Origin of the sequence: Brevibacillus panacihumi W25 (assembly GCF_000503775.1) — a bacterium.
GTDB classification, from domain to species: Bacteria; Bacillota; Bacilli; order Brevibacillales; family Brevibacillaceae; genus Brevibacillus; species Brevibacillus panacihumi_A.
The window spans coordinates 401,586-459,256 of sequence record NZ_KI629785.1; the positions used below are offsets into that span (position 1 = coordinate 401,586).

Here is a 57,671-nt window from a genome sequence, read left to right on the forward strand (position 1 = left end):
TGACGATGGCAATATCATTGACTTCCCGCCGATCCCAACATCCGCTCAGCAGAATGCTTACGATCGAGACAAGCAGACAATACCGTGTAAGTCCCTTCCGATTTCTTCTGTTATTCATCATAACGCTCTCTTTCTTTCGCTTCCTTGTTCTGCGATTCTTCCTCAGCACGATGGTATTTTTGCAGAAATTCTGGTCCGATCCGTCTTGCCTGCTCGACCCCGAGAAAGGAGGGGCGATTTTCCAACTCAGTCCACGGGGCTCGGATCAGAACATCCTTCAGATCGCCGACTGACATCGGAGCCACGGGAGAGAGATAGGGTATGCCAAAGGAACGGAGGCTGGCCATATGTCCTACGATGACCAAAAGTCCAATCAATATGCCATAAATACCGAGCAGTGATGCGATAATCATCAACGGGAATCGTAGCAAGCGTATGGTAATGGCTGCGTTAAAATGAGGAGCGGTAAAGGAAGCAATCCCAGTAATCGACACGACGATGACCATAGGAGCAGAGACAATCCCTGCTTCAACGGCTGCCTGGCCCACGACCAAAGCACCCAAAATACTGACTGCTTGTCCCACGGTCTTGGGGAGACGAACACCTGCTTCGCGCAATGCCTCGAAGGCGATCTCCATGATCAAGGCCTCCACAATGGCGGGAAATGGAATCGCTTCACGCGCTGCTGCAATGCTCAGCAGCAGCGTAGTCGGAAGCATGTGTTGATGAAACGTGGTAACCGCGACATACAACGCGGGTGTCATAAGGGAAATGAGCAAAAACATATAGCGCAGCCAGCGTACCACGGTCGCCATTTGAAATCGTTCGTAATAGTCCTCGCTTGCCTGCAACATCATCCAAAAGGTAGTCGGGACGAGCAGTACCATCGGGCTCCCGTCCACAAAAATGGCGACACGCCCCTCCAACAGCGCGGCGGCAACAGTATCGGGGCGCTCGGTATACATCACTTGCGGAAACGGAGAATATTCATTGTCCTGAATTAACGATTCAACATATCCACTCTCTAGTACGGCATCGATTTCAATCCGACTGATGCGATGGGTGACTTCATCTACCAACTCTGAATTTGCGACTCCATCTAGGAAAGCAACGACGATATTGGTGTTTGATTTTCGCCCGACGACCAATGACTTCATTTTCAACCGAGGAGTCTTTAACTTTCGCCGTACCATGGAGGTATTCGTCCGAATATTTTCGATGAAGCCTTCGCGCGGACCACGAACGACAGCCTCGCCCTCCGGTTCATTGACCGATCGTGTATCCGCACCGCGAATCCCCAGCGTAAGCGCTTCCCGATTTCCTTCTACGATGATGCCCGTATCCCCAGACAACACCGCTTGCAGCAGCCCTTTATAGTCTTGGACCCTGGATATTTGCGAGACCGGGAGCAACGCCTCTTCAATGACTCCGATCTGATCGCTTCCATCCTCAAGAACCATCAAGGTTTTTAAAGCCTCATTTACTTCATTCGTACTGATCAACCCATCGACAAAAATGGCGATGGCGTGGACACTGTTTTTTAACTGAAATTTTCGTAAAACAAAATCAGAGCTATCGGAAAACATACGCTCCAAAAAGCTAGTATTGTCTTCCAGCTCAAGCGAGATCGGCACCCCTTCCAGTTCAATCAGATCACATACTTCAAGGGATCTGTCTGCCAAGGGGGTCTTTTGCTGTTCCGTCCATTTACCCATCTTTTCACCAACCAGCCAAAATCTACCTGTATTATGCTTGTTAGACTGGAATAATATGCATCATTCTTGCCTGCATACCTGGATTGACTCTGAGGGCAACCTTTTGAAAAAAGAAGGTGTCATATGAGCCTTGTCGTACCGCAGTACGAGTTGCTATTAAATGGGCATACGGTTCCGATCAGTAATCCGGACAAGCCACTTTGGCCCGAAGCTGGGGTAACCAAGCTCGATTACATTCAATATCTGCTGCAGGTTGCCCAGCCGATGCTAGCCTATACCCGTGATCGGCTGCTTACCGTCATCCGCTATCCTCACGGGGTCGGTGACAAGCACTTTTATCAAAAGAATACGCCTGACTACGCACCCGACTGGATTGTCACACACGAGTGGGAGAACACCCGTTACACGCTGTGCAATGACGAAGCGACATTAATTTGGATGGCCAATCAGGCCACACTGGAGTTTCACGTTTCCTTTCATTTGGCAACTGATGAAATTCCGACTGAATTGGTGTTCGATCTCGATCCTTCCACCCCGGATTTTTCTGTCGTGATTGAATCTGCTCTGCTGCTCAAAAAACTGCTGGATGAACTCGGCTTGCCGTCCTGTGTCAAAACCTCAGGCGCAAGCGGACTGCAAATTTACGTACCGATTGAACGTCGGTATACTTTTGAACAAACGCGGAAAGTGGGCCATTTTATCGCTTCTTATCTGGTTGAAAAGCATCCATCCATGCTGACAATTGAACGCCTTGTCAAAAATCGCGGCAACAAGCTTTATATTGACTATCTGCAGCATTGGCGGGGGAAAACGCTGACCGCCCCGTATTCAACGCGGGCGAAGGAACAGGCAACCGTATCTACCCCCTTGCGCTGGGAGGAAGTTCCGACTGCACATCCAACCCACTATACCGTCCGTAACGTGCCCGAACGATTAACGCAGGTAGGAGATTTGTTTGCGGAAATTTCTGCTCCGACCCGTCAAGTTTCCCTTGATCCTATCCTCACTTTTTTGCGTGATTGAAAGTCTTGCCATTCGGGGTCAATCTGTTGGAAACCGTCCTCCTATCTGTGCTATACTGTCCACAGATGTTTTTCAGGTCAAGGAGGAAAAATGATGATTGATCCGGTAGCTATTGCAATCGGCCCCATCAAGATCCACTGGTATGGAATCATAATGGGGCTTGCCTTTTTGCTTGGAACGTATCTTGCCCGTCACAATGCCAAGAAGTCGGGCATCGATGCAGACCATGTCTTGAATATGGTCGTAATGATTATTCCTGCAGCCATTATTTGCGCTCGCGCGTACTACGTCATATTTGAATGGGATCAGTACAAGGACAATCTGCTCAGCATCTTTTACGTATGGGAAGGCGGTTTGGCAATACATGGCGGGTTGATTGGCGGAGTTCTGGCAGGTGCTTGGTACGTCCGCAAACACAATCTTCCATTCTTGCGCATTGGCGATGCGATGATTCCCAGCGTGATTTTGGGTCAAGCAATCGGACGTTGGGGGAATTTCATTAACCGAGAGGCGCATGGGGATCTAGCCAGCGAACAGTTTATGTCTCATTTCCCGGCCTTTATTCGCGACCAGATGTACATCCACGGACAGTACTACCATCCGACTTTTTTATATGAATCCCTGTGGAATCTGCTCGTGTTTGCCATTCTGCTTCTCATGCTCTACTTTTGGAAAAAATTCGACGGCCAGGTGCTGTTCAGCTATATGATCCTGTATTCGATCGGCCGTTTCTTTATCGAGGGCATGCGTACAGACAGTCTCTTGATCGCAGACACGTTGCGTGTAGCCCAGCTTATCAGCTTGCTTTTGATTGCAATCGGTGTTATCTTGCTGATTGTGTTTGGATGGAAGAGCAAACAAGGCAAACACACCCACAACTCCGTCGAATAAATACTTCTTTCAGATCCGCTTTTCCCAAAAGGGAAGGCGGATTTTTTTGACGTTGCAGCCTTCCTGCCACTGAGTCGAAGTCTATTCACAGCCTTGTCTGAATACTTGTAATGGAGGGAATACTGGTCTGTAAACGTAGGACGAGAAAGGAGTGATCGAGGATGACTGAGGATGCTTTGCTCGAAGGCTTTCTCAATCGCAAGGTGCGCGTTCAGTTTGCCCCAGGCATGCTGGGACCTGAAGCCACTCCCTATACGGAGGGAAAACTGTATGATTATGGACCTAGTGGCATTTTACTGGAAAAACCGGACGGCTCTCTGGATTTCGTCCCTACATCCGCAATTCGGCTGGTCGAAATCCGCCCGCGCGCGGGGTGGTGGGAACGCTTCACCGGTACAGAGTAATGGAGAAAGAAAAAAGACACCTGCAGCAAGCAAAATCCTGAAGGTGTCTTTCGTATGCTCATCGACCGATTTACAGGAAAACGTCAAGCACGACGTAGCAAGCCGCTGCCAGCAATCCTGTAATGGGAAGCGTAATGACCCAGGTGACGACGATTCTTCCGGCTACTCCCCATTTCACCGCAGAGACCTTTTGTGATGCCCCTACCCCGAGGATCGACGAGGTAATGACGTGTGTGGTACTTACTGGTAACTTCAAAGCCGTAAAGATGGTAATAATCAATGCTGACGACAAGTCAGCAGAGAAACCGCTGATCGGCTTGATCTTCATGATCTTGCCGCCAAGTGTTTTGATGATGCGCCAACCCCCAAATGCCGTTCCCAAAGCCATGGCGATAGCCGCCGCAAATTTTACCCAAAGCGGGATGGCGAATTCTCCTGGCTCCTGAACCAAGAATCCTCCGGAAAGCAGCGCGAGAGTAATGACACCCATCGTTTTTTGCGCATCGTTGGCTCCGTGGCTGAATGCTTGCCAGGAGGCTGACAACACCTGCATAAAGCGGAAATTGCGGTTGGTTTTATGATACGCCGTGTTAGCGACAATAAACGAGACAATCTTGATGACGATAAAACCGACAACGAACGCAACGACTGGCGAGATAATCAAGGCTCGTACAATGTCAAAGAAGCCTGCGGCATTAATCGAATCAAAGCCTGCTGCACCTATCGCCGCCCCGGCGACACCGCCGATAATCGCATGGGAAGAAGAGCTCGGAATCCCAAAATACCAGGTGATGATATTCCAGAGAATAGCGGCAATCAATGCTGCCAGGACCACGACCAATCCGTTCTCCAGCTTGAACGGGTCGGTGATGCTCCCCCCGATCGTCTTTGCCACTCCCGTATAGGTCAGAGCGCCAATCAAGTTAAATGATGAAGCCAAGATGATCGCTGTACGCGGGCTTAACGCACGAGTCGAGACAGAGGTTGCAATCGCATTCGCTGTATCGTGGAAGCCGTTGATAAAATCAAAACTAAGCGCCATGACGACAACGAGAATGAGCAAAATCATGTCTGGCGAAAGGTCAAGCATTCTTTAACACAATCCCTTCTACCAGGTTGGAGACATCCTCGGCAAAGTCTGCACAGTCCTCAAGCTTGTCGTAGATCTCTTTCAGCTTGATCGCCTCGATCGGATCTGCATTCGGGGCATTCAAAAGATCAGAAACCATTTTACGGTAGTTGGAATCCGATTCATGCTCCAAATCCTTGATCTCCCGAGCGATTTTGGATACCACCTGATGATCGAGCTTGCGCAAGGTCCGAATCAACTCAATCAATTTGGCCGAACATTTTACCAAAATATTCGCCTGTGCCAGAACGCGGGGATCTGGCTGTTGAACCTGATAGAGATACATCCGATCCGCTACGCCATCGATGTAGTCAATCATCGAATCCATGGTATGAGCAAGCTGATGAATATCTTCACGCTCAAGCGGAGTGATAAAAGTGGAGTTCAAAGCGTTCATGATTTGCCGAACGATTTCATCTCCTTCTTTTTCGACAGCTTTAATTGCCTTTACCTTTGTTTCGACGTCCTGATAGTTCCCTACCATTTCGTAAAACAGATGAGTTCCTTTGTGCACCGTGGCAATCTGCTGTTCAAACAGATCGAAGAAGATGTGCTTTTTTGATTTTAACATACGTCTCCTACTCACTCCTTTGAAAAAATCGCACCTAGACGATTATATCGAACATCCTTGTGAACGTAAATTTAAAAACAAGGCGAAATATGTATTTTTTTATTTAAGGTATTGTTAAGTTTTTGTAAATGCCCTTTACAAACTTCGACAAATACCATAGTAAATCGACGTTTCGACGTGACTACAAATTCATTTCCCCTCTTTCTTTTCTGCTTACCGTCGTATATACTTACCACAAAAAAACTTCTATCGAAAAGAGGGAATTTTCTAAATGGTATGGTTCCATTCCATTCTCTCACGCTATGACCCGACGATCTGGATTCGATTCATCGGGACCGTCCTTACCACGTTTGCTGGTTTCATGCTCCGTCCCTTTCTTGCCTTCTATCTCTATGACAAAATGGATGGAAACCTGTTAGTCGCTGCCCTCGTCACTAGCCTGCATCCCTTGACAGGCATGATCTCGAATCTGTTTGCGGGCAGCCTGTCGGACAAATACGGTCGAAAGCCTTTGATGGTCGCTGCGCTGCTGATTGAATCTGTCTCCATGGCGGGTTATATCTGGGCAGAATCCATCTATGCGTTTGCTGCTTTGACTATTTTGAACGGTATCGGAGCATCCTTGTTCTGGCCAGCAGCTAGCGCTCAAGTGACTGATGTCGTGCCGGAGGAAAAACGCAGCGAGGTCTTTGCCCTTTTGCATACAGCCCTCAATCTGGGGGCAGCCGCTGGTCCTTTGATCGGTGTGGCAATCTACAAGGTGAATCCCGGCATCGCTTTTGGTTTTTGTTCTTTTATGTTGCTCATTTACTGTATGCTGATTATTTGGAAAGTACCTGAAACTTTGCCCAAAGAGAAGCGTGATCCGGAGCAAAAAATGGAAAAACAGGCAGATGACGCTCCGCGCATGAAAATCAGCGAGCATCCTATGCTGATCTGGATGACGATCGCAGCGATCCCGGTTGCTTTGTTGTATTCCCAGGTGGAGATTATTTTGCCGCAGCATCTGAGAACTCAATTCGACGACTTCCTGACGGTGTTTGCCACCCTGATGACCATCAACGGTGCCCTCGTCGTATGCTGTCAACTTGCCATCGCCAAATATGCGGATCGTTTTCCCGCGCACAAAGTCATTCTCATCGCCTACGGCTTTCTCGCCTGTGTCGGGTTCGGATACGGTTGGGCACCCACCTTGGTCCTGCTGATCATCGCTGAAGTTCTGTTTACCATTGGTGAGATGCTGTATGGACCACAGATCCAGAAATCTATCTCCCTGCTCGCCCCCGAAGCATATCGCGGCCGCTATTTTTCCATATTCGGTCTCAACTACGGTGTGACAGGGACATTGGGTCCTTCTGTCGGCGCTGTCGCGTTTCGCAATATCGGCGGTGCGTACTGGTTTTCCCTGATCGGTGTCCTGCTTTTCATCGCTGGAGTGTTCCAGTATAGAAACGTAAAGAAAGCCTTGACTGGCCCCGCAACAGTAACCGGGGTTGAGACAAAGCAAGAAGCCTCTCTTCAGACCTGATTCTCAAAAGCCTGATGCTTGCTCGTTTGCCAAGCGCCAGGCTTTTTCATGTCCAACCCACACATCCCTTCATAACGCATCCAGGATGATCACCATCCGGATCGCAATCCTTCGATAGTTTGTTACTTCTTCTCTCATCATGCATGGGATTTACTGGGTAGGGGAAAATGAGAATACCTACCAAATAGGGAAGTGAGTTTTATGCCCCGCATCGAAGCCGTTGCGACTGTCGTGCCGCCACATGTAGTTCACCAGGAAGAGTCGAGGGCATTGGCACGTCATTTTTTTCAAGATGCCTTTCCGGATATTGATCGTTTGCTCGGGGTCTTTGCTCAAAGCCAAATCCGCAAACGCCATTTTTGCATGCCGCTTGACTGGTTTGCCCAAGACCAGGCATTCGCTGCAAAAAACCGCTTGTACATCGAGCATGCGGAGGCGCTGGCAGGGGAAGCTTCTTCGCTTTGTCTGGAAAAAGCGGGATTGACAGCCGACTCCATCGATTGCTTGATGTTCGTCTCCAGCACTGGAATCGCTACCCCGAGCCTAGATTCCCGACTGGTGAACAGATTGGGACTGCGTCCGGACATCACCCGTGTCCCTTTATGGGGCTTGGGCTGTGCAGGCGGCGCTATGGGACTGTCGCGGGCGTGCGAATATGCCCGCGCCTACCCACAGCGCAGAATCCTCCTGGTTAGCGTGGAATTATGCGGGCTGACTTTTATTCGCCAGGACATGTCCAAAAGCAATCTTGTCGCTACCTGCCTGTTTGGAGACGGAGCGGCAGCAGTATTGGTTGAAGGTGACGCCGTCGAGCGACGATCGTCATCGCCTCAGCTGCACTTCTGTGCTTCCCGCACCACGACCTGGCCCGATACACTCGATGTGATGGGCTGGGAAGTGACCGAACCAGGGTTGAAGGTGGTGTTTTCTCGTGACATTCCGACTCTGATTCGGCAATCCATGAAAGAAAATGTGGAAGACTTCCTCGACCCGTTCGAAACAAGCCTGCATGATTTGAACCATTATATCTTTCATCCCGGCGGAGCCAAGGTATTGACGGCTTATCAGCAATCCTTGGGTCTCTCCCCAGAGGCGACGAGATTATCAGAAGAAGTTTTGCACGACTTCGGCAACATGTCCTCTCCCACCGTATTATTCGTGCTGGAAAAGAGCCTGGAACGACAATGGAATGCAGGAGAGAAAGGGCTGGTTGCCGCCCTGGGGCCTGGTTTCAGCTCTGAACTTCTCTTGCTGGAAGCGAGGTGAAAGACATGGCCTTTTTTTGGCTGGTCATGGGAGTCGTGCTGCTTCAACGCTTAGGAGAGCTGATTCTGGCCAATCGAAATGCCCGGCTGATACGCTCCCTTGGAGGCTACGAAATCGGCTCAGACCATTACAAATACATCGTACTCCTCCATCTGCTTTTCTTTCTCAGCTTGATCTGGGAGGTAGTGGCAGGTCAAAAAGTCCCCCTCCTTCCGAACGGATGGCTATTCCCCTTTACCTCGTTCGTGCTTGCTCAGTTCTTGCGTTACTGGTGTATCATCAGTCTGGGACGACACTGGAATACGCGCATCCTCGTCTTGCCGGGATCGAAACCCGTCAGACGGGGTCCATACCGCTTTCTTCGCCATCCCAATTATCTGGTCGTCGGCATCGAACTGCTTGCATTGCCTCTTACCTTCCAGGCTTATGCGACGGCGATCCTATTCACACTGTTAAATGCTTGGCTGCTGCTGAAGGTCCGCATCCCGATGGAGCAGCAGGCCGTATACGCTCGCCGGGAACCATAAAAAAACTCGACCCCACTTTCATGGAGTCGAGTTTTTTTTTGATTCTTATGTTTATTTTTCTCTCAGAGCGGGTACAGGAGGAAAGACCCATATTCTATTCCTTGAGGTGGATAAAACGTGAATCACTCAACCATGCATGAACCTCTGGAAGCGCGTCGGATGATTGTCCGAGAATTTATCGAACTGATCAATACCACTCCAGATGAAGAAGGGCAAGCAGCCGTACAAAAGTTCTTGCGGTACTTGCAAAGCCTGCTGCGAATCAAACAAGTAGTGCCCCCTGTCGTGGAGATCATGACAGTCATCAAGCATACCAAGCCTGTACTCTACCATTCAGCGCGGCGAACGGTGCTGAAGACCAGCAATCTGTATATGCTCTTCCAGGTCGACATGAGTCTTTCTCTTGCTCAGGAACGGCTGGACCAGTACAGGGACTAATCTGCCTATTCTTTTAACTGCTCGGGATTGAGTGCATCAAGCTCAGGCAAGACAAAACGTCCATCCTTGCGAATCAGCACATCGTCAAACCAAATTTCTCCACCGCCCCAGTCAGGACGTTGAATGGAGACCATGTCCCAGTGTACAGATGAGTGATTGCCGTTGTACGCCGTATCGTAGCATTGGCCTGGCGTAAAATGGAAGCTTCCATCAATCTTTTCGTCAAACAAGATGTCTTTCATCGGGGTCGTGATGTAGGGATTGACCCCGATCGCAAACTCTCCGATATATCGTGCCCCTTCATCCATATCCAGGATCTGGTTGAGGCGTTCTGAATCATTCGCTGTCGCGTCGACAATTTTGCCGTCTTTAAAAGTGAGACAGACGTTTTCAAACGTGAAGCCATTATAAGGTGTAGGGGCGTTATGGGTGATCGTACCGTTGACTGAATCCCTTACCGGTGCTGTATACACCTCTCCATCGGGAATATTGCGCAATCCCGAGCATTTGACTGCCGGAATATCCTTGATCGAAAAGGAAAGGTCCGTACCGGGACCCGTGATGCGAACACGATCTGTCCGGTTCATGAGTGTGACCAGGCTTTCCATCGCTGCATCCATCTTGGCATAATCCATCGTACATACTTGGAAATAAAAGTCCTCAAATGCTGCTGTAGACATGTTCGCAAGTTGGGCCATCGAGGCATTGGGATACCGGAGCACCACCCATTTGGTTTTGGGTACGCGAATATCCATCACCGGACGTTCGTACAGTCGGGAGTACATGCTGAGCTTCTCCCCCGGAACATCTGCCATTTCATTAATATTGCTCGCTGCCCTGATTCCAATATAGCCATCCATTTTCTCCATGAGTTGCTTCTCGTTCTCTGCCATGACTGCCAACTGTGTCTCATTGCAGTTCATCGCAATTGCTCTGCTGATCACAGGATCGACGAGTTGCACGTAGGGATTTCCTTGAGCTTTGTAAATTTCGCTGACCAGTGCCTGTACCAAATCAGGCACTTCTCCTTTTGCATTGATCAAGATGTTCTCTCCTGGCTGGACCCGAACCGAGTAGTTGACCAGCAAATGAGCTAACTTCTCCAATCGAGGATCTTTCATATTCGCTCACTCCTTTTTCAATTTTCTGATTCCTCTTGTATTTTTAACGATAAACACCTGTATGTCAATAAAATATTTTTTAATGATTTTTTAGACCAGCCCTGTTCGGACTGGCCTCTTGCCTATTCTTCCTCTGTGAGCTCCGCTTGATCGATCGTTCCCATGTTGTAGACGTCGCCGATCTGTTCCTGGACAACAGCTACTCCTTCTTCTTCTTGCAAAGCATTCTCCGCACTCGCAACTTTTCCCTCTTGCGGATTTTGACGTTTTGCCATCCGTTTTTCCTCCCTTCCTTTCTCTGGTCTAGTTTGTGCGGAGGCTTGCCATTTCACGCATGAAAAAACGCCTTGCTCACGAGGAGCAACGCGCTTTTTCGTTTTGATGCTTATTTATCGGAATCGTTGTTAGGGGCTGTCCAAGTCCAGCCGGTGCGGCTTCCGGAATTTTGGTAAGCATCGTTCTTGATCACTACACCTTCCGAATCTTCGAGTGGAGCTGCTACCCAACCATGTGCTACTGCTGGTTGGTCTTGTTTTTTCACCAGTACGAACTCATCTTCCTTCGGCATGGTAATCCAGCCGTGTTGAGCGATGTTTTCTGCAGCAGCAGGGCTTACTACGTAGTATTCATCTTCCTTCGGCATCAGAACCCAGCCATTTTGAGTGATGTTCTCAGCTTGAGCTGGAGTAAGAATCAGGAATTCGTCTTCTTTTGGTGCTGTTACCCAGCCATTCGGAGCCACTGCTGGATCGTTGGCTTTGGGAGAGTAGATGAAGTAGTTATCTTCTTGTGGCATCGTAATCCAGCCGCCCTGTACGGTTGCAGGAGCTTCAGGTGCTTTTGGTGCTGTTTGTTGCGCTTCAGTAGCTTCTTCTTCAACTGTCGCTTGTGAGTCTGTTGCTTCTTCTTGGACTACAGCTTGCGTTTCTGTTTGCGTCGCGGTTGTCGCGGCTTCTTCGGCACAGGCGGATTGAGCGAACAATGCCGCCCCCAAGACAAATGTTCCCATCATCAGTGTGTTACTCTTTTTCATCATGTACACTCCTGTCTCGTAATACCACCTTGCCAACCACGTTTCCCCCGCGATGCCTCAAGCAGCATTCCCTACAAACATTGCCTCATTTTTTCCAGACAATTGGTGAATTGTTCGAGTTCTTCGTCCGTCAGCTTTTCAGTCAGATTGGCAACCAATAGCCTTCTTCTGGCCAAGAGCCCTTCTATGACCGGAATCGCCTTCGGTGCGAGAGTTACCCATACAACTCGGCGATCCACGTCATCACGGACGCGATCCACGAGATTTGCCTTCACCAATCGATTGAGCGCAATGGTAGTTGCACTATTCGACTGCCTCAATATGCTCGCCAGATCAGACACGGTACTTCTTTTCACTTGATGAAGCACGCGCATCAAAATGAACTGTTTGGGACTGATCTCTACTTCTTCTACCAGCCACTGGCTTATAAAAAAGCGGGCCATTTCAGAAAATACACGATCCAGTTCCTCAAGTTTACTGGCGCGGGACATATCGTTCACATCATCACCTATTTTCAGAGTTACTACACTATTTATAAAAATATTATAGTTTATGTTGATAAAGAGCAAGTGTAATCTCCTCATCATTCTGAAAATGGGGGTATGTACATGATTTAACAAAGTGTTTATTACTTAATATTTTTATGGTAAAACTATTTCCAAATTCATATTACAATAATGTGGAAAGAATGACAAGGCGAGAAATTGTCTAATTTGTGACAGTCAAAATCCTCCCTTTCACCACCCATTTTCATTTCCCATGAATTACTTTCTTCTCACTTCCCAAAGCATGTATAATAGAAGGGCAGCGAAGAACCTGCATGCTGTTGTCCGGCGTTAGCCGCACGCGAAACTACATACATAGGAGATCAATTGGATGGAACAGACCCCACAAGAGACAAAATGGAGATCGGAACTTTTGGATTGGCTCAAATCATTTGTCCTGATTGGTGCCATCACAGCCTTGATCTACATCTTTATCATGGCTCCCTACGTTGTACAAGGACGCTCCATGGAGAGTACGCTGCATGACCGTGAGCGAGTGATTGTCAACAAAGCGATTTATTATCTGCAAGACCCTCACCCCGGCGACATCGTGATTATTCATCCAGATGCCAGTGGCGATAACTGGATCAAGCGAGTCATCGCTGTTGCAGGTGATAAAGTAGAAGCAAAAAATGATCAGCTGTACATCAACGACCAGCCATTGGATGAGCCGTACCTCGCCGAGAACAAGCAGAAAGCTGCAGCGGCAGGGGTTACTTTGACCGATGATTTCGGCCCCATAACAGTCGAACCAGGAAGCGTGTTCGTCATGGGTGACAACCGCAATAACAGCATGGACAGCCGTATGATCGGGCCAGTCAGGCTGGATCATGTAGTCGGCCGTGCAGAAGTGGTCTATTGGCCACTGTCCAGCATTCGCATTCCGAGATAGCACTACTTTTTTCCCTCTTCACACCTGGGAGGTCTGCCTGGAAGGTAAAATCACTAAGGCTTTTACCTTCCCAACCTCCTGCGGGATTCCAAATGCGCTAGCTGCTCCTCGATTTTCTCCAGCAAAAATTCGCAATCATCGATTTCATATTGGTTGTGATCCTCCCTGTGCCACTTCAAACAAAACAAGACATGTTTCTTCCATTCTTCCAATTCTTCGTGCGTACAGCTCCTAACTTTCTCTACGGCTTGTTCGTGGTGCATCCTGTCACCTTCCCACTTTTGTTTATGTTTGTCGTGTCGAATCGGGTAGGAGGCTACCCATTATTTGGGCAGCCGACCTCCCACACCACCGTACGTACCGTTCGGTATACGGCGGTTCCTAAGTTTACGCAGTGACTTGTCGATAATAATCTGAAAAGAATATGAAACCGAGTCCTTTGATCGTGTTGTTTCCGAGGGATTGGGCGAGGATGGGACTATTGGAGGTTCTCCAGTAGCTCTTTCTTGTGTTTGCGTATTCCCATGCCTTCTGGTCTTGGACTCCGAATAATTTCAGCATTTTAAACCTTGTCCTTATCCGTTTCCATTGCTTCCAGTAGATCATGCGAATTCGCCTTCGCATCCATTCATCCGTGGTTTGGAGCAGTTTCTTCATGTCGGCAATTTTGAAATAGTTCACCCAGCCCATGATATATCGTCTGAGCTTCACGGCTCTGTCTTCGTTTCCTATTCCGTTGCTTCTTGCGGTCAACTCCTTAACCTTGGTTTTCATCTTCACGATGGATTTCGGATGGATTCTGACTCTCGTCTGCCCCTTGAGGGAGTAAAATGAGAAACCAAGAAATTTGACCTTCCTCGCCTCATCCACGACCGTCTTCTCCCGATTTACTTTGAGGAAGAGTTTCTTCTCGATAAAGGGGAGGATGTTCCTCAGCGCTCGCTCAGCACTTTTTCTGCTCTTGCAGAAGATGAGCAGATCGTCCGCATAGCGGACGAACCTATGACCTCTGTTTTCCAGTTCTGTGTCCAATTCGTTCAGCATGATATTGCTAAGTATTGGACTCAGATTGCCCCCTTGCGGTACACCGACTTCCGTTTCTTCAAACTTATGCTTCACGATGACGCCAGCTTTTAGGTACTTGTGTATGAGTGAGATGACCCGCCCGTCCTTGATGGTTCTCGATAATACCTCGACGAGTTTACTTTGATTCACGGTGTCGAAGTATTTCTCCAAGTCCATATCCACCACGTATTTGTACCCTTCTTGTATGTTCGCCTGACTTCTTCTGATTGCATCATGTGCGCTTCGTTTGGGGCGGAAGCCGAAACTATTCTCGGAGAACTCTTTCTCATAGATCGGCGTAAGCACTTGCGCTATGGCTTGTTGGATGACTCGATCAACAACCGTCGGGATTCCCAGGTTTCTTTTCTTTCCATTCTCTTTGGGGATTTCTACCCTCCGAACGGGGTTCGGACGGTATTTCCCGTCCAGGATTGATTGCCTGAGTGTCTCCCCATTCTCTTTGAGATGTTGTAGAAGTTCATCCACTCCCATCCCATCAATTCCGTGGGAGCCTTTGTTCGCTTTGACTCTCTTGAACGCTTCGTTCAGATTGTTCCTGCTCACAATTTTCTCGAGCAATCCATCCTTCGGCAAGTCTGTGTTGGTGTTATCCGTTTCAGTTATCCTCGCAGGAATGTGCGCTCCCGCATATCCTTCGTGTTCCGCACTATCTTTCTGCGTGAAGCCTTCCGTTGGAAGTTGGCTGCCCTTTGCTCCTGTTTTGGTAACTTTCATTGACTCACACCTCCTTAGGTTCGGCCCTTCCCGCATGTTGTCGACTGCATGCGGTACTATGGCGTCTGCTGACTTCTCATGATAAATCTTGTTTCAACCGTGATTCGAAGTGCATCTCCTCACGTCCATGAGACCTCCCACGGTAAGACGATTCACTTTCCTTCCATATACCCACATCATTTACATTGGTACGTCCGTGTAGTTAATTGGACTTCGTCTTGTTTGGCAGACTCATCCCGTATCCTATGCCTGATGATGTTCGTGTTCCTTGGGCCGGAAGTTTGCCTCCAGCTTCCTTTGGATTCCACCTCGCGGTGGACACCCTTGCTCTTGGCTAGTGGTTGGTAACTACAAACCCCCACAGTGGACTTTCACCACCTAGTTAATCGCCATGCGTGGCACACCAAAAAAGGCTGCCGAGACTCCTCGACAGCCTGAAGCCGCGTGATCGCAGCTATTTTTTTGATAGGGAACTCTTTAGGAAGAACGGCTCTCTTGAAAATACTCTTCCAATGTAATGCCCCGCGACATGATTTCCTCAGCCATCTCTTTCCCGACATAGCGCAGATGCCACGGCTCATAGGCATAGCCCGTGATGTCCTCCTTGCCCTTCGGATACCGGATGATGAAGCCGAAAGCAGCGCATTTTTCTGCAAGCCACATTCCCTCCGGCGTATCCGCAAAGGTCTGTTCCAGACGGGTAGCTTGATCCAAGCCGGACACATCCATGGCCAATCCCGTTTGGTGCTCGCTTTTTCCGGGAACCGCACTGAAGGCTGCCGCATGTGCCTCTCCTTGTGTCCTCACATACGTTTCATAAAGTGATTTTTGCGTTTTATACGAGCGGTACCCCGAGACCGCGTACAGTTCAATCCCGTCTTGCTTCGCTTGGGAGAACAACGCTTCCAGCGCTCTTGCCGCAGGCTCCCGCAGCAAGCGCTTCTCTACTTTATCCTTAAAAGGAAACGGCACATTCGGCTCTGTCAGATCCGATGGCACATAATCGGAAGGAAGGGCACGCTGTTTGTTGACAATGACATACAGCTCCTCCGGATTCGTCACTGTCGGGATGCCATCCACTGTCCGGATCGTCTCTTCCATGGTTGGCTTGTGCGGTGCATTGCTGCCTTGGTCTTGGCCTTGGGGGGCTCCCGTCGCCGGCTCTTCGGCAGGTGTTTGCGCCCCGGTGTTATCCCCACTTGAAGCAGGTTGTGAGACCTGTTCCTTCTTTCCAGACAAAAAGTCCAGCGATGGCGCTTCACACCCGCTCATCACTGTCGCCATGCATACGGCTGTCGCCATCGCCAAACCCGAAACCTTCTTGTTCACTGTAATTCCCCCTGTTTTGCAGGTCCTTATGTAGGTTGTTTGTTTTATCATGTCACGCCTGTAAAAAAAAAATGGCCAACTGCCGTAGCCACACCACGATTACGGCAGAATGACCAAATTGCTGACCACGGGCCGTTCACGTCCACCCGATGGCTTGTTCAACAGCTTTCCGTTGTAGTAAAAAGCACTGGATCCGCCCCCATCCAGGTTGTAGGCGTCTACTACGTGAAACTCTTGCAGTTTTTTCTGTGCTTCCTCTAGTGTTACCCCATTGCTCCAGCCCTCTCTTCGTCCGTCGATGACGATGACGAGCAAGTCCCCATTGTCAAAATGGCCGATCAGCGTGCGCGGTTGACGGCTGTTCGCCCATTGGCGCGGGATTGGCAGGCGTTTGCCGTTCTCCAGCAGTCTCGGCAAAAAGCTCGCACCCTGCAGGATGCCCTGCTGTGTGATCTGCTCCTGCGTGGTGATTTTGGTTCCAACCAGATGCCCTTTATTGTTGAAGCCGACAAAGCTGAGGTTTTGGTCATTGGAAAAGGTGCGGATCTTCCCGTCGACTACCGTGATTCCAAGCGGCACCAGGTATCCGTCGTTATCGGTCCGAAAACCTCCCGCATTGACCGCAAGCACAGCGTTCATCCGTTTCCCGGCCTTACTGGTCGTCTCCCCTTTGCTTTTCACCGAATTGTTCGCCAAGACCATTTTCAAGGCATTCGGGTCCTTCAGCCTCACTTTTGCCATATAACCGCGATAGCCGGCCTCGGTCAGCGAGTACACCTTCACAGTCGAGTTGGCGCCAAAGTGTTGACCGATCGGTTTGCCCAACATATTTGACAATATCGTATCCAATACATCTTCAGACTGTTTGGTCTGCGAGATGCTGGCTGCAAGCAGTGTATCGAGTTTCTTATTTTGCTGCTCGTATTCCTGCTTTTCCTGCTCTGCTGCCTCACGGATTTGCTGGAGAGCAAGCTCTGTGCCCGCCAATTGTTCCTTCGTTTCATCGAGCTTTTCCTGCAGCATCGCGACTTGCTCATGAGGCTGTTCGACGGGAAGAGCCAGTCCCTCGAAGGAAAGCTTGTCCACTGGATTGGTCTGGGAAAAGGCGACTAAAAACCCAAGTGCAGGCGCCAATAAAAAGGCGAAAAATCGATTGACCTTACCAAGCACGGGCTGCGTCCTCCAGCTTTTTCAGTGAGGTTTTCAGCTCCACCAGCTGCTTGTTCAACTGATCAATTCGCTCCTGCAGGGCTTGTTTGGTCTTGTCGGTTCCCCCGATGGTCTCACCGGTCATTTGCAGCTCTTCGTGAATGCTCGCCAAACCGCTGGCTACCTTTTCCATTTCATCCTGGACGAGCGTAATCTGCTCCCCCATCGCCTGCATCTGGGCTTCATTTTCCTTTTGCACTTGTGCGATGCGCAGATCGACAGCCTGTTGCTGCTTGTCCAACGTATGCATGGCAAAGGCGTATCCGCCATAGGCAAGACCCGCCCATAGCAGCACCGCCAAGCTCGTCGGCAGCCAATTTCGATTTCCCTCTGTTTTGGAGGGATTCAACGTGTTGAACAGACTGCTGAACAGTCCGCCCCGTCTGCGTCTTCTCTCCTGCTTCCCATCCGCGGGAAGCGGCAGTGTGGGTGACGTTGTCGATGAAGCATGTATGTACTTGTCCTTCATCGGAGCCCCTCCTTTCGATGACAAAGTTTGCGCTCCTATTATAACATATAACAAATTTCGCGCACTTCTTTGCGAATTTTGGAAAAATAAGGGGATGCCTCCCTGATGTCGGACATCCCCTTTTGTTTGCCGTATTCAACTTTTTCCGCCCAACTGCCACTCCTTTTGCAGCTGCCAGTAGAGTCGCTGCAAAAAAGCGGCCGGTTCCTTCTCGACTGAATGGTGATCGGTCCATTCCAGCTTTTGCACAAACCGGGCTGCGATCTGCCCAGCCAGCTCTCGTTTTTTCTCCCTGGACAATGAGTCCTGACGTGCGATAAAGGTAGAGAGCAATTGCCAATCCTCCCGGGTAATCGCTTGTCTTTGCCGATCGTCCAGCGGCAAGAGGATTCCCATCGCCTGGCTTTGCATCGCTCGCTGCTTGCGTGACATTTTTCCTTGTTCATTTTCCGACACAACGAGGGTTCCCGCAACCAAATCGCCAATCCGTTTGTCCTGAGGATGGAAAAACGAGACGAGCGCCCCGAGAAAATAACCGCTGGGAATCGCGTCGATCAGTCGGAACAAATTGCGAATCGCTGCTGACAAGAAGGTGATCGGTTGCCCATTGTCGCGAATCACCCGAATTTTCATCAGCCTTTTCCCCACGGTTTGCCCCGTCCAAAACGCCTCGAGGAAAAAGAAATAGCCCGCATTGAGGATAAAAAGAAAGAGGAGCAGGAGCGCGATCGCAAAATCCTTCATATCTTCTAGCCAAAATTCATTTCTGTCCAATACGACTATACTGAACAGCACAAATACAGTAATATTAACCAATAACAGGATTCCTGTGTCTATTAGTTGAGCAGCAGCACGACTGCCCAAGCCTGCTGTTTGGAAGCGAAGCTGCACATGTTCGGGGGTTACGACAGACGCTTCCCGATCAGCCTGTTGACTCGGTGTCCATTCGTTCATTCCTGTTGTCTTCACCCTCTCGTGATTCATTCTCTATTCAAGATACCTTTTTTTTCGTCTGTAAAGGAGGCCATTTCATGGATATAACATCGTTTTGGCATACGCATAAAGCTTCTTGGGCTGAGCTGGAACAATTAGTCGAGCGATTTCAGAAAAAGAACCGCGGCATTCAGGCTGCCGACATCGACAGGCTGACGCTGCTTTACAAGAAAACTTCTGCGCATCTTGCATACGTGAGGTCATATTATCCAAGCGATGAACTGACCCAGTATTTGAATCAGTTGGTCTCTCGCGCACACAACCTGACGTATAAGCAGCAAGCGACAAGCTGGCAGCAAATCACCTATTTTTTCGGCACCTATTTTATTCTCTTGATCCAGAAAAGGCTCACGTTCATGGCGATTGCCGCCTTGTTGTTCGTGATCGGTGGGATCTTCGGATACGCTGCAGTCATGATAGACCCGTTAAATTTGTACTACGTCCTGCCGGCTGGAATGGCGGAGCAGATCGACCCGGCACGCCTGGGTGAAGGTCATGATGCCATCAACAGCCCTGTCGTCTCTACCATGATTATGACCAATAACATGCGCGTTGCCATTCTCGCGTTTGTCAGCGGCGTTACATTCGGGCTGGTTCCGATCTATCTGCTCTTGTTTAACGGGCTTCTCATCGGTGCTTTGGCTGCCGTCTACCAGCAGGCAGGAAGCAGCTACGCCTTCTGGGCTTACATCCTGCCGCATGGAGTCATTGAGTTGACCGCCATTTTCATCGCAGGCGGAGCCGGTTTGTACATGGGCTACCGTATGCTGGTTCCCGGCCGTTACGCCCGGAAGTACCAATTCTTGGAGGCTGTCAAAGAATCCGCGCAGCTGCTGCTTGCGACCCTGCCGCTCTTCTTTATCGCCGGTGTGATCGAAGGCTTTATCACTCCTTCCACCACCCTTTCTCTAGAGACGAAGTATGGTGTTGCGATCATCACCCTGCTATTGCTCGTAATCTGGTATCTTTTCGGACAAAGAAGACGCCGGACTCAGAGCGCCTCTCTCGATTTAATCTCCAAATAAGTGTTGACTACACTTAGTGTCAATTGATCGGACGGGACATCCAACACCTGGATGCCTGCTCCGGTCATTTTTTGTTGGAAGGCTTTGCGATCCAGTCTAAATCGCTGTGCCAGTGCTTTTTGATAAGCCAACCGGCTGTTCTTTACCTCTGCCTGGCTCCAGCCTGCCAAGAGCGGGTCCGCTAGAGAGAGCAGCAGCAACAGATGGGAACGGCGCATGCGCCAGAGATAGCCGCTCAACTGATCCTCAATCAGATAGTTCTCCATGTCGGAGAAGAGCGCGATCATGCTCCTTCTCTTCTGCTGGCGGTGAAGATAGGTGAGCGCTTTGGCTGGATCCGATTCCACGAAATCGCTTTTGAGATCGTACGTGGCTTCGACTAGCGTGTGCAGATGGGCAAGACCGCGTCCCGGTGGAATATACAGCTTGATCTCGTGAGAATAGGCCATCAACGCTACCTGATCACCTTGTTTGAGAGCAACTGCCGCGAGCGTCATCGCAGCTTCCAGAGAAATATCCAGCCGTGTGCGGTTGTCCAGCTCCACACCCATGAGCCTGCCGCAGTCCAGTACAATCGTGACGACCTTCCCTTGTTCCGGCCGATACTGATTGGTCATCAACCGACGCGTGCGTGCAGATGCAGACCAGTTGATCGTCCGCGGATCATCGTCCGGCACATAGTCTCGAATCGCATGAAACTCCGAGCCGCTGCGAGCTCGCCGCAGAATTTTTTTCCCGTCCACGATCAGGCTTTCTTGCAGCGAAGCCAGATACCCGCGAACCGCCGTTAAATCCGGGTAGATCTTGATGGTCTGCTCACAAGAAAAACGGCTCTGCCTGGACCAAAGTCCAAGCCGGCCCTGCCAGCGGGCATACAGCCAGGAAAACTTGTACTTGCCCCGCTCCCGTGCCCGAGTCGTGTATACGACTGTACTTTTTCCACGGTTCCATACCCCGCACAGCCTGCCGCTCTCATCAAAAGAAAGCGGCAGGTCATCTGTCAGCTCATAAGGGACTTTCCTCCCCGTCTGCTGTTCGATCTCGATCTCAACCTGAAATACATGGCCAATGTCTGCTTGTTGTGGAAGAATTCGTCTGATCGAAAAATCCTTTTTTCGCGGCATAGTGATCCAATCAACGACGCTTGCGATGAGGAGCAAGCCATTATAAATCCAGAAAGCACGGTATCCCCAGCCCAGCACGAAGCCTCCCATGACCAGCGGCAGTCCGACCGCGATGAGAAGCAGCAGGCGGCTGGTCGGCAAGACAAAGCGGTCTTGCAGAAAATCAGCGAGGTACTGGAATGGCCGCCAGCGTTTCGTCGATGATGTGGTCACTGGTACCGCCCTCCAATTCCACCTGTGGTGAGAGAATCAAGCGATGGCGCAAGGCCGGCCTGGCCACAATCTTGACATCATCGGGTGTGACGTACATGCGGTCGTCCAGCAAGGCCCAAGCCTTGCTCGCCATCAGAATGGCGATTCCGGCCCGTGAGCTTGCTCCTAGCAGCAGACGTTTTGTCTCCCGCGTTTTCCGGATCAGGGTGGTGATATAGTCCAGGATGGATTCCTCCACGACCACTTCTCCGAGCTTTTGTCTTGCTGCCACGATTTCATCCAGCCCGACAAGCTGCTCCGTTTTTTGGGCGGAAGCCCCTCCGTACGGGATGTGCTGTGCCAGGATCTGTCTTTCCTCCTCATGGGAAGGATACTTGACATGCAGTTTAAACAGAAAACGGTCAAGCTGAGCTTCCGGCAGCACATACGTACCTTCGTACTCAATCGGGTTTTGGGTCGCTACGACAAAAAACGGATCAGGCAGCGGATAGGTGACACCATGGATCGTCACCTGTTTTTCTTCCATCGCCTCCAGAAGAGCTGCTTGCGTTTTGGGAGGGGTGCGGTTAATCTCATCTGCCAGCAGCAGGTTGGAGAAGACAGGTCCCCGTACCGTCTCGAATTGGTTCTGCTGCATATTGAATACGACATGTCCGATGATATCGCTCGGCATCATGTCCGGAGTAAATTGTACACGTCTGCTCTCCCCGCCGATCAAACCAGACAAGGTGCGCACCATTTTGGTTTTCCCAATCCCGGGAACCCCCTCCAGCAGAACATGCCCACCTGCCAAAAGGGCTGCGACCAGCAGGCGAATATTCTGCTGTTGCCCGACCAGTTCCTTCTCCATCTCTTTTATCAATCGTTCCACGTATCTTGTCACTCCTTCTCCAGGCGTTTGATGATCTCATCCAGCAAAAGACTGTCTGCCAACAGCTGCTTCGGTGTATACTTCATTCCGGACTTGGCCTGCTCCAGCCGATGCAGAACACTTGCCATCTGTTCGCTATCCCTGATGCTCCATTTGCTCCTCGCCATGCTGACGATCTCATGCAGCTCTGCACGTTGCTGAATCCCCCAGCGCTCATAGAGCATCTGTCGAAGATACGCCTCCCGATGACGCAGGGCATCCAGTGCCAATCGTCTTCGTTCGTACCAGCTCGCCACCGCAAGCAATGTCTCGTCACCGCGGCGAACGGTCCACTCCCGCAGCGTATAGATCGGACCGAATCTTTTCCCGCGCCACCAGATTCCGATCAAAAGGAGCAGTCCAAGCTGGGCAAAGCCTGCTATCAGCCATCCAGGATAAAGAGCGAAGATGCTGGGCTGTTCCCGATAGCCGTGATGATATTCGTCCATCCAGACGACAGACCAATTCTCTTGCAAGAATGGCCAGACTGCTTCGAAATGAGAATGCTTCGCAATCTGTCCGTTGCTCATCCACTCCGGAACCAGAAAAAGCGTAACAGAGCCATCCCCGACCAGTGTACGCCCTGCGAGAATGCCTGCTTCATCATATAGGAGCGTTTCCATATCCGGGTCCGCTTCCAGCCTCGCCCTCGTACTCGCTACACCGACCGCGTCATGGGCGAGATGAGCCCCCTGAATCTTGCGCTGCTCATTCCCTTTTTCAAGTTCGTGTACGTAAAAGGAGGCTTCCTCCCAATCCTGCGGATCGTCGTCGAACAGAATCAGATCATTCCCTGCGGCGACCCAATCCAGCAGATCCTCCCGTTCACTCTCTCCCAGTCCGTTGGGTTGAAGCGAGATCAGCACCTGTCCCTCTTGAGGGGGTAGAAACTTCATTGGCTGCCGCCATTCCCTGACACGCATGTCCTTTTCCTGCATCAACAAGACAACGGCTTTGCTCCCATCGGCCTGGGCAGACGCCGAGACGTACGGCGGATAAGTCGGAGCTCCCGGCTTGACCACAAAGACTCCGATCAGCAGCAAGAGCAGCAGCGCAACGACAAGGGCCACGCGATAGGTACGTAGACTACCCATGATGTCCCTCCTCACGCCAGATCTGTTCCAATTCATTTACATGCTTCCAAAACACCTCTTCATCGATCGTCTTCTGTCCGTACCAGATTTGATCGAAGATACGCGCATGTCTGCGAAAAACCTCTTGCATGGCCGGGTGATTGTGCCGGATTTCCTCCATATACTCCCAGTTCGTTTTCCACTGTTCGATCCGAATCCATGACTTCTCTTGCAAATAAACCAGCAAGGCGAGAAAGAGATGGCGTACGGCTTCCCGCCACTCTTCGGTTTGCGCAAGCTGTCTTGCCTCCAGGAGATAGTCCGTATGTCTGCGAATTTTTTCACCTTGGGTAAATAATGCCCGCTCTTTTTTGGAGTGGAGCATCAGCTTGCGGGAGGTCCAGTAAATGACCGCGAGCAAGGCGAGGATCGCGACCACGACAACCGTCGTAGAGACGGTCCCGGCGGCTTCCGTAGGCAGGTCCACTCGTTCGAACACCCGGGCAATCAGCTCCAGCAGATAATCCAACGCCTTTTCGATCCATCCCTCTCCTGCTTTGGACGATTGAGTAAATTCTTCTGTGGAGAGGATGTCAACGAGCCGCTCCTTGTCCTCTGACCACATGGGAACATTACTCATGCGGCTCTCCCGACATTTGAGCAGGAACAGTTGCCGGCTCCGCTATTGGCTGCTGATTCAGCAATGCCTGCAGATCAGTCCCCTCTTTTCTGACGCGAAGATCCAAGTAAGCAAGCGCGTATACAATCATCATCCAAGGCATCAGCAGGCAAGCTACCAGGATCTGCAGCAGACTGCTTACCAGAGATGTCCCTAAAGCTCCTGCCAGCATGATTTGCATGCCGCCGGATAGTGTGGAATAAATCACCATCAGAACAAAATACAAGGCAAACAAACGCCAGAAATTCCCCTTTGTCAAATTCCAGCTTTTGCCAAGTCCAACTCCCTCTTCCTCCAACAGCACATATGGCAGGTAAAAACCCCAGCGCAGGATGAAAAAGCCCGGAACGAGCATGACTCCCACAAGAAAAACCAGATAGGCAACCAGAATCAGCAGTACAGCCAATATGGAGCCGACTTCATCCGTGCCTGCAAAGACCCCTTCAAACGAAACGCCTATGGCGACTGCACACAGGAAAAAGAATAAAACGCAAAAAAGTGTAAAGGCAAAAAAGATCCCGATCATGATCAATATGTAGAGAATCGTACTTCCTACCAGGGGCCAAAAACGGCTAAAGGATTGGCGCAGGGCCGGCATAATCCCGATCGGACGGCCCTCGACCACTGCCCTGGTCATCAGCAAGCTTGATCCCATTAGCTGTGGATAGGAGACCAGTGTCGTGATGGGCAGAATGAGAAATAAATAAACGAGGACCAAGGCAATGCTCTCTGTTAAAAAAGCATCCGAGCTGGTAAAGCGCTCCGCGAGGGCTTCCCAGAATGCTTCTTCTGATGTCTCTTGGTACAGAAACGGCATGCTGGTAAGGTCCATCAGCATCAGATTTTGCAGCAGCAGCAAAGGACCGAACAACAAGAGTGCTAACAGAAAAAAGGCACCGAAGTGTTGACGGTACACAGAAAAACTTCGGTCCAGCAGCTTCCCTACTCCCATAGGTGCTAGCGGTGTTTGATTCATTGCGAAACCTCCATGTCTCTATTTGAGATTACCCGACCATTATACACGATTTTCCTTTCTTTTTTATAAATTCCTTCCACTCTCCACGAAATTTGTCAGAATGAGGAAAATCGTCCCATTCTTCTCTAGACGTGTTTTGCAAGATGCCGTACTGTTAGTTCATCCGAAAATATTCCAAACACGGAGGTGGAATGATGGACCTCTCTCACGTCCTATCTTTCTTAACTGTCTCGATTCTGCTCACCCTGGCCCCAGGTCCTGACATCCTGTTCGTCATTGCGCAAAGCATGTCCAATGGCCGCAAAGCAGGGATCTGGACCGCCCTCGGTTTGGCCAGCGGAGTCATCGTTCATACCCTTGCGGCAGCCTTGGGGATTACAGCCGTCCTCTACAGCTCTGCCTTTGCTTTTCAACTGATGAAGTATGCGGGGGCGGCCTACCTGCTATACCTGGCCTATCAAGCTATCCGCGAAGGCAATAGCCCGCTTGCTGCTGCCGCTGTGAGCAAGCAAAGCGGCTTCAAGCTATATCGAACAGGGATTCTTATGAATGTGTTGAACCCCAAGGTCTCATTGTTCTTCCTGGCCTTTTTGCCTCAATTCATCACGCCTGGCACAGGCGACGAACCCTTCCAGATGATGGTTCTGGGTATTGTCTTTATGCTGCAAGCGGTGGCACTGTTCTCCCTTGTCGCTGTATGCGCCGGCCTGTTCGGCAAGAAGCTGCTGGGCAAACCTCGCCTCGGCAAATACGTCAATTATGGAAAAGCTCTGCTGTATGCTGCCATTGGTATACGGCTTGTCCTGTCAGAAAAATAAGAAAAGTGTCTACCCCCAATTTTGCCCGTACCGGGTATATGTCCATGACTGCTCCTGCCTTGTTGAATAGGATATAGCATGCATAGAAGGAGGTGTCACGAATGAAAACGGCCAAGGCCGGCATCAAAAAAAACGCCCGTTCCTCTAAGCGTTCGTCTCGTATCATCCGCGCCCCTTCATTCACAAAGGGCGGCAAACCCCGTCCTTTTCGCATCCATGTTCGTGCTCCAAAGGTTCATGTAACGACCCCTGCTCCACATCTGACGGTCACGCCTTCGACACCTGCGGTACAGGTAGAGGCCCCTACCGTTCATGTTGAAGCGCCGAAACCACTCGTGATTCCCGCTCCGATCGTCAAAGTCGAAGTGGAGGCAGAAGAGAACCCGGCTGTCGAATGCATCAAAGCGCTTCGCAAAGAACTTAGCAAATGCCAAAAGCAAAATCAGAAGGTTGAGCTGTTGTTTTCTGCCGACCTTGGTTCGCAAGGCAGACAGTATCGGATCGGACACTTGATACGTGTAGAAGAAGGCATCATCGTACTGCGCACATTGTCCACAGAGGAAAGGCAAGGAATGACTGTCTTGATTCCCTTGAATCGAATCGTAGCTGTCATTCCTGATACACCCTTCTCCTAGTTGCACTCTCCTCGCGGCATATAGAACCCGTTTGCCCACTTCCTAATTAAGCTATAGGGAAAGTGGGCTTTTGGATTCTATCAGGTAATTCAACGAAGTGCATCCCAGACCGCCTGGACTTCATTCGCTACCCGTTCCCAAGTAAATCGTTCGAGCGCCAATTTTCGACCGGCAGCTCCCATTTTTCTCTGTAGATCCCGGTTGGATAAGAGTTGATGAAGCTTCTCGGAAAAAGCCAGGGGATCTTCTGGCTGCTCCACCAAAAGGCCATTGCCTCCGATGATAACCTCCGCATTTCCTCCTCTTTTCGTGGTCACGAAGGGAAGTCCTGCAGCCATTGCCTCGTAGTGAACACGTGCCAATGGCTCCTCCCATTGCGATGGACAGACGAAGATGTCTCCAGCCCAAAACCAGTGATGGATCTGTTCAGCTGGTACAAAGCCGGTCGTCACTACCGGAATAGGAGAGCGGTCAGCAAGGGAACGGACGTAAGCTACGTAGTCACTCACTTTTTCCACACCGTACCAGGATCCTCCAACGAGCACGAGGGCGATGTTGGAATGCCTTTTGCTCAAGTCATTCATAGCGCGAACCAGAATATCTGCGCCTTTTTTCGGTGTCAATCTGCCGACGAACAAGATGACTTGCTTTCCGTTTAACTGATGCTGGCTTCTTAATTCCTGGCGAACCTGACGCGCTTTCTGCGACTGCTCCCAGGGGACAAACGTCTGCAGATCGACGCCCGAGTAGATCGTCCTTAACTTGCTCGCCGCTTCGGGAAACAGAGAAGCTATGACGCTACCTACGTAGTCACTGACCGTAATGATCCGCTCAACTTCCTGGATGGCCTTCACGGCTTCTTCTCGTGCAATTTTCGAAGCGTCGAACATATCATTGTGCATGCTCAATACCAATCTCGCTTGGGGACAGATTTCCCGAATGAGAGGGATCAGACGAGGACGATTGAAGACGTGAATCATGTCAAAGGTTTGTGTTTGCAGCAATTGCCTGATTTCCTCTGCGTAAATTTCAAACACGCCCTGACCGTTCACCCGTATATAGCGCACATTGCGAACCCGTTCATCAGCAGGAAGCGTGGGATCTGTCGTCCCAATCACGGTAACATCATGGTATTTGCCTAACTGATCGACAATTCCTGAGATATAGGTTTGAATGGCACCGCCGCGGACTGGAGGCACGGGCAATTTTTCCGTACATATCATAGCTACCTTCATGCTGATACCCCTTTCCTCATGCGGTTCATCGCAGACCACCCGATGTTTTCACACCGCGCTTCGCACTTGGTCTTCGGGCTGGATTCCGCGTCACGCGGTGCTTGGGACCTGCTGCTTTGCTGTAGGAGAGACGCCTTGCGGAAGAGGTTTTTCGCGCCTTGTTGACAGACTTTGTTGCTTGTTTTGGTCTGGACGCAGATTTCCCTGACACCGTCTGCTTTCTTGCAGCTTTTTGCGGTTGATTGGTCCTGCTCTTGACTGTGCGAAGTGTCGACTTCGCTGCAGTTGCTGCCCGTTTCGTCCTACTGGATGCGGCAGTCTTTTTTCTCTTTACGGATGAAACACCGCTTTTGGTCCTGGCACTTGCGCTCTTTTTCTTCAGCTTTGATTTTTGTGTCGAGCTGGCCAAATACGGAAGCAGATCAATTACATTGGTTACGGGTGCCATGCTTTGAGACCTTTGCGAGCTCCGTGACAAAATCCGTTCGCGTTTCTCTGCGGAGGAAGCTGTAGAAGCTGCGGCGCTCTTGGTGTCACGCTCTGGAAGCGCGGTTGGCTTCGCTTTGGGTGCCTCGGTTGCTTTGACTTTTGTTTCTTTCTTCGGTTTGACCATTGCTTTTTTGTCCGCAGTCGAAGCAGTTTCTCGTTTTACAGGGGCACTTTTTTGTTCGGCTTTCTTCTTGCCAGACTCCACGGGATCGGCTTTCTTCTTGCCAGACTCCATAAGATCGGCTTTCTTCTTGCCAGATTCCACGGAATCGGCTTTCTTCTTGCCAGATTCCACGGAATCGGCTTTCTTGCTGGTCTCCATGGATTTCGTTTTCTTGGCGATCTCCATGGATGTCGTTTTCTTGCTGGCCACCGCAGGTGCAGCTTTCTTGCCACTTTCCACTTTCGCATCTTTCTTGCCAGCGTTGTTTGTTGCTGTTTTTTGCGGCAGCAGGATCCATTTTTTCGCTTCCCACGTAATCTTGGATGGTACTTTTTCCGACGTATCCGGCACGCTGACCTGATCGTAAGCTCCTGCAGCATACTTGGATTTGTCTTTCGCCAGTTCGGCCAAAGCCTGCCATTTGGTTTGATCGGTCGCCACGACACGCTGCAGGATCGCTTCTGCCTCTGTGTTCAAAAAGGTAACCGGGTCGAAAAACATTTCTTTCAAGTGCTTGTAAAATTCATTTGGCATCGCCATGTCGATCAGCAGAACCTCGAAGGACTCGGCGTCCAATGGATTCGCCCGATGATAGGCGTCGATCATGCCGCGCATCCAGGTGAGATCCCATACACCCATGTCGTCCATCGTACTTGTAATCAACTTGCGCAAATCACGGAAGGGCAGGTCATATGCTACCCCATCGAGGTCGATAACCCATAGTCCGCCGGGTCCATTTTGTCCATTTGACCAGCCGTAATCCTGATGCACCAGCCCCCAATAAGGCTCTCCTTTTGCCACCATCCGAGCATAAGCGGATTCCTGCAATCGCCTCATCGCATCCATGGCATGTTGTTCATACTGATCAATGACGGAGAGAATGGAAGCGCTCGCCGCTGTGTCCTTGTAAGCCTTGGCTACTTCTCGCATCCAGCCTATTTTTTTGGTGATTTTTTGATAGTAATTGGGCCAGCGATACAGACGCGAAGAATTTTTCGCACCTGCTGGTGGAATGTAGCCTTTGGTATGCACATGAAATTCGCCTAATCCATAGCAAAGCTCTTCCGCACCGACCAAATCCACCTTTGTAGCCGGTTGGAGCGCGATCCAGTCCGTAACAATCCAGAGCTTACCGCCTTTCTCGACGAACATTTTCCCATCCTGGGCTGGGATCAAGGCCGGGACTCTGGCCCCTTGCTTGACCACGTACTCCTGCAGACCCACACTAAACAAGCTGCGTTCTGGTCTGCGATGCAGAAGCTTGAGACTGCGCGGTCCTTTGTTGGTCTCGATTCGCCAGATTGCTCCACCTTTATCTGGCTTGGAAGTAATCAATGTCTGACTGCTGACTGCCATATCGTAGTGCTTCATGACTTCTTCTGCCAACACGTCTATTTCCGGCGGGACGTGCATATCCCAGTCTACAGGCGTAGTGGCACTCTGTCTGGTGTCCCACGGTTGGATCAGATACTCTTCCATTTGCTTCCTCCCGTCCTACAAATGTCATGCTGTAGTGTTCCTTCCCTATTCCTATTCAGTCCGTTTTCATCAGGAAACGGACAAATAGCCATAGCTATTCGCCAGTTCTTAAACAATTGCGGAGGTACAGTTGGCATCGTCAAGCCTATTGATGATGACTCTCACTGAACCTTTCTACCTTTATCTCCTTACCGAAAAGAACCTCCGAATACAGAAAAAAAGACGCGTCCCCGACGCATCTTTTTCCAGATCGATGTTCTCTCTCTTCAATGATTAGGATTAGGCTTCGTCTTCGTCTCCATCTTCCTCTTCGTCTTCTTCTTCGTCCTCTTCTCCGTCTTCCTCTTCGTCCTCTTCTCCGTCTTCTTCTTCATCATCCTCTTCGTTGTCTTCATCCTCTGCTGCATCTGCCTGAAATGCTTCGTCCTCGTCGTCCTCGTCGTCTTCTTCGCCGTCTTCTTCGCCGTCTTCTTCGTCTTCGTCGTCTTCGTCGTCTTCCTCATCGTTGTCTTCCAGGACAGGATCTTCATCGCCGCGGAAAAGCCATTTTCTCTTGCCGCCGTCTTCGTATTCTACTTTTACCTCTACTTCCTCGATGTCATCGTCATCGTCAAGAATGTTTCTCAACTGCTCCAGCCATCTGTTTCCCATAACCACACCTCCGGTACCCAATAATGTCATGTCAGCGGAGTCACCGTTGACTGTAGTACTATATGACAAATCATTGAGCTTTGTATGAGCAGTTGTCCCTCCTTACAATTGTTTTTTCACTCAGTTTCCGCCTATTGCTCGATGACATAAGGTACATATTTGGAAACAATCTGGACAAACTTTTCATGATCAATCCGGTCTCACTTACAAAGGAGAGGAGGTGAGTATTTCGTTATGGAGATCCAAGCGGAGAAAGGATTTGCGTACCGCCGAATAACCCTGCTGATTTTCTGCCTCTTTTTGCTTGGCATGCTGCCGCTGCAAGCAGCTTGGGCCAATCAGGATCACTCCTACCACTTCGGGTTCAAGAAAAGCAAGAACGGCCGGCTCCCTTCCATTACGGAAGAAGGCTTTAAACATGTGATCGACCGCCATGGCGCCGTTTTTCTTGGCGATACATCCCAAAAGGAACTGTATCTGACTTTCGACAACGGCTATGAAAATGGCTACACGCCGATGATTCTCGACACGCTTCATTCTCGCCATGTCCCCGCCATCTTCTTCGTCACCGGACATTATGTGAAGGATCAGCCTGAACTTTTGAAGCGCATGGTGGCAGAAGGACATCTGATCGGGAACCATTCGTGGAGTCATCCCGATATGTCACGCATTTCTAATGAAAAAATCCGGGAAGAACTCAGCAAAGTGAAAGATGCTGTTGCGCAGGTAACGGGACAAAAGGAAATGCGCTACTTGCGTCCACCTCGCGGGATATTCAGCGATCGCATGCTTGGATACAGCAAGGAACTAGGGTATACCAATGTATTTTGGTCTGTCGCTTACATGGATTGGGATGTGAAAAGACAACGCGGCTGGAAATATGCCTACGACCAGCTGATGGCCCAACTGCATCCTGGTGCCGTGATCCTGCTGCATTCGATATCCAAAGACAACGCAGAAGCACTCGGAGCTTTTATCGACGAGGCTCACAAGCGCGGGTATGTATTTAAAAGCCTGGATCAATTGCCCCGAACACAGCCCCCCCCTGCCGCTCCTTCACCTGCATCGTAATGAAAAAAGCAAATCCCGCCACCTTTCGATGAAAAAGGGGCGGGATTTTTGCGATTGCGCTTCTTATTCTCGATCCAGCAAGGAGGCACCAGCGATGCCTGGATGCGTCATTTCAAACGGATCCAAAATCAGATCCAGCTCTTCCTCTGTCAGGACATTATGCTGCAAGCACAGCTCACGGACCGATTTTCCGGTCAGAATCGCTTCTCTGGCGATGCGGGCAGCTGTCTCGTACCCGAGATGAGGGTTGACAGCTGTGATTACCCCAACACTCTTTTCCACGTATTCCTTCATCCGCTCGCGATTGGCTTCAATACCTACGAGGCAGTACTCGGTGAAGGCGCGGAAAGCGTTGTCCATAATGCTGATGGACTGCAGCAGATTGAAGACGAGCACAGGCTCCATGACGTTCAGCTCTAGTTGACCTGCTTCCGATGCGAGACAGATCGTATGGTCGTTGCCGATCACTTGGAAAGCGACCTGATTGATGACCTCTGCCATAACCGGGTTTACTTTTCCTGGCATGATCGAAGAGCCTGGCTGGCGTGCAGGCAGGGAGATTTCCCCGAGACCAGCGCGCGGACCGGATGCCATCAGACGCAAATCATTGGCGATTTTGGACATGTTCATCATGCAGACCTTCAATGCTGCCGAAACCTCTGTATAGGCATCCGTATTTTGTGTCGCATCGACGAGATGTTCGGCGCCTTGCAGCGGGAAGCCGCTGATTTCTGCCAGGGTTTGCACGACTTTCGTGATATATTTGGGGTCTGCATTTAATCCGGTACCTACTGCAGTCGCCCCCATATTGACTTCATACAGGTGCTGGCGGGATTGCTTGATCCGCTTCATGTCGCGTTCCAGGACACGGCGATACGCTTCAAATTCCTGTCCCAGACGAATGGGAACAGCGTCCTGCAAATGGGTGCGTCCCATTTTGATGACATCATCGAATTCACGTGCTTTTTCTCCAAACGCGTCATGCATCGTCTGCATGGTCACCAGCAATTTGTCCAACAGTGTCAGAGTAGCGAGATGAATGGCGGTTGGAAAGGCATCATTCGTCGATTGGGACATGTTCACATGCGTGTTCGGGCTGAGGTGGAAGTAATCCCCCTTCTTCTCGCCCAGAAGCTCCAATCCCCGATTCGCAATGACTTCATTGGCATTCATATTAATGGAAGTACCCGCGCCACCTTGGATCGGATCCACGATGAACTGGTCATGCCACTGTCCGGCAATAATCTCTTCTGCCGCTTGCACAATGACATTCCCCAACCGAGGATTCAATCGGGATACCTCCATGTTGGCAATCGCTGCTGCTTTTTTCACCATTGCCATAGCAATGATCAGCGAAGAATGAAGACGGTAACCGGTGATGGGAAAGTTCTCTGTCGCCCGCATGGTTTGGACACCATAATAGGCATTCACAGGAATCTCTTTTTCACCCAGAAAATCCTTTTCAATTCGAAACGATTGTTGTTCCATCTTGTTCGACCAGCTTTCCTAGTAATTGTTGGTTGTATGCCACCCCCATTCTACCATAGAAACAAGAAAAAGGGCTGTCGAGATGAAACGCGGTTTTCTTTTCTCCGTCCAATTGGGTAGAATGTGTATCATCATCTACAAAATCGAGGGGGATACCATGAAGAAATTTTTACTCCTTCTGTTGACTGCTGCTATCTTGCATGGATGCAGCAGTACATCAGCACCCGCCGAATCTAATGAAACGCAGCCGCCTGCTGCGAATGAGCCAGCGACTCCCGCGCCGACACAGCCGCAAGAACCTGCTCCCGCACCAGAGGCCGGGCAAGAAGAACCCGAACCGACTTCCGATATGACGTATGGAAACGATATTTTCCAAAAGGTGACTGTTCGTAAAACGGGCGAAGATACTTTCGAGGTAAAAGGACAGGCGAAGGTCTTCGAAGCTGTCGTCAGCTATGTCGTGGAGGATGGTCACAACGAATTGGCTGAAGGCTCCTTCACCACTTCGGCAGGCGCTCCCGAATTTGGAGATTTTACCTACACCTTGAAAGTAAAAAAAGCGGAACCGAATTCTACCCTTTTGCTCATCCTCTTTGAAAAAAGCGCCAAAGACGGCAGCAGACAGATGGAACTGATCATTCCTTTGCCTGAAAAATGAAGATTTATTACGACGTAATTCTCTTGAAAAACAGCCTACTGCCTGATGCCCTTTCATGCTGAAAAGACCAAACGCCCCCTCAGACGCCAGTGCTTCGCTTTGCGTCCGTGGGGGCATTTTTACATTTGTTCTTCTACGTGTTTTACCCGTTTTTTTCCAAGCTTGTTGGCTGCCAGGGTGATCAGGAAGGAGCCGATCAAGCCGCTAGCCATCGCCAGAATAAACCCTGCCATGTTGTTGGAGAGAAGCGGCGCCATAATCGATGGTACATATGCTGTTCCTCTGACATCGAAGAAGCCGACAAGCATACCTGCAACACCCGACGAGATGATGGCCCCGGCGAAAACGATCTTGTTTGAAAACATAAACGGATAGGCGGCTTCGACAAACGTACCAAAGCCCATGTTGATCAAAAAGCCCGGTGTCGCCAAGGCAGCTTCGCTTTTTTCACGCGGCGCCACGATATTCGCCAGCGTAATCCCTGCGGAGACCATCACCAGGCCAACCATATCCACTGCTCCAAGGAAGCTGTTGCCCGTCTTCTCCATCTCCAGCAATACAATCGGGAGGATCGCGGCGTGATAGACTCCGCCGATGATGGCGGGCCAGATGAGCAGGCCCGCAACCAAGCCTGCCAGAACCGGACTGTAGGCGACAGCACCTTCGATCAGCACTTTTACCCACTCACCTGCCTGCAGGGCAATGGGCGCCAACAGATAATACACAATCAGTCCAGCTGCGAGACCAGAGATCCCCCCGGCAATAATATTGACCGTCGTAGTCGGAAAACGCCACTCAATGCATTTGCGAAACAGCAGATTCACGAAAAGACCTGCGCCGATCCCACCGAGCATCCCGCCGATAATCCCGCCGTCTATGGACAGGACACCAGCCAGGACGCCTGCGACGACGGAGACCTCCTCCATGTCGGAGACCTGTTTGGCCGCTACGGCAGCAATGACGACCGGGAGTGCCTTGATTAACACATCAAAGACGTCGCCAAGCATCGACAAACCGGGAATCTTGCTTAACGCCAAGACCAGGGCCAACGCAATAAAACCCGGAAGCGACGACATCATGATGCCGCGCACCTGAATTCTCCTCCACGGTTGATGGGACATCTCTGCTGCTTTTTTCGCATCCCCGATCATCGGGCGATAGGAGATCCCCCAGTGCTTGCCGAATGCCGTGAGGAAACTGATCGCCCTCGTCCGGTTCGTCGTCCCCGTGGTGCCTGAGGTCAGGATGATTTTCGCCCCCCTCGCTGCAATCATGGCCATCGATGTGCCGCCTGTGCCAGCGATCGGCAGTTGCTTGTCCACGGCTGCCTGAATGGCTTGCTGATTGGCTTTTTGCGGATCGGCACTCATCACAATCAACCCATCGATCTCTTCGCTGCGGATCTGTTCGGCGATGCCCGCATCCAGTTGGGCTGCATATTGGTTGCACGATCCCAATGTCCCCTCATGGACCGTGATGATTTGCTTGCTGTCTCCATCCCAGGCATAGACTGCAGCGGGTGTGGACTCCCCTGCCATATCCATCGAGCTTTGAGCGCCAATATATTGGATTGCTGCTGGTTCGACTCCCGCCGATTCCATCTGCGAAATGATTTCTCCCAGAAGCTTTGTTGGATCTTTACCGCCCAGATTGTATAGATTGCCTCCACTGCTGCCAATGACCGCTATTCGCTTTCTCACAAATCTGCCCTCCTATTTTATCTAAGTAAAGCGTTACTATGCTAATTCTTTATTTATTTACTTTAGTAAAGTGAGAGACTAAATTCAAGCCATTCTGAAAAACTATTTTCATTCAGATGAACTTTTCTGCTTCTCTGCTTTAGGAACCTTCTGACTTTATGGTATAATCTGGGTGTGATTTTCTTCAGTCAATGGATAGGAGGGAGTTCGTGATCCAGGAATATGGCATCGGGTGGGGGACGCTCGCCCTAATCAACGCGGGGATTGCGCAAGGGAAAAACCGCAGCGGATTCAACTGGTTTCTGCTTTCCTTGCTGCTCGGACCAATCGCGACTTTCATACTCGTCCTTGTGGAAAAACGGTCAGAAATATAAAAGCACCCCTCTCCGTCGAAACGAAGAGGGGGCTGAAGCTTATTTTTCTGTTGATTCATTTTTCTGACTATCTTTGTAGCAATCTATGCATAGACCGTTGTTATTTTCGATTTCATACTCGGTCAAACGCGCCTGACAAGATGTGCACTGTCTTTCTGTCAATACCAAGTTCACAGCACGATCTCCTTTCCGATATATTCTCTCTCTATACTCGTATTATAAACGATTCTTTATGTATTTCAGCCTGTATGTGTGTAAATTGTGTGAATTCTTTCATAACTTTTTGTCAGGAGCCTGTTTATGCTTGAAACTTTTCTTTCTTACACCATTTCCGGCGAGCCTTTCCGCCTTTTTTCACTTTCTCACCTGGTTGTTTTGCTGCTTTTTGCCGCTGGCACATGGGCTTTATACTTTTATCGGAGAAAACTTCGAGCCTCTTCCATGAAAGAAACGATGCGCCATACTCTTGCTGCCACATTGCTTTTGACCGAATTGGCCTTTCAGTTTTGGCATGTGTGGACGCAGACCTGGTCGACTGCCTATACCTTACCATTGCAGTTATGCAGTGTCTCCTTGCTTTTATGTGTCGTCATGCTCTACAGCAAAAGCTATGCGCTATACGAAGTGACGTTTTTCGCCGGGGTTGGTGGCGCCCTCCAGGCCATGCTTACTCCTGAGCTGTTCTATCCCTTCCCGCACTTCCGCTTCCTGCACTTTTTTCTCGCGCATGCCTGCATCATCTGGGCTTGCCTGTACATGACCTGGGTGGAAAAGTATCAGCCGACGCTGCGATCAGTTTGGAAGACGATGGTCTTCCTCAACCTGCTTCTCGTCATCGCGCTGCTGGTCAATCGATGGACGGGCGGGAATTATCTGTTCGTCTCCCGCAAGCCGGATAACCCCAGCCTGATTGATTATCTGGGTGCCTATCCGTGGTACATCATCTCCCTGGAAGGCGTCGCAATTGTCATGTTTCTCCTGCTGTACCTGCCCTTCGCTGCATCGGGGAGAAAAAGTTCGGCTTCCCCCACATCCCGGGACTTTTCCTCCTGAAAGAAATACATCCGGCTCCTGTGTATCAGAGCCGGATTCTTCTTTTGCCTGCCTTGCTTATCGCGTGTAGACTACCTTGCCGCCAATTACGGTCATCTCGATTTTGGTTTCGAGCAGGGCATCGGGATCCATGGTAAACAATTCATGAGAATAGACGGTCATATCCGCGAATTTCCCTCGTGCCAGCGTTCCTTTCACATGTGACTCTGCCGTTACCTGGGCGCCTCCTACTGTGAACAGGGCGATCGCTTCCTCCATCGTCAGCTTTTCTTCTGGCATGTACCCATCATGGGTGTCTCCCGGCGCTTTGCGTGTGACCGCCGCATGAATCCCGAGCAAAGGATCAATTGGCTCAACTGGAGTATCAGAACCACCCGCACAGATAATGCCTTTGTTCAGCATTGTTTTCCAAATATAGGAGTTCGAAATCCGCTCCGGTCCGACCCGATCGATCACCCAAGGGAAGTCTCCCGCCAAAAAGCGCGGCTGGATGTCCGCGATGCGGTGAGGATGACGCAGTCTCTCCAGCAGATCGGGGCGGACAATCTGCGTATGAATCAAACGATCCGGGTACGCGGCAGGTGCGAAGAGATCCAGGCTGTCCAGGACCATTTCCAGTGCCTTGTCCCCTATGGTATGAACGGCGATCGGCATGGACAGGCTTCTTGCCTGCCGTACCAGCTCTGTCAACTCCTCCTGCTCATGGACCGGATAGCCGCTGGTGGAGGGATCATCCGCATAAGGTGCAGACAAATAAGCCGTTCGTCGACCCAAAGCCCCGTCCGCAAAAATTTTGACCGCGCCGATCCGGACGTGATCGTTGCCGTATCCGGCGTGCATCCGCAGGTCGCGCAGCTCGTGCATATGGGGATAGTAGACGAGCAGGTTGCAGCGAAGCGCCAGTCCTTCCTGGTTGATCAGTTCGTCGTAGAGCTGATAGGTCTGCGCCAAGCCGCCCAACTCGCGCAGATCTTCCGTGTGCGCGCCTGTCAGCCCATGCTGCATCGCATACTGGATGGAGCGGCGCAAAGACTTTTTCAGCTGCTCATAATCCGGCTTGGGAATATGCGGTCTAACCAGATTCGATGCCGTCTCCAAGAGCATCCCTGTTGGCTGCCCCGAAGCCTCATCGCAAACGACCACGCCTCCAGCAGGCACTGGCATTTCTTTGTGGTAGCCAATCTTCTCCAGCGCCTTGCTGTTGACCAGATGGGCATGGCCGCAGATGCGCGAGAGCATGATCGGGCAGTGAGGCGCTACATGGTCCAGCTCCTCGATGCTGGGAATTCCCCCGCTTGCAAACAAATTCTCATCCCAGCCGAATCCCTCGATCCACTCCCCGGGGCCCGTCTCGTCTGCTCTTTGCTTGATCAGCCGAAGCATGTCATCCTTGGACCTTGCTTTGCCCAGATCAAGCTGCAAAAACGTCAAACCCTGCCATCCCAGATGCAAATGACTGTCGATCAGTCCCGGCGTAACAGTACGCCCCTGCAAATCGATAACATGAGCTTCCTTGCCCCATTGCAAACGCATATCCGCATCACTTCCGAGATCGTGGACAAGTCCATCCCGTACGACAATTGCTTCTACAAAACGGGTTTGCTGGTCTCCCGTGTAAATATGTCCATTCGTAAAAATCGTTGTGGTCATAGCACAGCCCCCTCTTTTCATTCCCTCCTTTCTTAATTGCCCGTCTATTGCGATATTCCTTCTGCAAATAAAAAACCTCTACAACGGTCACCAGGAGGAACCATTGTAGGAGGCTGTGATATGTCAGTATTATTTTTGTCTAATTGTCTGCAATGCACCGCTCCATGAGAGGAGTTGGTCAAGCATTTGGTTCGCGTTCTTGGCATGGTAATCAGCGGGCTTGAACGCGCTCATGTTTTCAAAATCCGTCAAAAGCGAGAACGTAATTGCCGTACGAACATCAGCTACCTGCAATTCACCCAAAATCAGGCGAAGATTTTCGATTGCACGCGCACCGCCCAAGCTGCCATAAGCGGCAAAACCGGCGGCCTTATTGTTCACTTCAAGATTCAGGTAATCCAGCGCATTTTTTAATACACCCGTAGTGGCATGATTATATTCTGGCGTTACGAAAATATAGCCGTCAAAGGAGAGCCCTGCAAAATCCCCTTGTTGGAGCTTGCAACTCGAGTAACCCCATTGAATTGTGTAAAAAAGAGGGCAATAACGAAAAAATGCAGTTCAATCTCCCTCAGGAGGCGGACTGCATTTTCTCTGTTAATTTTATCATCCGTTTTACATTTACGACGAAAGTCGTAAGTATTGCCTGTATTCGCATGCGAAAGAGACCACGGTACTTAGCCTTGGTCATCCCATGATACCTTTTTAGTTCCGCATTTTTATGTTCAATAATCGGTCTGCGACAAATACGTTCCTTGAACGTATCGCTTTTCTCAAACTCGATTTGCTCTTGGTAATGTTCCGCCACAATCCGAATGGAATAGGTTTTGCTCTTCGCTCCTGGCTTGAAGCATCCTTCCTTAAGCGGGCACGCCTTGCATTTCTCGGTATCGAAATAGAAAACAAGAGAACGACTATTGCCACTTTGCTTGCTTCCTTGGACAGCTTTTCGAATACTGTGTTGTCCTGCCGGACAAATAACAAAGTCTGCATCCTTGTTGTATTCAAAACCTTCTTGTCTAAGCCCTCCGTTATGTACGATCGGGTTAAGTGGTACGACGGGTTGAATCTGCTTACTTTTCATCTCTTCCAAATTATCTTTACCCGAATATGCAGTGTCAGCAATCACTTCATGTACTTCTATACCTGCGTCCAAGGTTTGATTCAAAAGTTCTTTGAATTGTTTGCCGTCATCCGAACTTCCTTCAGTAACTTCCACAGCCGTAATGATCTCTTCTTCTGTCATGGCGATATGTTCTTTGTAGCCAAAAAAGGATTTTGTATTGCTCTTCCATCCAAAGCGTGCATCCGGATCAATGGCCGACATAATGCCTTTATTGGCAAGGAGACGCTCGTCTTCCACGATGGCCTTGGCGATTCGAACTTTCTCCGAGATGGAACCTTCATGATCCGGCAACAACAACTCAACAGTTTCCCCAAGATTAGCCAGGTACTGAAGCATGATCTTCTCGGCATCCTCTTGATCTTCTTTCCTCAACCCCGGTAACTTCGGGAGTTTCTTCTCAAGCTTGGGATGCTTTTTCACCACAACACGGAACAGGCGCTTCGCCGCATCTCGAAGTACTTCAAGTGGCTTTTGTTTTTGCGAAGCTGCCAGTGTATGGGTGGAGTCCATGATGATCGTCTTTGACTTCACAAGACCTTTTTCAATGCACTGACGCACAACTGATATGAGCACCTCATCCACGGCTCCTGCTCCTAATCGATGATTACGAAAGCGAGACAGTTGGGAGGGGTCAGGAAGGTTATCCTCCGGATTTACACCTAAAAACCACTTGTAAGCGAGGTTTACCTGCGTTTCCTGAATGATGCGTTCATCCGAAAGATTGTAGAGAACTTGTAAAAACAGCAAACGAAACAGGAGTTCTGGTTCGTTAGCAGGTCTTCCGTAATGCTCACAATAAGAGGAACGAACTAAGTCATGAATAAACGTGAAATCTACGATTTCATTGATTTTTCGTAATGGGTGATCCTCGGGAATCAGTTTGTATAATTCGGCATGGAAAGATGCCGTCATTTGTTTAGAGGGCTGTAGCAATGGTTCCAACTCTTTCGTTTTCTTTTCATTGTACAACAAAACCCAGTGCCAAAGGGGGTACTGGTTGAAAACTCTACGGTTGGGGAGGAGAAGCATGTTTCCAGGCGGAGCGATTGGCGGAGTCCAGCCTAGCGGAACAGCGAAGCCCGGGGAAACGAAAGCGCAACCTATGAATAAACTCCGGAGCTGCGCGCCGTTTTGCGCTTCCCCCGGGATCGCTGTGGAGCGGACAGTTTAACTCCCTTGCGGGACGTAGACCGTAGCGCAGATCGGAAACATGCTTCTCCCCACTACAGCTACATTCACGACACATGAATCCCCAGTACCTAAAAGCACTGGGGATTCAGTTTACAGATAGTAGGTGGACTTTTGCAGGGCTCTCTCAAAGGAGGCCATTTTTTCTGACCATGCTTGTATATGTGCCTTTGCTTCCTCTTGCATCGCTTCAGGTATGGCCGAACCATAAAACGGAAGATTGAAATCAGCAAGATCCACTAGCTCGTATTTTGCGTTATCGTTGCGTTCTGTTGCAAAATCGTATACCCATTTTGCAACAGCCTCCCCATTGCGCCCTTGACGTGTACTGCCGATAATGTTTTCCGATTGATAACACGCAGACCCCTCCACAATCATTCAGATTTTGTTAGTCAATGACCAGGACAACCTTTCCTCGACCGTGACCGCTTTCGATCTCTCGATGAGCATCCTCAGCTTGATGCAGCGGAAATGTCTTACGGATATGGATATGCAATTTCCCTTGTTCGTAAAGCTCAACCAATTCGACAAGTCGATCGACAGACCGCTGGCTCCGGATTGCTCGAACACCAAGCTTCTGTGCAAGTTCAAATGCGACGATCGTACCGATACGATTTTTATCCTGAACAAGGGCCAAAGAATCAAGCAGGACTTCGCCCCCGGCAGCGTCAAAGACAGCGTCCACCCCATCCGGTTGCACGGAACGTACCCGGTCGATGAGACCGTCTCCATATGCGACCGGAATTGCGCCAAGCGAGCGAAGGTAGTCGTGGTTTTGTTCACTCGCAGTACCGATAACCGTTGCCCCCCATGCGCGTGCTAGCTGAACAGCTATTGTACCAACTCCGCCTGCTGCAGCATGTATGAGCACGGTGTCACCCTTGCCAACTCCCAGTTCTTTTAACGCTGTGTGAGCGGTTTGTCCAGAAGCTGTTATTCCCCCCGCTTCATCCCAAGGCATGTTCTTTGGCTTATGCGAAATTTGCTCAACATGGACAACTACATATTCGGCATAACTAGCCAGCAGGGCCCAGCCTATCACTTCATCCCCAACCGAGAAGTTTATGACGTCCTCTCCAACTTGATCAATCACTCCTGCAAACTCGTTGCCAAGAATTTGTGGATACTTTACCTCTATTCCGGGTGGTGCCCATCCGCTGCTCCGTACCGATAAATCAAACGGCTGTACTCCGGCAGCCTTGACTCGTACCCGAACTTGTCCTTTTCCCGCCTGTGGAGTTTCAAATTCCATTACCCGCAAGACATCGGGTGGACCAGGACTTGGAATCGCCGCAGCTCTCATCATTCATCCCTCGTTTCTAACTTCCTTTTAGACCCTGAGATCGACTTTCATCATTTAGTCTATATTCGATTTGAAATAATTGATAATATATATTCCTTTATCCATCGATAACCTTAGGTATATGAATGAAAATGTAAAAAACCTTTCCGCACGGGTTTTCCGGCAGAAAGGTTCATGGGTGGCTTGTTTTTAGGAATTTGCGACTTTTTTGTCTCGTGTATTCACGATGTGATGGCCCAACGGCAAGCCGCGTTGCTGCAAATCATCCGCTGTCAGAATAAGGAGCGTCTCATTTTTGCACGGCATTGGCATCAACCCACCCAATGGACTCATCACCCGCCCATTGGTATCTGTCTCAATGACCACGTACAGACCTTTACCCTCCAACTGCTGCAAAAATTCACTCCAGCACTTGGACGTAATTTGATCGACGTGCTTCGTGAAAATGACACCCATCTCTTGTGCTAACATGTACAATCCCCTTTGTCTTAAGCTCAGATCCCTGATTCATAGATGTTCTCTTCTAACGAATACAAAGATACAGGGAAACGGCTCTTCTGGCAAAATCCACATAGCGCTGGAAAATGCGAAAATGAGCTGTTTTTCACCGCTTTTCGCTTCCCTCGCTATCCTTCTCTCGCGCAGGTACTTCTTTCGCTTCTGCACGCTGTTTTTTGCGGTTTGCCTTTTTTTACACATGCTTGAGACAAAAAAAAAAGGAGGATTTTCCCAAACCCCAAACGAATATCCTTTTTATCTTTATTTGAAGAAAGAGGCGATGATCGATGAGCAAGATGTTCCAACGCATTGATACGGTTTTTGTCCCGACCCGCGATATCGAGAAAGCGTTCGCTTGGTATCAGGATGTCCTGGGCGGTCTTCCCGGCTGGAAAAGCGAGAAAGGGGAATACCAATGTGTAAAATTTGGCGACACCTCGATTACACTGTTTCTCACCGATGATCCCTTGTATTTTCAACCGCGTAGAAGCGCGTTTAACTTTTACGTCCCTCATGCTGGCGAGGCCTACGACTACCTGCTAAGCCGCGGTGTCAAGGTAGAAGAGGTCAAGGAGTACGGAGCGAAGTATTTTGCCTTCTACGATTTGGATGGAAACTGCCTGGAGGTTTGCGAGTATTGATCCCTAGCGTTCGCCGCATTCCGCTTGCAGCAGGCTGGCAAACGAAAGCCAGTGCATCCCGCTTCCCGTCCGGAGCTTGATCCGCTGCTGCGCCTGGTCGATATGCATGACATGACCAGACAGCCGGCTCGGCTCCTTTCCGTCATAATAGGAAAGGGTCAGCGTATCGCCGGATTGATATGCCTGCCAGATCTGCTCACTCAGCTCCGCCAGCTGCTCACTGTCCAGCTCCGGGGGTACATAGCGTCGTTCCTGTTCCTTGATGCGCATGTATAATTCACGATGCTCCGGCAGTACAAATCTCGATGAGCCGAATAAGTCGTTTTTCTTGCTGCCCATATCTTCCCCTCCTTTTACGAACCTACGTTCCCATTATATGCTGCTATCTACGAAATTATCAACATCCTTTCTGTCTGGAACACGTGAGTTCCACCCATTTGACCATCCCATCCCAGCAGTTTGATACGAAAAAGAACCCTCGACTCAAACGTTCGAGGGTTCCTACTGAGGGCTGCTTCCGCCTTTTACAGGTCTCGCATGGTGGGCGGCACTTCCCTGTATCCTTTTGACTTCACGGCGCCCAGGATGATCCCCGCTGCAAGCCAGCTTCCACCAACGACATAAGTCATGGTATCGAAACCTGACCAAACGAAGAAAATGATGGAAAAACCTAGCAAGGGAAGCAGGCCGTATAGCAGAAGACCTTTGGGATCCCGCTGTTTTTTCTTGAAAATAAAGTAGATGATGACGGTCAGATTCAGCATCATAAAGGAGGTTAACGCTCCGAAGTTGACCAGCTTAATGATCGTTTCAATGGAGACGAATAAGGCAACAAAGAATGAGACTATTCCGACAAAAATCGTTGCGTTGAAAGGCGTTTTGTAGACTGGATGTATTTTTCCCAAAATTCCGGCAAACGGCAGCAGATTATCCCTGCTCATCGAGTAGATGATGCGGGCGATTGCCGATTGAATCGCCAATGCATTCGCAATCCCCACGGCAGCTACAGCGATGATGATAAACAGGTAGTAGAGAAGATCCCCGCCGACCTCTCTGGCAATATCGAAGTACGCCATATCCGGATCAAGGTCTTGATAATTTGGATGTGCCAGTGACGCCAGATAGGTTTGCACCATGAAGATCATCCCGATGGCCACTAAGGAAAATACCGTCGCTCGACCGACCGTTTTTCGCGGCTCTTTCACTTCCTCGGACAACGTACTGATGACATCGAAACCTAGAAATCCGAGTACTGCGATCGAAGCGGCACTTGCCAGAAATTCGAGGTTCACTTTGTCTGGTTGAATCAGCGGAGCTAATGAGAAACCACCCATCCCATTGCCGTCCACAAAGACAAACTTGATCGTGCAGGCGATGAATACCGCTAACACGGAGAGTTCCATGATGAGAAATACCAGGTTCGTGCGAGCTGTCAGGGAGATCCCTCTCGCATTGATGAAGGTATTGATGAAAAGGAACAACAGGATCAGCAGATAGGTCGGGATTGCTGGAAAAATGCTGTTCAGCCACATCGCTGAAAAGGACGCCAAGAGCGCTGGGCCCATAATGTAATCGACCGCGATCAGCCAGCCTGTCGCAAACCCTACATGCGGGTTCAGTCCCCTCTGTACATAGGAATATACGGAGCCCGCAATGGGAAACTCCTTGCTCATTTGGCTGTAGCTGAGTGCTGTAAATACCATGGCCACGATCCCGACCAGGTAGACGAGCGGCACCATGCCTGAGCTTTCGTGCGCCAGCATGCCATAAACCTGGATAGGCGCGATCGGGAGCATCGTGATCAACCCGTAGACAACGAGATCTTTCATGGTCAAGGCACGTTTCAGTTCCTGTTTGTAGCCGAGGTTGGTCAATGCAGATCCATTCTCATTCAAGCCTGTCTGTACTTTCATGTCACCCAAGCTAATCCCCCCGATTTATATGGATGTTGAATCTTCGAAGAGGTGTGACCCCTCACTCGAAAGTGAGGGCCACGTATTTCAGTTCCGTAAATTCTTCGACGCCTTGTTTTCCTCCGACACGTCCGATTCCACTCGCCTTCACGCCCCCAAAAGGCGCTTGCGGATATGCGAGAGAGGTCCCGTTGATCGCCATGTTTCCTACCTCGAGCCCCGCGATCATGCGGAACATTCTGGCGGCGTCCCGCGTAAAGACGTAGCCAGCCAGCCCATACGGCGTGTTGTTGCTGCGTTCAAGCACCTCCGTCTCATCCTCGAAGGTAAGAACCGGGGCTACTGGCCCAAAGATCTCTTCCTTGGTCAGCTCCATGTCATGTGTCACCTCGTCCAGAAGAGTGGGCGCAAAAAACAATCCATTCCCGAGTCCGTTTTCTGTAAGTCGGCGACCGCCTGTCAGCACCTTTGCCCCTTTTTCCACGGCATCCGCTACCAGACGCTCCACCTTGGCCAAGTAGGATGGATCGATCATGGCTCCCACCTGGCTGTCTGGCGCTAATCCCGGGGCCACTTGCAGTCGGCTGATTCGCTCCGCCAGCTTGTCCACCAATTCCTGATGGATCTTTTTGTGGGCATAGATGAGGTTGATCCCGTTGCACACTTGCCCGGCATTTTCAAATTTATTGCTGACGATTTTCTCCGCTGCCGCGTCCAGATCAGCATCCGGGAAGACGATGACCGGAGAGTTTCCACCCAATTCCAAGGTCAATCGCTTCACGTGATCAGCAGCCTGTCTCATCAGGATTTTGCCTACTTCCGTGGAACCCGTGAACGAAATTTTGCGCACTCTTGGGTCTGCTGATAGCATGTTGCCGATGGCAGCCGGTTCGCCCGTTACCAGATTTGCGACACCCTGAGGGATGCCTGTCTCCATCAGGTGACGGAACAAAGCAATAGCGATACAAGGAGTCTGCTCTGCAGGCTTCAGCACAATGGTACATCCTGCCACCAATGCCGGAGCCACCTTTTGCGCCAAGATCGCCGCCGGGAAATTGGCAGGCGTGATGAGACCGGCTACACCTACCGCTTCCCGAAAGACCATCAGCTTTTGTCCTGGATTCGATGCCGGGATGATCTCTCCCGCCAGCCGCTGTCCTTCTTCCGCATTGTAGCGAATCATGTACGCGGTTCCCGCTATTTCGCCCCGTGCCTCAGCGAGCGGTTTCCCTTGCTCGCTCGACAGGAGCAAAGCCAGCTCCTCATGATGGGCCAAAATCCGGTCTGCCCAGTCCAGCAGGTATCCAGCCCGATCCCCTGCTGTCCGCTTGGACCATTCCGGAAATGCCCGGTAGGCGGCGTCGATCGCTTGCTTCGTCTCCCTTTCTCCTCCATTCGGAACATAGGCCAGGACTGCTCCTGTCGCCGGGTTGTATACTTCGAAGGTCTCCTGCAAAGTGACTTGCTCTCCGTCAATCCACATGTGGTTCCATTCCATGCTCTTCTCTTTCATCTGTCGTGCTCCACTCCTTTCACATCCTGCTCTGCCCGCTTCCGACACCGCCTTTATGACGGGTCCTATCAGCTAGCTTAGATAAACTCGAAGTATTTTTTCCGCTCCCAATCCGTCACTTCCGCGAAATAATCGTTCAGTTCATTGCGGGCCGCTGTCAGATAATGCTCCACCACTTCATTGCCCAACAACTGCCGCACGATTTCACTTCGATCCAATTGCGTAATCGCTTCCACAAGATTGGAAGGAAGGCGCTCTACATCGGGATTGCTGGAGGGCTCTCCACGGGTAGGGGCGGCGATGTCTATGCGATTTTTGATGCCGTACAGACCGGATGCCAGCATAGCGGCAAGCACCAGATAGTGATTGACATCTGCGCCTGGAATCCGGTTTTCAATCCGGCACGACTTCCCTTTGCCATCGGTGCGAAACGAAGTGAAGCGGTTGTCTTCGCCCCATGTCAAGGTGTTGGGAGCCCCGCCGCCATTGGCAAGCCGCTTGTACGAATTGATGTACGGCGCGTAGAAGAGCATCATGGCTGGAGAAAGCGCCAGCATGCCGCCGAGGAAAAAGCGGCCTGTCTCGGAAAGTCCATACGTGCCGGCCGGATCGTAAAATAGATTGTTGCCGTTTGGATCCCACAGGCTGATATGGGTATGTCCGCTGCTGCCTGGCTCATCCGTGTCAGGCTTGGCCATAAACGTCGCCATCAGCTTGTTCATAACTGCGATTTCCTTGATGCCGTTCTTGTAAACGGCTGTACGATCCGCCATCTCCAGCGCTTCGGCATACCGGACATTCAGCTCGACCTGTCCCTTGCCGTATTCGCCCTTGATCGCCTCCAACGGTACGCCTGCTCCCTCCAAATGGCGAGACAACTGCGAGAGAAACCAGTCATCCACATTTAAGCGAAAGATGGAATAATCGACCGGATAGGAGAACAGCGGCTTCAGATCAATAAAATTCTTTTCACGAATGCTATCGCTCGTCTCCTGATACAAGTAGAACTCCATCTCGGACGCAGCATTGACTTTATATCCCTTGGCGGAGGCTTTGTTCAACTGCCGTTTCAAAATATTGCGCGGTGCGATTGACACTTCCGACCCGTCCTTGTTGTACAGATCGCCCAGCACCAGCGCAGTCCGTTCAATCCAGGGGTAGCGACGCAAGGTGGTCAGATCGGGAACGACCAGCATGTCGTGCAACCCGCTATCCAGATTGCAAAACTCATAATTTTCCGCGTATTTCAGGCTGGCATCCCAAATGAAGTTAATGGCGCACGTGTGAATGCCGTCCTTGGCGTCATCCAGAAAGTAGCGGGCAGGCACTTTTTTTCCAAACAGCTTGCCCTGCATGTCGACGCCCGCAATCGTTACCGTTTCGATTTCTCCACTGGCCACCAGCTCTGCCAATTGCGCTAGATCAATCTTGCCCACTTGCCTTCCCCCCTCTCTCCTTAGTGAATAGTCCAACCGCCATCTACGACAAGCGTGCTGCCCGTAATGTACTCCGACTCGTCGTACGAGAGAAAGACTACGGCATTGGCTACATCAGCCGGTTTTCCAACTCGACCTGCGGGCACACGTTCCAGAACCCACTCTTTGACCTCAGGATTTTCCAAGCCTTTTTGTGTAAATGGCGTTTCCACTACACCAGGAGCCACCGCATTTACTGTAATGCCATGGGAAGCAAGCTCCAGCGCGATCGCTTTGGTCAGCATGAACAATCCACCCTTGGACGAGTTGTAATGCGGCTGGCAATGACCGCTGCTGGAAACTACGCGATGCGCTTCAACCGAAGTAATATTGATAATTCTGCCGCCACGGCCCGCCTTGATCATTTCCTTGGCTGCTGCCTGGGAGCAGAGGAATGGCGCTTTCAGATTGACGTTGTGGACGCGGTCCCACTCCTCTACGCCAAGCTCGAGAAATGGCGTAAAAGCGACGATACCGGCATTGTTCACGAGAATATCGAGTTGACCGAATTCCTGTACCGTTTGCGACACCATTTTTTCTACGTCTGCCGGATTGGTAACATCTACCTTGATTACCATCCCTTTGCTTCCCGCCGGCGCCATCGCGATGGTTTCATTGGCTCCCGATTCATTGATGTCTGCAACAACGACGGTTGCCCCCTCTTCGAAGTAGCGCAATGCGATAGCTCGTCCATTACCGGATCCGGCTCCTGTTACGATAACCACTTTGTTTTGCAATTTCATTTGACATCTTCCCTTCCCTGAATGGATTGTACGAATTTTTCGATGATTTTTTGATAAGTGAATAACGATGGAATTTCTACATATTCATCCGGACCATGATGATTGGCTCCAATTGGTCCGAACTCGACTGCCGGTATTCCATGGGCGGCGAAAAAGCGCGTGTCGGCAGAGCCGTCTTGGCCAAACATCCTTACCGGCATAGCCGCCACTGTACTCGTCGAATGACGCAGCAGCCGAACGTAAGGGTCATCTGCGTAGGTTAGAACGGGAGCGCCCTCCTGGAGTACGCTTACGTCAGCCTCCGGGACAGCCCGCCGAATATCGGAAAGAATCTCATCCCGATCCTGTCCAGGCAGGTAGCGAATATCCAGACAGAACGAGCATGCATCAGGCACTTGATTGAGGGCCCCTCCCGCTTCGATCCGCGCGATATTGAAGGACGGACGATCATAGAAAGCTGAGCTTTGTTTCAAGAAATCGAGCCCTTCGATCTTTCGGTATACGTCCATAGCACAGAGAATTGCATTCTTTCCGAGCCAGGGACGGCTTCCGTGAGCGGCGACACCTGTCACTTCCACCTTCAGTTGCAATACGCCTTTGGCTTGCACGGCGATGTGCAAGTTCGTAGGTTCTCCGCAAATGACGAAATCGCCAAGAAAGCCATTTTGCGCCAAGAAGCCTGTGCCCTTCATTCCTCCCGTCTCTTCATCCGGGACCAGCTGCAAGAGAACATGGCAATCAAGCTCTTCCTCACGCAGCTCCACCATCGCCATCATCATGGCGGCCACTGCGCCTAGCATATCGTAGCTGCCTCGCGCATACAGCCTGTCCTCGACGATCTTTGGTTCGAACAAATGAGGCTCCCCCGGCACGACATCGAGATGTCCATTCAACACGACAGTAGGCTTTCCTGGTTTGTGTGCACCCTTGCTCGCCACTACGCTCTTCAGTCCCTGATTCATCAGAACCTCCGTCTTGAGGCCATGACGGTTCAGCCACTCCGCACAGAATGTCGCCGATTGATTGATCGCAGTCGCAGAAGTGGCTTCCATTCGAATCAGGTCGCACAGCAATGCAAGCAACGGCTTCTCCATCCCTACCACATCCTTTTTGCCATTTCTTTCTTTGTTCTCTATAGGGGGCGGCATCCTTCCCCTCCTATCCGGAGAAAATTTAGTAAATCTTCACGCAATTTTTTATTTGCAAGTACCATGCCACCTTTTTACTAGGCAAAAAGGCTAGGCTTTCACCAAATAAAAATGGGATAATCGGGCTAACTCCACCTGATCATCCCATTTCACCCATTTATCCTTGCAAATAGGCACTCCCCTTGCTTGTCAACTTACAACCGGCACGACCAGGAGTAACTTCAATCAAGCCAGCTTCACGCAGTTGATCAAGCGTCTTGCGCATATCATTTTCCGTAATCACGTAGCCGCTCTCTCTTGCGCGTCTCACCAGCGCACGTCTGCCCGTATTTTGCCCACTCACCCGCCCTTGGTGAATCATTTGCAAAATCAAGAGCTCTCTTTTCTCACCTGGCAGCTCCTGCAAATCGAGATGCGGAGTCCCGCGGTTAGACACTGTATCAGCACTGCCCTGCAAAAACAATGGAATGTCCTCCAGCGTCTCGCATCCTTCATTCATAAACGCGATATACTCCATCGTATTTTCCAATTCCCTGACATTCCCCGGCCATGGATACCGCATCAATGCGTCCTTCAACTGATGAACATGGCCCGGATGGGCGCCTCTGCGCTCCAGAAACCAAGTCGCCAAATACGGAATATCCTCGGGCCTTTCACGAAGCGGCGGGATATCCAACTGCAAGACCCGCAGACGATAGTACAAATCATCGCGAAATTTCCCTTCTGCCACTAATTTGGACAAATCCCGATTGGTGGCGGCGATGATTCGGACATCAATCGGAAATAGCCTCGTACCCCCTACTTTCAATACCTCTTTTTGCTGAATCACGCGCAATAGCCGGCTTTGCAGGCTGGGTGAAATGTCGCCGATCTCGTCCAAAAAGATCGTACCTTTATGGGCTTCCTCAAATAATCCCGGTTTCCCTCCCTTTTTGGCTCCGGTAAACGCTCCATCTTCGTAGCCAAACAGCTCGCTCTCAAGGAGATTATCTGGCAATGCGCTGCAATTGACTGCAACAAATGGATAGTTCGCACGTTTCGACGATTGATGGATCGCGTGAGCAAACAGCTCTTTTCCCGTCCCGCTCTCCCCAAGAATCAGCACATTCAAATCGGTTGATGCCATTTTTTTCGCACGCTGTACGATCTGTTTCATTTTCTCGCTCACTGTAACCAATTCGTGAAAGCCGAACTTAGCCACGTGCCCCTTCGGTTGAAAGCGGAGCTTCAATTCCAGCTCTTCCACCCGCTTCGCCACTTTGAGGGTCAACACGCCTCCCGTCATCCGGCCGTTCGTCACGATGTGCTGATTGTTGAGAATGACCTTCTGCTTCTTGATTTGTGTCAGGACATCCTTCCATTCTTCCTCGAACGAAGGACATTCCGCTCCCTCCTGCTTGAGCAAGCGCATGACATCCTGTGCTTCTTCTGCGGTACAGGAAAAAAATGCTTTGGCCTCTTGGTTGAGCAGCGTAATGCTTCCGTGCTGATCATAGCCAATGACCACGTCCTGAACCATATTCAGCGTTTGCTGCAGCATTTTTTTGGCATGAATCAGGCCTTTCATGGTCAATTCCAAACCTTGACTGCGCGATACGATGCTTTCTGCGTATCGGGCCAGAATGTTGCGGGTTGTGCCGTTCAACAAGTTTAACTGCGTCAGCATATCCACCATGGTCCCCACATCTACAACCCGATCACCAATGTCCACGATCTGGTTCACATAGTCGGGGACCAGATGACTTTCTCCTGGCGTGATCGCGATGGGAAGCTGTTCGGACAGATCAGCACCTGGATAGTAGGCCACGCACTCGATATGTCTTGCTCCCAGTTCATACAGAAGAGCGATTGCCTCCTCTGCCGAATCTTTTTCATCATTGACGAGAAGCAATCGAGTCCCTGTAGGAATCGCCATAACATTTTCCCAACTGCCGAGGGTCAAGGTCCGGCGGATGACCAGAATCACAGTACCTGGCTTGATCCAGGGAGGAGTATTCCTGAGGAAGATGGTGTGGGTACTGATTAGCACCATGTCAAAATCGATATCCTGATCTCCCCAGTCCTTGATGGGAATTCCTGAAAAATCTATCCATTGTCCGAATAGTCCATTCAATTGAGCGACAATTTCCCCTGCGGTCTCCCGTGAACCGGCAATAATGGCTACTCTCGGCCTTCTTGGTATGTTCAACTGATGACTTCCTCTCTTCTATTCCTGCTTCTTTTTACTCCTGCTACCCTTTATTTCTCTTCTGTTCATCGTAGCACAATTTTGAATTGTCAGCTGATCCTGTCTTATTTTCAAAATTTTTAAATAATTGTTTTCTCGCCTTGCTGATTGCTTGATACCCACAGACGGATCAATTCCTGGCATTCCGCCCGCAGGATTTCGATGGAGTAGATGGCCTCTCGCAGATAGCCGCGCTGCCGATACTGCACCACATAGGTTGGCCCCTGCTTTTGGGAGCGGACTACGTAGCACCCCCGCTGGCGCAACAGGCGGCGAATGGCATGGTGCTGCCGTTCTGCCCAGCGGGAAAGCTCCTGAAAAACGCTGTCGTAGGTCAGCTTCAGGACGACCTGATGCGTCGAATCCATATCCACCATCACGACCCGAAACAAAATGCCGAAGAGAATAAACCGTCGGATCAGATCCATCTCTTGTTCTTGCTGTTCTTTTCCTGATTCCTCCGGCTCGATCATTTATAATGCCCTCCGATCTTCCGGGCGCGCTCCCTCGCCTGGCCGGCTCCAAGCAGAGACGTAGCTCGCAGGATGGCATCCGGACCGTACTTGGAGCGAATCCCGTCCATCGCATGGGCCAGCGAACGCCGTCTGTGATTGTCCGTAAACAGATTCAGCTGAAGCACATTGTCCGGGACCAACTGCCCGAGATTGACTCCGACACTTCGCACAGGCGTCCCTTGCCAGTGGCGGTCAAACAGGCAGCAGGCTGCCTCGTACAGCGTCGTCGCGTCATTCGTCTGCTCCTCCAGCTTCAACTGGCGGCCAAATCCGTTGGCTGCATCCAAATCAGCGCCGCGGCACCCTACCGAGACGACTGATCCCATCAGTTCCTTGCTCCGTGCCCGCCGAGCTACCTCCTCGCACAGCTCCAACAGGACCACCTTGATTTCTGCTGCTGTGTGGTAATCGCGCGGCAGCGTCATGTGGTGACCGATCCCTTTTTGCGTATCGTAGGCGCGAAGCGAGACAGGCGAATCATCCAGACCATGTGCGGTGCGCCACAGCACCTCGCCGTTTACTCCCCAACGCTGCTTGAGGACTGCGGGAGACAATCCCGCCAATTGCCCGATCTGGTACACGCCCATGCGGTGAAAATGCCGCTTCATCCGCGAGCCCACCCCGAACAGCTTCTCGATCGGCAGCTTCCACAGCGTCTCTTCCAGCTCTTCTTTCTTTAACCAAAAAACGCCCGCCTCTTGTTTCTTGGCGAAGTTGTCACAAGCCATTTTGGCCAGAACCTTGTTCTCCCCGATTCCTACCCGGCAGTTGATCCCCGTCTCCAGCCAGACGCGCTGGCGGATCTGCGCCGCCATCTGATACACATCCCCAAACAGATGGACACTCCCTGTCACATCGAGGAACTGCTCGTCGATGGAGTACGGCTCTACCTTGTCGGTAAAAGACTCGAAAATCTGCGTAATCAGCAATGAAATATGAATATACGTTTCCATGCGCGGACGTACGACGACGAGGCGCCGGCATTTCTGCTGGGCCTGCCACAGCGCCTCTGCTGTGACGACCCCATAGGTTTTGGCGATTGGACAGGCAGCCAGAACCACACCGCTGCGCCGCTCAGGATCTCCTGCTACAACGATCGGCTGATCCCGGAGCGCTGGATTGGCTGCTTTCTCGATACTGGCGTAGAAACTTTGCATGTCGATGAGAAAAATAATCCGCTTGTTCGCCTTGGTCATCTTGGACCATCTCCTATATAAGAACGTTTGTTCGCAAAATCTTTTGTTCTTAGTATAGCAAACAAACGTTCGCTTTTATACCTCCTTTTCTTCTTTTGGGCTTGGTAATTTTTGCTGGCTCGTCCTAGGCGCGTTCGGAATAAGAAAAACGGGGGAAGATCAAGGTCACCCCCGTCCTTTTGCTTTCGTGGTCCTCAAGCTGTAGTGGAGCAGAGGAAAAAGGCGAGAACGCTCAGGCGGGTTGGGATCTTCGCTGGGAGCATCCCTGGCCGGCTACACTCCAAAGACGGAACCGCGGCCAAAAGCAGCCCTTTCGAAGAAGTGGTTCAAGGTTGGCCGCTAAATGCATGTTCCGCCTTTTGCGTTGCGCCTAGGTCAAGATCCCAAATGCCTTCGCTTTTCTCCCCTTTTTCCTCGACCATCTTTTCTTGCTCCCCCCACCTTTCACGGGCCTCTCTATGGAGCATCTTGATCTTCGGATCGAAATGGGATTCTTCACATCGTGACAGCCCTCATATACAAACAGCTTAAAACCCGTCTTTACCACAATTCCGGACCTATCTGTTAAAAAAACAGGGCTGCGGAAAACAACAGCCCTGCTTTGGAATCAGGATTCGGACCATCACTTGCTCGCGGCCAAATCGCGATTGCTGGATACATACAGCCAATTGCCATCCCGGCTTACCCCGAGCAAATGAAACGTGCTTGGCAATCCTGTGCGCAAGACTCGATCCTGCTTGCGGTCCGCGTCAAATAAATGGAGCGACAGGAAGCTCTCCTGCCTATCATTCGTACTTTCCCATTTGACGTAGACGTACTGATGGCTGCCGGGGAGCCAGAATCCCTGACCCAGATAGTCCGATACCGCCTCAGAGCCCTTGAACAGACCCGCAGTCAGGTACATCTGGTACATGCCGTCGTCACTTGCGGCATAACCCGCCCAGGTATCAGCTGGAACAGGCGGATTCCACTCGCTTACGGTACCAGTCTTCCAGTCCAGACGATACCGGTTTTCTGTGTACGACACATCAGATTCACGCATCGCAAAAGTAACTTGCTGTCCATCATCGGCAAATCGGACCGTCACCAGTGAATCGTCCACCTCACTAGTCGCAACCACTCCCTGCATCACACCAGGCAGACGCCGCTCGATCTTTCCTGCCTCCAGGTCGTACACGACGAAATCCAGATCTTTTCTCTGTTCGGCAGTCCCGATCGCCATCAACAGGCGCTGACGATCCTTGCTGAAGCTGGCGCCATAGACATAGCCGTCTACTTTTACCGTCGCAGCTGTGTCGCTAGGAGGCACTTCTGCACCTGCTGGAGGTGTCGCAAAGAAAAAGCCGCGAGGATCCGCAACAAACTCGCCCACTCCCTGATAATGATCAAGCAGCTCGCCAGGATAGGAAATCAATTGTTTCGTTTGATTGTCATACAGCCAGTGCAGCTTGGGATAACGCGCGTCACATTCACAATACCGCGTATAGCGGCTCACCAGAAAAAATCTCGCGTCCTCGTCAAGCATCATCGTATTGTAACTGACATTCCAGTCCGTTATCTTCTCCTGTTCCTTGCCGTCCAGTGAAACTCGCCACACCTGATCCGGAAGCATCACCAAAGCCCGAAAATCAGGCGGCTCCTCCGCCAAGGGACTGCCTTTCGCCGTTTTCGCTCCAGCTACGTGCAAACGATACTCAGCCCACTCGTTCTCCGATGTCTTCGGCTTCGGCAGCTCAGCCAAAACATGAAGCTGCTGATCGTGAACCCAGTGAAATGTCAGCAACGGCTCGACATATCCCAAATCCTCCCGCTTGGCTTCTGCCTGGGCGTTGTCGCGAATCGCCTGCTCGACGCTGGAACGGTCCATCGGCTGACGGAAAAAGACCGTATAAGCCTGCGGTCCCGTCCCCACGATGGTCCGCATGGGTGAGTGCAGCCGCGGCTCCTCATTCAATTGAATGACGACATCCTCCTGCATCGCTGCATAGGCATACGGAATTTCCACCGTACTCCACTTCGGTCGATTCGCCTCTCCCTCCTCCAAGGGCGGAGTGGCTGGCGTATTTCCGGGCACAGCAGGCGTACCCACTCCAGAAGAATCGGTCGAATCGCCGATGCTGCATCCCGTAAGCCATACAACGGACAAGCAAACAAAAAAGCCAGCTCTTACACAACGTGATAAGAACAAGCATAGTCCCCCTTTTGACTGCTATTTCTCTTCCCCATAATGACGCATCATAGAACTTCATTGTTACAATCATTGGAAAAGAAAAAGTCCTCCTTTGAGAGGAAGACTTCTTACTTCTGTATGAGTTGGCTGCCCTACTGTAGCTGCCGTAATCTAATCTACCAATTGTACAAACTCGTCTGGATTGTTGCGAATGTGCGCACCGATCCGATTAAGAGTGAATGGAGCGATATGGTGAAACGAGGTGTTGAGAGTGTTCATGGATTCGCGGAGTTCTTGGTTACGATCGAGGTCGTCACGTGTTACAGGGAATCCCTCTAAACGCCTCGGATGTTTATGTTTGATAAGAACAACTTCCATGTCTTCAAAAAAGGAAAGCATGGCTTCATCTTTAAAATACCGCAAACCGCCTTTGATTTCGCACCAAATGCTTGGCTGCGCAAAGAAATAGGCACTCCACCAATATAACTCGGTCAGTGATTTATTTGCGTGATTAAAATGCGCGTAGAACATGAATACGGCTTGTTGTCCTTTTGTTAAACCCTTGTAAAAAAGAGCAATGTCATGATCAAGGGCTTGTTCCGATTTATAAACCCGGATCATAGGCTCGAAGCATGCGCCTCCGAGCTTTGAATCTTCCAGTAAAACGAAATCTTGTCTCCTTATTTTCACAATCAAAATATGAATTTCCCCTCTCCTTTCCATCATACAGCATCAGGGAATAGGGAGACAATTCCTTGAAAAAGAGAGAGACAGCCAACGGTCTCTTGTCACCAAATAGCGCCCCTGTTGTGCCGTTGCCAGCCGCAAACAGGGGCGCCTTGCCTCGCCTCGCTCTAGTCAAAAACAATCCCGTCCAATACACCCTCGCGCTTGAGGTACTCACGCAGCCAGGCATAGCGATCCTCTTTCCAGAAGGAACGCTCCGCCACCAAATGGGCCGCCTCCTGCCTCGCCACCTCCAGTGCCTTGTAGTCGCTCAAGAGATCCGCCACCTTGAACTCCGGCAGCCCGCTCTGCTTGGTGCCAAAAAAATCACCGGGGCCGCGCAGCTCCAGATCGCGCTGCGACAATTCAAAGCCGTCTGTGGTCTCGCACATGACGCGCATCCGTTCTTTGCCGATCTCCGATTTGGGGTCGGCGATCAACACGCAATAGGATTGCTCCGAGCCGCGTCCCACCCGACCTCTAAGCTGATGCAATTGGGCTAGTCCAAAGCGCTCCGCATCGTAGACCACCATATAGGTCGCATTCGGCACGTTTACCCCGACCTCTACCACTGTCGTCGATACCAGCACCGCATACTCGCCAGCCAAAAACGCCTGCATGACCGCATCCTTTTCCTTCGCCGGCAGTCGTCCGTGCATCAAGCCTACGCCGAATTCCGGGAACACCTGAGAGAGCTGGGCATGGACGTCGATGGCGTTTTGCACGTCCAGCTTTTCCGACTCTTCGATCAATGGACAGATGACGTATGCCTGTCTGCCACGACGCAGTTCGCCGCGCATCTCCTCCAGCACAGCCGGGAATTGGTCGTGCTTCTTCCAGGTCGTCTCGATCGGCTTGCGGCCCGCAGGCATCTGGTCGATTGTCGAGACGTCCATATCGCCGAAAGCCGTGATCGCCAAGGTCCGCGGAATCGGTGTCGCG

The 57,671-nt window shown here is 50.7% G+C and carries 56 protein-coding genes and 1 pseudogene (2 of these 57 cut by a window edge); 16 read left to right on the forward strand and 41 right to left on the reverse strand.

The annotated features are described in order from the left end of the window. On the reverse strand, nt 1-118 hold the beginning of the coding sequence (locus tag T458_RS42855; RefSeq protein WP_023557238.1) for a Ger(x)C family spore germination protein. The gene continues 1,061 nt to the left of window position 1, outside the view; only the first 118 of its 1,179 coding nucleotides appear in the window; the start codon lies at nt 116-118; its stop codon lies beyond the left edge, outside the window. Next, nucleotides 111-1,715: a spore germination protein gene (locus tag T458_RS42860; RefSeq protein WP_023557239.1), complete on the reverse strand. Its 1,605-nt coding sequence runs from the start codon at nt 1,713-1,715 to the stop codon at nt 111-113. The genes T458_RS42855 and T458_RS42860 overlap by 8 nt, the downstream gene beginning before the upstream one ends. A 123-nt stretch (nt 1,716-1,838) precedes the next feature. Here T458_RS42860 and ligD point away from each other — a divergent pair, with 123 nt between their 5' ends. The 3 genes from ligD (at nt 1,839) to T458_RS42875 (ending at nt 4,033) form a co-directional block, all read left to right on the forward strand. Beyond that, the gene (ligD, locus tag T458_RS42865) at nt 1,839-2,738 is read left to right on the forward strand and encodes a non-homologous end-joining DNA ligase (RefSeq protein WP_023557240.1); all 900 of its coding nucleotides are present in this window, start codon (nt 1,839-1,841) and stop codon (nt 2,736-2,738) included. 93 nt (nt 2,739-2,831) lie between these two features. Continuing rightward, on the forward strand, nt 2,832-3,629 hold the full coding sequence (lgt, locus tag T458_RS42870) for a prolipoprotein diacylglyceryl transferase (RefSeq protein WP_023557241.1): 798 nt from the start codon (nt 2,832-2,834) through the stop codon (nt 3,627-3,629). 161 nt (nt 3,630-3,790) lie between these two features. Beyond that, nucleotides 3,791-4,033: a hypothetical protein gene (locus T458_RS42875; RefSeq protein ID WP_023557242.1), complete on the forward strand. Its 243-nt coding sequence runs from the start codon at nt 3,791-3,793 to the stop codon at nt 4,031-4,033. A 70-nt stretch (nt 4,034-4,103) separates the two neighbouring features. Here T458_RS42875 and T458_RS42880 read toward each other — a convergent pair whose 3' ends face one another. Then, nucleotides 4,104-5,123, reverse strand: coding sequence for an inorganic phosphate transporter (locus tag T458_RS42880; protein ID WP_023557243.1), 1,020 nt, complete (start codon nt 5,121-5,123; stop codon nt 4,104-4,106). Further along, nucleotides 5,116-5,733 (reverse strand): DUF47 domain-containing protein, encoded by a 618-nt coding sequence (locus T458_RS42885; RefSeq protein WP_023557244.1) that lies wholly within the window; start codon nt 5,731-5,733, stop codon nt 5,116-5,118. Before T458_RS42885 ends, T458_RS42880 begins: the two co-directional genes overlap by 8 nt. Before the next feature lie 271 nt (nt 5,734-6,004). Here T458_RS42885 and T458_RS42890 point away from each other — a divergent pair, with 271 nt between their 5' ends. From T458_RS42890 to T458_RS42905, 4 genes are all read left to right on the forward strand, one after another. Beyond that, nucleotides 6,005-7,261, forward strand: a complete 1,257-nt coding sequence (locus tag T458_RS42890) for an MDR family MFS transporter (protein ID WP_023557245.1) — start codon at nt 6,005-6,007, stop codon at nt 7,259-7,261. Nucleotides 7,262-7,462: 201 nt separating this feature from the next. Next, nucleotides 7,463-8,527, forward strand: a complete 1,065-nt coding sequence (locus T458_RS42895; RefSeq protein ID WP_023557247.1) for a type III polyketide synthase — start codon at nt 7,463-7,465, stop codon at nt 8,525-8,527. Nucleotides 8,528-8,532: 5 nt separating this feature from the next. Further along, nucleotides 8,533-9,054 (forward strand): isoprenylcysteine carboxyl methyltransferase family protein, encoded by a 522-nt coding sequence (locus tag T458_RS42900; RefSeq protein WP_023557248.1) that lies wholly within the window; start codon nt 8,533-8,535, stop codon nt 9,052-9,054. A gap of 117 nt (nt 9,055-9,171) precedes the next feature. Continuing rightward, nucleotides 9,172-9,492, forward strand: coding sequence for a hypothetical protein (locus tag T458_RS42905; RefSeq protein ID WP_023557249.1), 321 nt, complete (start codon nt 9,172-9,174; stop codon nt 9,490-9,492). A gap of 5 nt (nt 9,493-9,497) precedes the next feature. Here the strand turns inward: T458_RS42905 and T458_RS42910 are convergent, their stop codons facing one another. From T458_RS42910 to T458_RS42915, 4 genes are all read right to left on the reverse strand, one after another. Next, the gene (locus tag T458_RS42910) at nt 9,498-10,613 is read right to left on the reverse strand and encodes an aminopeptidase (RefSeq protein WP_023557250.1); all 1,116 of its coding nucleotides are present in this window, start codon (nt 10,611-10,613) and stop codon (nt 9,498-9,500) included. A gap of 122 nt (nt 10,614-10,735) precedes the next feature. Further along, entirely contained in the window at nt 10,736-10,888 is a 153-nt protein-coding gene (locus T458_RS56960) for a DUF4025 domain-containing protein (protein ID WP_023557251.1), read from the reverse strand. A gap of 110 nt (nt 10,889-10,998) precedes the next feature. Continuing rightward, nucleotides 10,999-11,649, reverse strand: coding sequence for a hypothetical protein (locus tag T458_RS56085; RefSeq protein ID WP_171819387.1), 651 nt, complete (start codon nt 11,647-11,649; stop codon nt 10,999-11,001). 68 nt (nt 11,650-11,717) lie between these two features. Further along, on the reverse strand, nt 11,718-12,146 hold the full coding sequence (locus T458_RS42915; protein ID WP_035316238.1) for a MarR family winged helix-turn-helix transcriptional regulator: 429 nt from the start codon (nt 12,144-12,146) through the stop codon (nt 11,718-11,720). Between the two features lie 376 nt (nt 12,147-12,522). Here T458_RS42915 and lepB point away from each other — a divergent pair, with 376 nt between their 5' ends. Next, the gene (gene lepB / locus T458_RS42920; protein ID WP_023557254.1) at nt 12,523-13,083 is read left to right on the forward strand and encodes a signal peptidase I; all 561 of its coding nucleotides are present in this window, start codon (nt 12,523-12,525) and stop codon (nt 13,081-13,083) included. 387 nt (nt 13,084-13,470) lie between these two features. On the opposite strand, the gene ltrA is transcribed toward lepB, so the two are convergent. The 5 genes from ltrA to T458_RS42945 form a co-directional block, all read right to left on the reverse strand. Then, a complete protein-coding gene (gene ltrA, locus T458_RS42930) occupies nt 13,471-14,883 on the reverse strand; it encodes a group II intron reverse transcriptase/maturase (RefSeq protein WP_023555536.1) in 1,413 nt (470 codons plus the stop codon). Nucleotides 14,884-15,360: 477 nt separating this feature from the next. Then, on the reverse strand, nt 15,361-16,212 hold the full coding sequence (locus T458_RS0128920; RefSeq protein WP_031305853.1) for a M15 family metallopeptidase: 852 nt from the start codon (nt 16,210-16,212) through the stop codon (nt 15,361-15,363). Between the two features lie 99 nt (nt 16,213-16,311). Further along, nucleotides 16,312-17,382, reverse strand: coding sequence for a phosphodiester glycosidase family protein (locus T458_RS42935; protein WP_023557256.1), 1,071 nt, complete (start codon nt 17,380-17,382; stop codon nt 16,312-16,314). Continuing rightward, nucleotides 17,372-17,890, reverse strand: a complete 519-nt coding sequence (locus T458_RS42940) for a coiled-coil domain-containing protein (RefSeq protein WP_023557257.1) — start codon at nt 17,888-17,890, stop codon at nt 17,372-17,374. The genes T458_RS42935 and T458_RS42940 overlap by 11 nt, the downstream gene beginning before the upstream one ends. Nucleotides 17,891-18,025: 135 nt before the next feature. Further along, complete coding sequence (locus T458_RS42945; RefSeq protein ID WP_023557258.1) at nt 18,026-18,844, reverse strand: RDD family protein; 819 nt, start codon at nt 18,842-18,844, stop codon at nt 18,026-18,028. Nucleotides 18,845-18,921: 77 nt separating this feature from the next. Between T458_RS42945 and T458_RS42950 the strand changes: the two genes are divergently transcribed. After that, nucleotides 18,922-19,908, forward strand: a complete 987-nt coding sequence (locus tag T458_RS42950) for a stage II sporulation protein M (protein ID WP_023557259.1) — start codon at nt 18,922-18,924, stop codon at nt 19,906-19,908. Here the strand turns inward: T458_RS42950 and T458_RS42955 are convergent. The 5 genes from T458_RS42955 to T458_RS42975 are packed head-to-tail and all read right to left on the reverse strand — an operon-like array spanning nt 19,875 to nt 24,883. After that, a complete protein-coding gene (locus T458_RS42955) occupies nt 19,875-21,245 on the reverse strand; it encodes a DUF58 domain-containing protein (RefSeq protein WP_023557260.1) in 1,371 nt (456 codons plus the stop codon). The two genes, T458_RS42950 and T458_RS42955, sit on opposite strands and share 34 nt — an antisense overlap. After that, nucleotides 21,196-22,095, reverse strand: coding sequence for an AAA family ATPase (locus T458_RS42960; protein ID WP_427330647.1), 900 nt, complete (start codon nt 22,093-22,095; stop codon nt 21,196-21,198). Before T458_RS42960 ends, T458_RS42955 begins: the two co-directional genes overlap by 50 nt. Nucleotides 22,096-22,124: 29 nt before the next feature. Beyond that, nucleotides 22,125-23,249 (reverse strand): DUF4350 domain-containing protein, encoded by a 1,125-nt coding sequence (locus tag T458_RS42965; RefSeq protein WP_023557262.1) that lies wholly within the window; start codon nt 23,247-23,249, stop codon nt 22,125-22,127. Beyond that, entirely contained in the window at nt 23,242-23,868 is a 627-nt protein-coding gene (locus tag T458_RS42970; protein ID WP_023557263.1) for a DUF4129 domain-containing protein, read from the reverse strand. The genes T458_RS42965 and T458_RS42970 overlap by 8 nt, the downstream gene beginning before the upstream one ends. Beyond that, nucleotides 23,861-24,883: a DUF975 family protein gene (locus T458_RS42975; RefSeq protein WP_023557264.1), complete on the reverse strand. Its 1,023-nt coding sequence runs from the start codon at nt 24,881-24,883 to the stop codon at nt 23,861-23,863. Before T458_RS42975 ends, T458_RS42970 begins: the two co-directional genes overlap by 8 nt. Before the next feature lie 194 nt (nt 24,884-25,077). Between T458_RS42975 and T458_RS42980 the strand changes: the two genes are divergently transcribed. Together T458_RS42980 and T458_RS42985 are read left to right on the forward strand one after the other, a co-directional pair. Further along, complete coding sequence (locus T458_RS42980; protein ID WP_023557265.1) at nt 25,078-25,701, forward strand: LysE family translocator; 624 nt, start codon at nt 25,078-25,080, stop codon at nt 25,699-25,701. Nucleotides 25,702-25,802: 101 nt separating this feature from the next. After that, nucleotides 25,803-26,336 carry a hypothetical protein gene (locus tag T458_RS42985; protein WP_023557266.1) on the forward strand — a complete coding sequence of 178 codons (534 nt, stop codon included), beginning with the start codon at nt 25,803-25,805 and terminating at the stop codon, nt 26,334-26,336. An 89-nt stretch (nt 26,337-26,425) separates the two neighbouring features. Here T458_RS42985 and T458_RS0128925 read toward each other — a convergent pair whose 3' ends face one another. The 3 genes from T458_RS0128925 to T458_RS57235 form a co-directional block, all read right to left on the reverse strand. Continuing rightward, nucleotides 26,426-27,571 carry a glycosyltransferase family 4 protein gene (locus T458_RS0128925; RefSeq protein WP_031305854.1) on the reverse strand — a complete coding sequence of 382 codons (1,146 nt, stop codon included), beginning with the start codon at nt 27,569-27,571 and terminating at the stop codon, nt 26,426-26,428. Nucleotides 27,572-27,596: 25 nt separating this feature from the next. Further along, on the reverse strand, nt 27,597-29,702 hold the full coding sequence (locus T458_RS57915) for a CotS family spore coat protein (RefSeq protein WP_084567986.1): 2,106 nt from the start codon (nt 29,700-29,702) through the stop codon (nt 27,597-27,599). 279 nt (nt 29,703-29,981) lie between these two features. After that, nucleotides 29,982-30,353, reverse strand: coding sequence for a hypothetical protein (locus T458_RS57235; RefSeq protein WP_051410078.1), 372 nt, complete (start codon nt 30,351-30,353; stop codon nt 29,982-29,984). A 309-nt stretch (nt 30,354-30,662) separates the two neighbouring features. Here T458_RS57235 and pdaA point away from each other — a divergent pair, with 309 nt between their 5' ends. Beyond that, complete coding sequence (gene pdaA, locus T458_RS43000; RefSeq protein ID WP_051410106.1) at nt 30,663-31,424, forward strand: delta-lactam-biosynthetic de-N-acetylase; 762 nt, start codon at nt 30,663-30,665, stop codon at nt 31,422-31,424. Nucleotides 31,425-31,487: 63 nt separating this feature from the next. On the opposite strand, the gene aspA is transcribed toward pdaA, so the two are convergent. Next, the gene (gene aspA / locus T458_RS43005) at nt 31,488-32,912 is read right to left on the reverse strand and encodes an aspartate ammonia-lyase (RefSeq protein WP_023557269.1); all 1,425 of its coding nucleotides are present in this window, start codon (nt 32,910-32,912) and stop codon (nt 31,488-31,490) included. Nucleotides 32,913-33,069: 157 nt separating this feature from the next. On the opposite strand from aspA, the gene T458_RS43010 reads away from it, so the two are divergent. Beyond that, nucleotides 33,070-33,570: a Gmad2 immunoglobulin-like domain-containing protein gene (locus tag T458_RS43010; RefSeq protein ID WP_031305857.1), complete on the forward strand. Its 501-nt coding sequence runs from the start codon at nt 33,070-33,072 to the stop codon at nt 33,568-33,570. 119 nt (nt 33,571-33,689) lie between these two features. Here T458_RS43010 and T458_RS43015 read toward each other — a convergent pair whose 3' ends face one another. Beyond that, nucleotides 33,690-35,270, reverse strand: coding sequence for a PTS sugar transporter (locus T458_RS43015; protein WP_023557271.1), 1,581 nt, complete (start codon nt 35,268-35,270; stop codon nt 33,690-33,692). Nucleotides 35,271-35,479: 209 nt separating this feature from the next. Here T458_RS43015 and T458_RS57240 point away from each other — a divergent pair, with 209 nt between their 5' ends. Together T458_RS57240 and T458_RS43025 are read left to right on the forward strand one after the other, a co-directional pair. After that, the gene (locus tag T458_RS57240; RefSeq protein ID WP_023557272.1) at nt 35,480-35,644 is read left to right on the forward strand and encodes a hypothetical protein; all 165 of its coding nucleotides are present in this window, start codon (nt 35,480-35,482) and stop codon (nt 35,642-35,644) included. Nucleotides 35,645-35,944: 300 nt separating this feature from the next. Continuing rightward, on the forward strand, nt 35,945-36,697 hold the full coding sequence (locus T458_RS43025; protein WP_023557273.1) for a YwaF family protein: 753 nt from the start codon (nt 35,945-35,947) through the stop codon (nt 36,695-36,697). Nucleotides 36,698-36,754: 57 nt separating this feature from the next. Here the strand turns inward: T458_RS43025 and T458_RS43030 are convergent, their stop codons facing one another. The 6 genes and pseudogenes from T458_RS43030 to T458_RS43055 all read right to left on the reverse strand — a co-directional run bounded on the left by T458_RS43030 (nt 36,755) and on the right by T458_RS43055 (nt 42,435). After that, on the reverse strand, nt 36,755-38,347 hold the full coding sequence (locus T458_RS43030; protein ID WP_023557274.1) for an amidohydrolase: 1,593 nt from the start codon (nt 38,345-38,347) through the stop codon (nt 36,755-36,757). Between the two features lie 129 nt (nt 38,348-38,476). Next, nucleotides 38,477-38,818, reverse strand: a pseudogene (locus T458_RS56530) (NADPH-dependent FMN reductase); the annotation flags it as partial. A 100-nt stretch (nt 38,819-38,918) separates the two neighbouring features. Continuing rightward, entirely contained in the window at nt 38,919-40,406 is a 1,488-nt protein-coding gene (locus T458_RS43040) for an IS1182 family transposase (RefSeq protein ID WP_031305284.1), read from the reverse strand. Between the two features lie 348 nt (nt 40,407-40,754). Continuing rightward, complete coding sequence (locus T458_RS43045; protein WP_023557276.1) at nt 40,755-41,039, reverse strand: NADPH-dependent FMN reductase; 285 nt, start codon at nt 41,037-41,039, stop codon at nt 40,755-40,757. Between the two features lie 10 nt (nt 41,040-41,049). Beyond that, complete coding sequence (locus tag T458_RS43050) at nt 41,050-41,964, reverse strand: NADP-dependent oxidoreductase (protein WP_023557277.1); 915 nt, start codon at nt 41,962-41,964, stop codon at nt 41,050-41,052. A 189-nt stretch (nt 41,965-42,153) separates the two neighbouring features. Further along, nucleotides 42,154-42,435 (reverse strand): hypothetical protein, encoded by a 282-nt coding sequence (locus T458_RS43055; RefSeq protein ID WP_023557278.1) that lies wholly within the window; start codon nt 42,433-42,435, stop codon nt 42,154-42,156. Nucleotides 42,436-42,749: 314 nt separating this feature from the next. Here T458_RS43055 and T458_RS43065 point away from each other — a divergent pair, with 314 nt between their 5' ends. Continuing rightward, nucleotides 42,750-43,103 (forward strand): VOC family protein, encoded by a 354-nt coding sequence (locus T458_RS43065; protein ID WP_023557280.1) that lies wholly within the window; start codon nt 42,750-42,752, stop codon nt 43,101-43,103. A 3-nt stretch (nt 43,104-43,106) separates the two neighbouring features. On the opposite strand, the gene T458_RS43070 is transcribed toward T458_RS43065, so the two are convergent. The 12 genes from T458_RS43070 to recG all read right to left on the reverse strand — a co-directional run. After that, nucleotides 43,107-43,442: a YolD-like family protein gene (locus T458_RS43070; protein ID WP_023557281.1), complete on the reverse strand. Its 336-nt coding sequence runs from the start codon at nt 43,440-43,442 to the stop codon at nt 43,107-43,109. 185 nt (nt 43,443-43,627) lie between these two features. Next, nucleotides 43,628-45,016, reverse strand: coding sequence for an APC family permease (locus tag T458_RS43075; protein WP_051410107.1), 1,389 nt, complete (start codon nt 45,014-45,016; stop codon nt 43,628-43,630). A 61-nt stretch (nt 45,017-45,077) separates the two neighbouring features. Beyond that, the gene (locus T458_RS43080; protein ID WP_023557283.1) at nt 45,078-46,529 is read right to left on the reverse strand and encodes an NAD-dependent succinate-semialdehyde dehydrogenase; all 1,452 of its coding nucleotides are present in this window, start codon (nt 46,527-46,529) and stop codon (nt 45,078-45,080) included. Nucleotides 46,530-46,606: 77 nt separating this feature from the next. Next, on the reverse strand, nt 46,607-47,965 hold the full coding sequence (locus tag T458_RS43085) for a glutamine synthetase family protein (protein ID WP_023557284.1): 1,359 nt from the start codon (nt 47,963-47,965) through the stop codon (nt 46,607-46,609). Nucleotides 47,966-47,985: 20 nt separating this feature from the next. Further along, on the reverse strand, nt 47,986-48,747 hold the full coding sequence (locus T458_RS43090; RefSeq protein WP_023557285.1) for an SDR family NAD(P)-dependent oxidoreductase: 762 nt from the start codon (nt 48,745-48,747) through the stop codon (nt 47,986-47,988). Next, nucleotides 48,744-49,895 (reverse strand): M20 family metallopeptidase, encoded by a 1,152-nt coding sequence (locus tag T458_RS43095; protein ID WP_023557286.1) that lies wholly within the window; start codon nt 49,893-49,895, stop codon nt 48,744-48,746. The genes T458_RS43090 and T458_RS43095 overlap by 4 nt, the downstream gene beginning before the upstream one ends. Before the next feature lie 157 nt (nt 49,896-50,052). After that, nucleotides 50,053-52,083: a sigma-54 interaction domain-containing protein gene (locus T458_RS43100; protein WP_023557287.1), complete on the reverse strand. Its 2,031-nt coding sequence runs from the start codon at nt 52,081-52,083 to the stop codon at nt 50,053-50,055. Nucleotides 52,084-52,202: 119 nt separating this feature from the next. Further along, nucleotides 52,203-52,595: a YhjD family protein gene (locus T458_RS43105; RefSeq protein ID WP_023557288.1), complete on the reverse strand. Its 393-nt coding sequence runs from the start codon at nt 52,593-52,595 to the stop codon at nt 52,203-52,205. Then, nucleotides 52,592-53,833 carry a DNA polymerase IV gene (locus tag T458_RS43110; RefSeq protein ID WP_023557289.1) on the reverse strand — a complete coding sequence of 414 codons (1,242 nt, stop codon included), beginning with the start codon at nt 53,831-53,833 and terminating at the stop codon, nt 52,592-52,594. The genes T458_RS43105 and T458_RS43110 overlap by 4 nt, the downstream gene beginning before the upstream one ends. Nucleotides 53,834-54,455: 622 nt before the next feature. Further along, nucleotides 54,456-56,021 carry a hypothetical protein gene (locus T458_RS43115; RefSeq protein WP_023557291.1) on the reverse strand — a complete coding sequence of 522 codons (1,566 nt, stop codon included), beginning with the start codon at nt 56,019-56,021 and terminating at the stop codon, nt 54,456-54,458. Between the two features lie 153 nt (nt 56,022-56,174). Continuing rightward, entirely contained in the window at nt 56,175-56,699 is a 525-nt protein-coding gene (locus T458_RS43120; protein ID WP_023557292.1) for a hypothetical protein, read from the reverse strand. Between the two features lie 158 nt (nt 56,700-56,857). Beyond that, nucleotides 56,858-57,671: the end of an ATP-dependent DNA helicase RecG gene (gene recG / locus T458_RS43125; protein WP_031305868.1), read on the reverse strand. It continues 1,232 nt past the right edge of the window; only the last 814 of its 2,046 coding nucleotides appear in the window; its start codon lies off the right edge, out of view; the stop codon is at nt 56,858-56,860.

Coding starts and splice junctions, on each gene's coding strand:
- T458_RS42950 (WP_023557259.1), top strand. CDS start 18,922: ATGGATATAACATCGTTTTGGCATACGCATAAAGCTTCTTGGGCTGAG.
- T458_RS43055 (WP_023557278.1), bottom strand. CDS start 42,435: ATGTTAGCACAAGAGATGGGTGTCATTTTCACGAAGCACGTCGATCAA.
- T458_RS42980 (WP_023557265.1), top strand. CDS start 25,078: ATGGACCTCTCTCACGTCCTATCTTTCTTAACTGTCTCGATTCTGCTC.
- ligD (WP_023557240.1), top strand. CDS start 1,839: ATGAGCCTTGTCGTACCGCAGTACGAGTTGCTATTAAATGGGCATACG.
- T458_RS42900 (WP_023557248.1), top strand. CDS start 8,533: ATGGCCTTTTTTTGGCTGGTCATGGGAGTCGTGCTGCTTCAACGCTTA.
- T458_RS42945 (WP_023557258.1), bottom strand. CDS start 18,844: ATGAACGAATGGACACCGAGTCAACAGGCTGATCGGGAAGCGTCTGTC.
- T458_RS57915 (WP_084567986.1), bottom strand. CDS start 29,702: ATGGAAGAGTATCTGATCCAACCGTGGGACACCAGACAGAGTGCCACT.
- T458_RS43050 (WP_023557277.1), bottom strand. CDS start 41,964: ATGAGAGCTGCGGCGATTCCAAGTCCTGGTCCACCCGATGTCTTGCGG.
- T458_RS42975 (WP_023557264.1), bottom strand. CDS start 24,883: ATGAATCAAACACCGCTAGCACCTATGGGAGTAGGGAAGCTGCTGGAC.
- lepB (WP_023557254.1), top strand. CDS start 12,523: ATGGAACAGACCCCACAAGAGACAAAATGGAGATCGGAACTTTTGGAT.
- T458_RS43095 (WP_023557286.1), bottom strand. CDS start 49,895: ATGCCGCCCCCTATAGAGAACAAAGAAAGAAATGGCAAAAAGGATGTG.
- T458_RS42890 (WP_023557245.1), top strand. CDS start 6,005: ATGGTATGGTTCCATTCCATTCTCTCACGCTATGACCCGACGATCTGG.
- T458_RS56085 (WP_171819387.1), bottom strand. CDS start 11,649: ATGATGAAAAAGAGTAACACACTGATGATGGGAACATTTGTCTTGGGG.
- aspA (WP_023557269.1), bottom strand. CDS start 32,912: ATGGAACAACAATCGTTTCGAATTGAAAAGGATTTTCTGGGTGAAAAA.
- T458_RS0128925 (WP_031305854.1), bottom strand. CDS start 27,571: ATGAAGGTAGCTATGATATGTACGGAAAAATTGCCCGTGCCTCCAGTC.
- T458_RS43090 (WP_023557285.1), bottom strand. CDS start 48,747: ATGAAATTGCAAAACAAAGTGGTTATCGTAACAGGAGCCGGATCCGGT.
- T458_RS43065 (WP_023557280.1), top strand. CDS start 42,750: ATGAGCAAGATGTTCCAACGCATTGATACGGTTTTTGTCCCGACCCGC.
- T458_RS42960 (WP_427330647.1), bottom strand. CDS start 22,095: ATGGAGAAGGAACTGGTCGGGCAACAGCAGAATATTCGCCTGCTGGTC.
- T458_RS42985 (WP_023557266.1), top strand. CDS start 25,803: ATGAAAACGGCCAAGGCCGGCATCAAAAAAAACGCCCGTTCCTCTAAG.
- T458_RS43105 (WP_023557288.1), bottom strand. CDS start 52,595: ATGATCGAGCCGGAGGAATCAGGAAAAGAACAGCAAGAACAAGAGATG.
- T458_RS42875 (WP_023557242.1), top strand. CDS start 3,791: ATGACTGAGGATGCTTTGCTCGAAGGCTTTCTCAATCGCAAGGTGCGC.
- T458_RS42880 (WP_023557243.1), bottom strand. CDS start 5,123: ATGCTTGACCTTTCGCCAGACATGATTTTGCTCATTCTCGTTGTCGTC.
- T458_RS43045 (WP_023557276.1), bottom strand. CDS start 41,039: ATGATTGTGGAGGGGTCTGCGTGTTATCAATCGGAAAACATTATCGGC.
- T458_RS42910 (WP_023557250.1), bottom strand. CDS start 10,613: ATGAAAGATCCTCGATTGGAGAAGTTAGCTCATTTGCTGGTCAACTAC.
- T458_RS57235 (WP_051410078.1), bottom strand. CDS start 30,353: ATGGGAAACAGATGGCTGGAGCAGTTGAGAAACATTCTTGACGATGAC.
- pdaA (WP_051410106.1), top strand. CDS start 30,663: ATGCTGCCGCTGCAAGCAGCTTGGGCCAATCAGGATCACTCCTACCAC.
- T458_RS42940 (WP_023557257.1), bottom strand. CDS start 17,890: ATGAAGGACAAGTACATACATGCTTCATCGACAACGTCACCCACACTG.
- T458_RS43075 (WP_051410107.1), bottom strand. CDS start 45,016: ATGAAAGTACAGACAGGCTTGAATGAGAATGGATCTGCATTGACCAAC.
- T458_RS42895 (WP_023557247.1), top strand. CDS start 7,463: ATGCCCCGCATCGAAGCCGTTGCGACTGTCGTGCCGCCACATGTAGTT.
- T458_RS43080 (WP_023557283.1), bottom strand. CDS start 46,529: ATGAAAGAGAAGAGCATGGAATGGAACCACATGTGGATTGACGGAGAG.
- T458_RS43010 (WP_031305857.1), top strand. CDS start 33,070: ATGAAGAAATTTTTACTCCTTCTGTTGACTGCTGCTATCTTGCATGGA.
- T458_RS43030 (WP_023557274.1), bottom strand. CDS start 38,347: ATGACCACAACGATTTTTACGAATGGACATATTTACACGGGAGACCAG.
- T458_RS42885 (WP_023557244.1), bottom strand. CDS start 5,733: ATGTTAAAATCAAAAAAGCACATCTTCTTCGATCTGTTTGAACAGCAG.
- T458_RS43070 (WP_023557281.1), bottom strand. CDS start 43,442: ATGGGCAGCAAGAAAAACGACTTATTCGGCTCATCGAGATTTGTACTG.
- T458_RS43025 (WP_023557273.1), top strand. CDS start 35,945: ATGCTTGAAACTTTTCTTTCTTACACCATTTCCGGCGAGCCTTTCCGC.
- ltrA (WP_023555536.1), bottom strand. CDS start 14,883: ATGAAAGTTACCAAAACAGGAGCAAAGGGCAGCCAACTTCCAACGGAA.
- T458_RS56960 (WP_023557251.1), bottom strand. CDS start 10,888: ATGGCAAAACGTCAAAATCCGCAAGAGGGAAAAGTTGCGAGTGCGGAG.
- T458_RS42860 (WP_023557239.1), bottom strand. CDS start 1,715: ATGGGTAAATGGACGGAACAGCAAAAGACCCCCTTGGCAGACAGATCC.
- T458_RS42970 (WP_023557263.1), bottom strand. CDS start 23,868: ATGAGTAATGTTCCCATGTGGTCAGAGGACAAGGAGCGGCTCGTTGAC.
- lgt (WP_023557241.1), top strand. CDS start 2,832: ATGATTGATCCGGTAGCTATTGCAATCGGCCCCATCAAGATCCACTGG.
- T458_RS42965 (WP_023557262.1), bottom strand. CDS start 23,249: ATGGGTAGTCTACGTACCTATCGCGTGGCCCTTGTCGTTGCGCTGCTG.
- T458_RS43110 (WP_023557289.1), bottom strand. CDS start 53,833: ATGACCAAGGCGAACAAGCGGATTATTTTTCTCATCGACATGCAAAGT.